The sequence below is a fragment of the Sphingomonas sp. 77B genome, from assembly GCF_056497825.1.
Genome location: NZ_JBWMBY010000001.1, coordinates 2,510,464 through 2,566,982 on the forward strand (window position 1 = coordinate 2,510,464; position 56,519 = coordinate 2,566,982).

Here is a 56,519-nt window from a genome sequence, read left to right on the forward strand (position 1 = left end):
GTTCAGCCCTCGACCTCGGGTACCTGGATCACCGACAGGAATAGGCCCAGCTGGCGGATCGCCTGGGCGAAATTCTCATAGTTCACCGGCTTGGTGATATAGACGTTGCAGCCCAGATCGTAGCAGCGCTGGATCTCGACCTTGTCGTCGGTGGTGGTCAGCACGACAACGGGCGCGCGGCGCAGCGGGCTGTTCTCGTCCTTGATCCTGGCAAGGATGTCGGTGCCGCTCATGTCGGGCAGGTTCAGGTCGAGCAGGACCATCGCCGGGCCGCTCTTGGCCGGACCATCGGGGGCATGGAACAGATATTCCAGCGCGGTCGTCCCGTCGGTGAAGTGGCGGATATCGTTCAGGATACCGGCGCGCCGGATATTCTTCTCGATCAGGCGGGCGTGGCCCTCATCGTCCTCGATCATGACGATGCCCACGGAGCGATGGTCGTTCATTCAGGCACCTTCGTTGGAAAGGGTAGGGGGGAGCGAGATGAAGAAGGTGGCGCCTTCGCCCAGCTGGGACTCGACCGAAATCGTGCCGCCCAGGCGATAGGCGAGCGCGCGGACATGCGCCAGGCCGATGCCTTCGCCGGGCTGGTCCTGCTGGCCCGAACGGCGGAACAGGTCGAAGATGCGCTGATGGTCGCGCGGGTCGATACCCCGGCCATTGTCGCGCACCGCCACGATCACCCGGCCCGGCGTCTCCTGCGCGGAGACGTGCACCTCGGCGGGGCGCGACGGGTGGCGGTATTTCGTCGCATTCTCGATCAGGTTGGACAGGATCTGTTCCAGCGCGATGCGGTCGCTGACGATGACCGGCATCGGTCGCTCGATCGTCACGGTGACGCCGCGATCGTCGATGACATGGCGGATGGAGTCGGTGATCTGCTCGACCAACTGGTCGAGCGCGATCATCTCGGGCGCCAGCACCCGGCGCCCCTCGCGGCTGAGCTTCAGGATCGCGTTGATGAGCCGATCCATCTTGGCGGTCGAGGTACGGATGAAGCCGATCGCCTCGGGCAGGTCCTCGCGCGCGGCCAGTCGCGCGTCTTCGGTCACGATCTGCGGCGCCTCCGCCTCGGCACGGTCGATCAGTTCGGCGAGCGGCCGGGTCGCGGCGGACAGTTCGGCCGTGAAGCCCATGACGTTGACCAAAGGCGAGCGCAGATCGTGGCTGACGATATAGGCGAAGCGCTGAATCTCCTCGTTCGCCAGCGCCAGATCGGCGGTTCGTTCCTTGACCTGATCCTCCAGCGTGGCGTTGAGTACGGCCAGCGCGCTGCGCGAACGGTGGAGGTCGCGGGTATAGCGACGGATCGTCAGGAAGGTGACGACCGCAACCGCCAGGAACAGCAAGGCGGCGATCGCCATGACGGTGGAGAAGGTCTGGCGGCTGGCGAGCTGCTCGGCGTCGCGAAGGGCGAGCAGGCGGCGTTCCTCGCGTGCCATCGCATCGAACACGCGGCGCAGCTTCTGCATCCGCTGCAAACCGCTGTCGACGCGGAACTGGCGCAGCGCATCGGCCCCCCGGCCTTGCTGGACCAGCGCATTGGTCTGGCGCTGCGCGGCGTCGAGTTGGGTCAGGCGCTGCGTGACCGTCGCCATCAGTGCATTCTGGCGCGGATTGTCGGCGGTCAGGCGGCGAAGTTCGTCGATCTGCGGCGCAAGCTCGGCATGGGCACGCTCGAAACTGTTCAGAAAGGCCGGGGTGCCTGCCAGCATGTAACCGCGCCGGGCGGTTTCCTGCTGCTCGGCCAGACGGCGCACCTCGATCAGCACGCTTTCGACGCGGTAGGTGTGGACGACCCAGTCGCTGTGCCGGTTCGTCTGGCGCACGACATAGCCTGCCGCCCCCGCCGCGACGAGCAGCGCCAGAAAGCCGATCGCCATGGCGGCGACCAGGATGCGACCGATGGGATTCTCGGCCGGTGCGAGCGTGGGCGACCCCTGCATTCCGCCTGCCTTATCGAAGGACAGGCATCGACGCCAGAGCCGTTACGTCAGCATTACGGTATCAATTACAGAAGCAGTTCCTGCGGGCTGGGCCGCCCGACATGCCCACCGCCGCGCCGCCGCGCCATTTCGGTCTCGGCGGTGAAGCGGACATCGGGGTCGCGGTCGGAGAGGAAGCCGATCAGCGAGTCCTCATCGATCTCGCGCCAGTCCTTGCCGCGATCGGGGCCGTAGCGGACGCGCGGCAATAGCCCTGGACTGCGCGACCATTCCAGCAGCTGCGCCAGGCTCGCCTCGTTCAGCTGGTCGCGCAGGTGATGCGCGGTGACATAGGCGTCGGGGAAGGCGCGGTGGATGGGCAGGCCGCGCTCATGCACCAGCCCCTGCGGCTTGCGCCAGTAGCGCAGCACCTGGTTGGAGAAGCTGGGGCTGTCGGGCCACAGGCGCAGCGCGCATTTCCAGGTGCAGATCCAGTCGGCCGACTGGGTCATGGCGGGGGTGCAATATTGCTGCTCGAAATCGGCCCGGTGCGCGGCCAGCGCCAGACGGCGCGGCCAGGGATCGAGCACGCGGCGCGCCACGTCATGCCACCAGGGCGCATCGGCGACCTGCTCGTCCAGGATGTGGTGGATTGCCTGGGTGATCGGCGGGATCGGGCGGCCGGGATTGACCAGGATGCTGCCGCCTTCGCCCTCCAGCTCCCAGCGGCCGTCCTTGCCCAGCGCCACGTCCTGCCAGCCGATCTCGCACACGCCGTGGGTGGGCGGGGCCTGTCCGGTCGTCTCCAGGTCGATGACGCGGATGATCTGGGGCTGGGGACGCTGCATCGCCCCTATGTGGGCGCTCGGGCCGCGAAAAGCGAGGGCCTATCCGATCAGCGCACGGTCGCGCAGACCCCGCCAGACGTGCAGCGCCTGTACGGTTTCCGCCACGTCGTGCACGCGGATCAGCTGTACGCCCGCCTCCGCGCCCTTGATCGCCAGCGCGAGCGAGCCGCCCAGTCGCGCATCGACGGGGGCTTCGTTCGACAGCGCGCCGATCATCCGCTTGCGGCTGGCCCCCAGCATGATTGGGCAGCCCAGGCCGTGGAAGATCGCCAGGCCGTTGATGAGCGCCAGATTGTCGGCCAGCGACTTGCCGAAGCCGATGCCCGGATCGACCATGATCCGCGACCGGGGAACGCCCGCCGCCTCGACCGCCGCGACGCGCGCCTCCAGCCAGTCGAACACCTCGGTCAGCACATCGGTGTAGCCGACCCGGCCATGGCCGCCCTTGGCCGGATCGGGCGAGTGCATCAGGATGACCGGGCATCCCGCCTTCGCCACCACCTCCAGCGCGCGGTCGTCCCAAAGGAGCGCCGCGACATCGTTGACGATACCCGCGCCCGCCGTCAGCGCGGCCTCCATGACGGCGGCCTTGCGCGTGTCGATCGACACCAGTGCGCCGCCCCTGGCCAGCCGCTCGACGACCGGGGCGGTGCGGGCGATCTCGTCGCCTTCCCATACCGGCGCCGCGCCGGGGCGGGTGGACTCGCCGCCCAGGTCGATGACGGCCGCGCCCATCGCCGCCATCGCCATGCCGCTATCGGCCGCCGCGGCGGGGTCGCCGACATGCTGGCCGCCGTCGGAGAAGCTGTCGGGGGTGACGTTCAGGATCGCCGCGACCTGGGGCTGATCGAAGCGCAGCGTGCGTCCGCCCATGGCCCAGGGCGCGCGGGGGGCGGTGAACGCGGCGTGGAGGGCCTGCGCGCGGGGGGAGTTGCCCAGTTCCTGCTCGAAGCGCGCGACGGGGACGATGCGGCGGCGCGAATCTTCGCGGACCTCATAGGCGGCGAACCACTGCATCCCGCCTGCGAGGCGCAGGGCGCTGCCGTCTTCGAGGCCCACGGGGGTGTCGACGAATTGGACGGGGCGCAGGTGCATGATGTGGTTCCTTTTATTCCTCCCCTTGCAGGGGAGGTGGCGCGCGCAGCGCGTCGGAGGGGTATCCCCCTCTCGATAGCGCGACACCCCTCCGTCAGGCCTTCGGCCTGCCACCTCCCCTGCAAGGGGAGGAATAGAGGCTTACGGCTGCGTCGCCAGCAGCCAGGTCTGGCGCATCGCGTCGATCGGCTTCAGCGCGCCTTCCAGCTCATAATGCCAGAAGGTCCAGCCATTGCAGGTCGGCCGGTTCTGCAGCAGCGAACCCAGCCGGTGGATCGACCCCGCCTGCCCGCATTCGGACAGGAGCGAGCCGTCCGCACGCACCGTCGCACGCCATTTCCGCTTGGCGTCCATCAACGGCATGCCGGGCATCAGATATCCATTTTCGACCAGCGTCCCGAACGCCACCTTGGGCTGCGCCTTGGGGCTCTGCATCGTGGCCAGCGCGCTTTCGTCGAGGGGCAGGGCGGCCTCGATCCGCTCGATCGCGGCGGCGCAATAGGTCGGCTCGCGCTCGATGCCGATCCAGCGGCGGCCCAGCCGCTTGGCGACCGCGCCGGTCGTACCGGTGCCGAAGAACGGGTCGGCGATCACGTCGCCCGGCCGCGTGCAGGCGAGCAGGATGCGATAGAGCAGCGCCTCGGGCTTCTGGGTCGGATGGACCTTGTGCCCGTCCTTCTTGAGCCGTTCCTGACCGCCGCAGATCGGGAATTCCCAGTCCGATCGCATCTGGATCTCGTCGTTCAGCGTCTTCATCGAGCGATAGTTGAAGGTGTATTTCGCCTTCTCGCCCTTCGACGCCCAGATCAGTGTTTCGTGCGCGTTGGTGAAGCGGGTGCCCTTGAAATTGGGCATGGGGTTGGACTTGCGCCAGATGATGTCGTTCAGAATCCAGAAGCCCAGATCCTGCACCGCGGTCCCGACGCGGAAGATGTTGTGATAGCTGCCGATGACCCAGAGCGAGCCATTGTCCTTCAGCACACGGTAGCATTCGGCGAGCCATAGGCGGGTAAAGGCGTCATAGGCGGCGAAGGTGTCGAATTTGTCCCAGGCATCGGTGACGGCGTCGACATGGCTGCCATCGGGCCGGAACAGCTCGCCGCCGAGCTGGAGGTTGTAGGGCGGGTCGGCGAAGACCATGTCGACCGACTTGTCGGGCAGCGAGCGGAGCGCGGCGATACAGTCGCCCATCAGGATCTGGTCGAGCGGCAGGTCGCTTTCGCGGTGCGCCGATACCGGCCGCGTCCCGATCGGCTTGGCCACCGTCTGGATCACCCCCATGCTACCCGTTCCTTCTACCCTCGAACCCTCGCATCCACCCGGAACGAGTCACACGTCAAGAGGCGATTCGCGTCCACGACTCGTGGGAATCCGCCAGATTCGACGACATGTTGCGATTTCGTGGCAGATATGGGGGCTGTGGATAACTTCGCCCCCAAGGGAGTGGGGTGTGGCGGTTGCGACTCGGGGCAGCTCAAAATTCCTCCCCAAGCTCGCTTGGGGAGGGGGACCGTCGCGCCAGCGATGGTGGAGGGGCTGACGGATCGGCCATGCCCCTCCACCACGCCTTTCGGGCGCGGTCCCCCTCCCCGTCTGACGATGGGGAGGAATTTCGGGATTTAAAGATCCAGATAACATTGCGCCACGGGCGCGAAGCTGCGGCGGTGGAGCGGCGTCGGGCCATGTTCGCGCAAGGCGGCCAGATGCACGGCCGAGCCATACCCCTTGTTGCTGTGCCAGCCATAAGCCGGCCAGGTTTCGGCCGCCGCGATCATCATCTCGTCGCGGACATGCTTGGCGACGATCGAGGCGGCGCCGATCGCCAGCGACTTGGCATCGCCCCCGACGATTGCGGTGGCGGTATAGTCCCATTTGGGCAGTTTGTTGCCGTCGACCAGCACATGGGCGGGGTGGCATCCCAGCGTCTGGGTCACTGCATCGACCGCCAGCGTCATCGCCTTCATCGTCGCCCAGTAGATGTTGAGCCGGTCGATCTCCTCGGGGTGGACCACCCCGACGCCGACGACAGCACAGGCGCGGATCTCGGCACACAGGCGTGCGCGCGTCTTTTCGGTCAGCTTCTTGGAATCGTTGATGCCTGCGGGGACGCCCGTGGCTGGCAGGATGACGGCGGCGGCGACCACCGGCCCCGCCAGCGGCCCGCGCCCCGCCTCGTCCACGCCGCACAAGGGCGCGGGAAAGCTGTGATCGACCATGGCGCGGGCTCTATCCTGGGGTGACGGGGAAGGGAAGGCGATCACGATCCTCCCCGGCACGGGGAGGGGGACCAGCGAAGCTGGTGGAGGGGGCGTGCCGCAAAGATCGTCCTTCGTGGAAGCCCCCCTCCGTCAGGGCTTCGCCCTGCCACCTCCCCGTGCCGGGGAGGATCATCCCCATCGCGCCGCGAACGCCGCCGCGTCCCAGCCTTCGCGGCTGATCGCGGCGAGCAGGTGGTAGAAGGGGACCATGCCCAGCCCATGTCCCATCGGCCCATGCCCCTGGCCCAGCCCCGGTGCGGCGGCCAGCGCGGCCTGGACGAAGGCGATGGCGCGGTCGACCGCATCGGCGAGCGGCAATCCCTGGCCCAGCCCGGTCGCGATTGCGCTGGCCAGCGTACAGCCCGTGCCATGGGTCGAGCTCGTCTCGCGCCGGGGATGCTGCCAGCGCTGTTCGCCGCCCGGCTCGACCAGTCGGTCCTCGATCACCGGCCCATCGCCATGCCCGCCCTTGACCAGCAGCGCGCCCGTCTGATGCCGGACCACCGCCTCGCCGCCCAGCGCCGCCAGCTCGGGAAGGTTGGGCGTGGTCAGCGCGGCCAGCGCCAGGAACCGGCGAAAGGCCGCGATCACGTCCGCGTCGGCCAGCACCGATCCGCTGGTCGCGATCATTACGGGATCGAACACGACGGGCAGGTCCAGTGTCTCCAGCCGGTCGGCGAGCGCGTGGGCGGTTTTGGCCGAGCCGATCATGCCGATCTTCACCGCATCGGCGCCGATATCGGCCAGCACGCTGTCGATCTGCGCCATCACCATGTCGGTGGGAACCGGATGCACCGCCTGCACCCCCAGCGTGTTCTGCGCGGTGATCGCGGTGATCGCGGTCATCGGATAGCCGCCCAGCATCGCGACCGTCTTGATGTCCGCCTGTATGCCAGCCCCCCCTCCGGAATCGGAGCCGGCGACGATCAGGATGCGGGGCGGGGTCGGCACGGTCATATTATTTCCGCCATGCCTTTTCGCCGGGACAGGGGCAAGCCGAACGCAGGTCGGCCAGCGGCGCGCGACAGACCTGGCCTTCATAAAAACAAGGCGTTCGAACGACTTGGATATCTTTCGGCTTGGCCCCGGAGATGGCAGACCGATGGCGGCTTCGTAACGTTTCGTTTCCCACCCCGGCGAGGCTCTTTCCTCGCCGCACCGCCCGCTTATTTCGATGCGCATCCAACCCGAGCTTGTCGCGTTGCTGCGCCTTGGAACCCTTCATGGGTGGCCGCACAAGGGAGACCGAATTTGATCGTCGACGCCGTACCCCGCACCCGCATCATCATTGCCGAGGTATGGCGTCCCCTGCTGGCGCTGTTCATCTGGGACGTGATCGTCACGGTCGCCTATTATGTGCTGCCGTTCAAGGCACCCTCGCTGCCGCTGACGCTGTTCGGCACCGCGCTGGCGCTGTTCCTGGGGTTCCGCACCAATTCGGCCTATCAGCGCTGGTGGGAAGGGCGGCAGCTCTGGGGGCTGATGATCAACGCCTCGCGCAACATCGCCCGCAGCGCGCGCAACTTCCTGCCCGAGCCTGAGGGGCATGACCTGAAGCGCTCGATCGTGCTGCGCCAGGTCGCTTATGTGAACGCGCTGCGCTGCCAGTTGCGCAAGCAGCCGGTCGACGGCGAGGTGCTGCGCTTCCTGTCGCGCGGCGAGGCGGAGCCCGCGCTCGCCCGCACCAATACCGCCAACGGCCTGCTCGACGGCACCGGCCGCCGGATCGCGGATGCGCAGCGCAAGGGCTGGATCGATTCCATTCAGCAGACCCAGATGGAATCGGTGCTGGTCGACATCGCCAATTCGCAAGGGGGCATGGAGCGGCTCAAGAACACGCCGCTGCCCAATCAGTATCGCTTCATCCCGGCCTTTTTCACCCGGCTGTTCTGCGTGCTGCTGCCGATCGGCCTCGTCGAGACGCTGGGGTTCGCCACGCCGGTCGGCTCGTCGATCGCGGGCCTGATGTTCCTGGCCGCGCTGCAGATCGGTGACGACCTGGTCGATCCGTTCAGCGACACGGTCCACGACCTGCCGCTCAGCGCCATGTGCCGGACGATCGAGATCGACCTGCTCCAGGCGATCGGCGATCCCGCGCCCGAGCCGATGAAGCCGGTCGACGGGGTGTTGTGGTAATGTGAAGTTCCTCCCCGGCACGGGGAGGGGGACCAGCCGCAGGCTGGTGGAGGGGGGCGTGCGGTTAAGGTGATCCTATGCCGCAAGCCCCCCTCCGTCAGCCCTGGCGGCCTGCCACCTCCCCGTGTCGGGGAGGATTGATTCTCACGCCGCGTTGTCGATGCCCAGTTCGCCGAGCTTGCGATAGAGCGTCGACCGGCCGATCCCGAGCCGCCGGGCAACCTCCGTCATGCGGCCGCGATAATGGCCGATCGCCAGGCGGATGACATCGGCCTCGATCTCCTCCAGCGGGCGGAGATGGCCGTCGGGGCGGAACAGGCTGACGCCGCCATTGGCGATCCCCGTGGCATGGCCCGACGCGACCGACGGGCGATCCCCCAGCGCGGCGATCTGCGGGAAATCGGCGGTGGTCAGCGCATCGCCCTCGCACAGCACGGCGGCACGGAAGAGCGCGTTCTGCAGCTGGCGGACATTGCCCGGCCAGTCATAGCGGCGCAGTAGGTCGAGCGTGTCGTCGGTGATGTCCAGCTGGCGCAGGCCCGGCTGCTGCGCGATCCGATCCAGCAGGTGGCGGGTCAGCGCGGCGATGTCGTCGGCCCGGTCGCGCAGCGGCGGCACCGCGACATGGGTGGCGTTCAGCTTGTAGTACAGGTCCTCGCGGAAACGCCCGGCCTCGACCGCCTCGACCAGGCGCACGTCGCTGGCCGCGATGATGCGGACATCGACCTCGCGCGCATGACGGGCGCCGAGCGGCAGGATCGCGCCGGTCTGAAGCATGTCGAGCAGCCGTCCCTGCGTCTCCGGCGGCATGCCCGATACCTCGTCGAGGAACAGCGTCGATCCGTGCGCCTCGACCATCTGGCCGATGCGCCGTTCGAACGCGCCCGCAAAGGCGCCCTCCTCATGGCCGAAGATGACGCTGTCGAGCAGGTTGGCCGCGATCGTCGAACAATTGACTCGGATCATCGGCCGCTCGGCACGGGGCGAGGCGGCATGGATCGCCATGGCCAGCGACTCCTTGCCGACGCCGCCCTCGCCCTCGATCAGGACGGCGGCGCGGGTGCGGGCGGCCTTGGACGCGACGGCCAGCGCCGCGCGGAAATCGGGGGCGTCGCCGACGATCTCGTCAAAGGCGAGGAGCGCGGGAATCTTCTCGGTCAGCGGGCGAAGCTCGCCGCTGGTCTGGCCCGCGACACAGGCCTCCAGCGCGGCGAGCAGCCGTTCGGGGGCCAGCGGCTTGACCAGGAAGTCGGTCGCGCCCGCCCGCATCGCCGCCACCGCCTGCGCCACCGAGTCGTTGGCGGTCAGCATCAGGATAGGCAGTTCGGGACGAAGCGCGTGGCAATCGGCGATCAGGGCGGTGGCATCGGCCCCCGGCGCCCAATGCTCGATCAGTACGGCGTCCAGCTCGCGCCCCTGCGCCGACCCCAGAACCGAGGCCGCCATATCGGCATCCGTCGCGAACAGGGTGCGCCAGCCACCGCGTTGCGCCAACGCCGCGATCAGGCGTTGCTGCGCCGGCTCATCATCGATCAGCAGCAGCAAACGTTGGCCGTTGCGCGTCATAACTCGTCCTGTTGCCCCAATTCCCGCACCTATAGCGCAACTTTGTTAAAATCTGCGTTAAATCGGGACAATCCCTTTTGCCTGTGGATGGCGGTTCGCATCACGTTTGAGATTCGACGACGGCGGGCGTGAAGACCTGTGGACCTTGCATCGTCGTTTCGGGGTTGATCCCGGTGCGCCGGTGAATAAGCTCCCAAGAGGTTCATGCGGCGCGGATCGATAGCGGCAGGACGATAGCGGAGGTGAGGATCATGGCGGCCAACGATACCGGCACCGGCGAGATGAAGGCGCATGTCGCCACCTATGACCTGATGATCGGGATGCTCAAATGGGGCGCGCTCGTGGCCGCCCTATTGGTGGCGATCGTCCTCTGGCTGATCGCCTGACCCCATGGGCCTGCGCATCGCGGTCCTGCACGAAACGGCAGCCGACGAAGCCCGCGTCGCCGCCACGCCGGAAACCGTCAGGAAGCTGATCGCGCTGGGCGCAACGCTGGCGGTGGAGCGCGGCGCCGGTGCCGCTGCCGGTATAGCCGACGGTGATTACGAGCAGGCCGGGGCGGAGGTCGGAGAACGCGCCCAGGTGTTGGCGGGGGCCGCGATCGTGCTGGCGGTGCAGGCGCCCGATCCGGCGACGCTGGTCGGGGTGGAGGCCGGGGCCTGGGTCGTCGCGGCCTTCGACCCGTTCCGCCGCACCGAGACGGTGTCGGCCTATGCGACCGCAGGGCTGGAGGCGCTGGCCATGGACTGGATGCCGCGTATCACCCGCGCCCAGTCGATGGACATATTGTCGTCCCAGTCGAACCTGGCGGGTTACAAGGCGGTGCTGGAGGCGGCGGGCGCCTATGGCCGGGCCTTTCCGATGATGATGACGGCGGCGGGCACGATCCCGGCGGCGCGCGTCTTCGTGATGGGCGTGGGCGTCGCGGGGCTGCAGGCGATCGCGACGGCGCGGCGGCTGGGAGCGCAGGTCTCGGCGACGGACGTGCGTTCCGCCACCCGCGAGCAGATCCAGTCGCTGGGTGCCAAGCCGATCTTCGTCGAGGGCGTGGCGGGCATCGAGGGCGAGGGCACTGGCGGCTATGCGGGCGAGACGAGCGAGGAGTATCGCGCCGCGCAAGCCCAGCTGGTGGCCGGGCATATCGCCAAGCAGGACATCGTCATCACCACCGCGCTGATCCCCGGCCGCCCCGCGCCGCGCCTCGTCACCGATGCGCAGATCGCCACCATGCGCCCCGGCAGCGTCATCGTCGACCTGGCGGTCGAGGCGGGCGGCAATGTCGAGGGCGCGGTGCCGGGCGAGATCATCGAGCGCCACGGCGTCAGGATCATCGGCCACCGCAACATGCCGAGCCGACTGGCGGCGGATGCCTCGGCGCTGTTCGCACGCAACCTGCACAATTTCCTGGCGGCCTTCTGGGACAAGGAGGCCGGACGCCCGGTCCTCGACGCGGAGATCGGCGACGCGATCCGGCTGACCCAAGGCGGTCGGGTGGTGAATCCGAGGGTGCAGTCGTGACCCCCATTCCTCCCCTTGCAGGGGAGGTGGCGCGCGCAGCGCGTCGGAGGGGTGTCCCCCTCTCGATAGCGCGACACCCCTCCGTCAGGCCTTCGGCCTGCCACCTCCCCTGCAAGGGAAGGAATTGAATGTTGCAGGGAATCGATCAGGTTGGCGACAGTGCGCGAGAGTTGCGGCAGGATATGTCGGCGCCGGAAATCACCCTGTGGCAAGTCCTGCGCCGTCGTCCGGGCGGATTGAAATTCCGGCGTCAGCATCCCTCCGGTCCCTACATTGCTGACTTTTATTGTCATGAGGCGCGGCTGGTCATCGAAGTTGACAGCGAAGCGCATAATCGTGGCTATCGGCCAAAACGTGATGCAGCACGAGACAATTGGTTCGCAAATCGCGGCCTGACCACGCTGCGCATTGCGGCGACTGACATCCAGAAGAATATCGAAGGCGTGACCGTCCAGATCATGAAACACGCCGCCAGCGGCCGTGCCGGGGAGGAATAGCATGGACTTCATCTCGATCCTGTCGATCTTCGTGCTGGCGTGTTTCGTCGGCTATTATGTCGTCTGGTCGGTGACGCCCGCGCTGCACACGCCGTTGATGGCGGTGACCAACGCCATCTCCTCGGTCATCATCGTCGGCGCGCTGATCGCGGCGGCGGCGTCTTCGGGGGCGACCGGATCGGGGGTGGCCAAGTGGCTGGGGCTGGCGGCGGTGGTGCTGGCCAGCATCAACATCTTCGGCGGCTTTGCGGTGACGCAGCGGATGCTCGCCATGTACCGCAAGAAGGAGAAGCGCTCGTGATCGCCCCCGTGTCACCTGCGCTGCCGCCCGCGCCGCTCGCCCCTGCCGTAGAGGCGGTGGCCGCCAACCCCTGGGTGTCGCTCGCCTATCTGGTGGCGGGGGTGTGCTTCATCCTGGCGCTGCGCGGCCTGTCGAGCCCGACGACCAGCCAGCGGGGCAATCGCTTCGGCATGATCGGCATGGCGATTGCGGTCGTGACGACGCTGGTGACGCATGTGCCGATTACTGGCGGCGTCATGACCATTGGCGATGAGCAAATACTGATTGCGGCGACCGATTGGATCGCCGTTTTCGAGATTCTCGCCGCCATCGGCCTGGGCGCGGCTGTAGGCATCGTCACCGCCCGCCGTATCGCGATGACCGCGATGCCGCAGCTGGTCGCTGCCTTCCACTCGCTGGTCGGCCTAGCCGCCGTCGCGGTCGCCTGTGCCGCCTTCCTCAACCCGGTCGCCTTCGACATCGCCGACATGGTGGTGCCGATGATCGGCCAGCCCTTTGCCAGCATCCATGTCGTCAGCCGTGTGGAAATGGCACTGGGAGTCGCGATTGGCGCGATCACCTTTTCGGGGTCGGTCATCGCCTTCCTGAAGCTCAACGGCAATATGGGGGGCAAGCCGATCCTGCTGCCCGGCCGCCATGCGCTGAACGCGGGGCTGTTGGGGGCGATCGTCATCCTGGTCGCGATGTTCACGCGAGATCAGGCGCCGTGGATCTTCTGGACGATCACGCTCCTGTCCTTTGCGATCGGCTTCCTGCTCATCATCCCGATCGGCGGCGCGGACATGCCGGTCGTGGTGTCGATGCTGAACAGCTATTCGGGCTGGGCGGCGGCGGCGATGGGCTTCACGCTGCACAATACGGCGATGATCGTGACCGGCGCGCTGGTCGGATCGTCGGGCGCGATCCTGTCCTACATCATGTGCCGGGCGATGAACCGCAGCTTCATCAGCGTGATCGCGGGCGGCTTCGGCGCGAGCGATGCGGGGAGCAGCGGCGGCGCGGCGGTCGACCGGCCGTGGAAACGTGGCAGCGCCGAGGACGCCGCCTTCCTCATGTCCCAGGCCGAACAGGTCGTCATCGTCCCCGGCTACGGCATGGCGGTGGCGCAGGCGCAGCATGTCCTGCGCGAGATGGGCGACCTGCTGAAGAAGGAAGGCGTACGCGTCAAATACGCCATCCACCCGGTCGCGGGGCGGATGCCCGGCCACATGAACGTGCTGCTGGCCGAAGCGAACGTGCCCTATGACGAGGTGTTCGAGCTGGAGGACATCAACGCCGAGTTCGCGCAGACCGACGTCGCCTTTGTCATCGGCGCCAACGACGTGACCAACCCGGCGGCAAAGACCGACAAGTCCTCACCCATTTACGGCATGCCGGTGCTCGACGTCGAAAAGGCCAAGACAGTGCTGTTCATCAAGCGGTCGATGGGCGGCGTCGGCTATGCGGGCGTCGATAACGAGCTATTTTATCGCGACAATACCATGATGCTGCTGGCGGACGCCAAGAAGATGGTCGAAGAGATCGTCAAGGCACTCGGCTGAGTGTCCGATTCGAACTGACGTCGACTCCCGGACGTCGGTCGGGGTCGCATCGCTGGTCAGGGCGATGGGGCGGATGCCCCGCGCCTGTCGGCACCTTGCGGCCATGTCGAAGGGCCCGCTGCATGGCGGGCGGCGGGGAGTGGCATGGACGGACAGGATCTTTACGGCACCGGCTTTGCGGTCGTGGTGATCGGCGCGCCCGCGCTGGCGCAGGCGGCGGGCGATCTGGTGCGGCAGGCGGGCGGCCGGGTGCTGCGCAACGTCGCCTGGCCCGCGGTGGCGGAAGAGATCGGGCAACAGGCGGGACGGCCGCTGCTGCTGGTCGACACGCACGGAGCCGACGCGGCGACGATCGAGATCGCGCTCGCCCGGATCGACGCCGTCGCCACCGCGCTCGACCTGCCTATCGTGGTCAGCATGGCGACGGGCGACATCGATCTGGTCGCCGCGATGCTGCTTGGCCCGCGCGTGGCGATGCTGTGCGATGCCAGCCCGCTGGAGCTGGTCGCCGCGCTGGCGGTGGCGGGGGCCAGCCATGGCGGGGCGACACTGCTTCATTCTTATGTCCGCGAGGGGGAGTCCGAACGGTTGCGCAAGCTGAACGCCGAGGTGGCGCGTATCGCCGAGGCGCTGGCGAGGCTGTCGGTGCAGGAGGATGAGGACCGGCGTGGCGGGGTCGGCGACCGGCATCAGAGTTTCCACGCCGCCCCGCCGCGCGCCCAGCCGGGCGACGCCGAGACGGTTCGCAGGATGATCCGCGCGCGGCGGCTGCGCGACGGCTTCTTCGAGGGCGGGCTGTTCGAGGAACCGGCCTGGGACATGCTGCTCGACCTGTATGCCGCGCATCTGGAGGGCACGCAGGTGTCGGTATCCAGCCTGTGCATCGCCGCCGCCGTCGCGCCGACCACCGCACTGCGCTGGATCGGCAAGATGACCGAGGCGGGCTTGTTTACGCGTCAGCCTGATCCCGTCGACCGCCGCCGCGCCTTCATGGTGTTGACCGAGCGGGCGCTGGAGGGGATGCGGGGGTATCTGAACGCGTTGCGGCGGCTGGAAAACGCTTAACCCGCCAGTGCCCAGCGGATCGCGCCGCCCAGCCCGCGCGTGCCCGCCCGGATCGCGGGCTTGACCGCGCCGTACCCGTCCAGCCCGTGCAGCCGTGCCGCCCAGTCGGGAAGCAGCGCGATCCCCGCCTGGGTCAGCCAGCCGCTGACCGGCGCCAGGGCGGGGCTGGGCGCGGGCTGGTTGAGCAGGGTGCGCGCCACCGCCCGCGTCCGCGCATCGACGCGCAGTTCCGGGCGGATCGAATCCAGGAAGCGCGCCAGTTGCTGCCGGTTCTCGGGCACCTGCTCGGCCCCCAGCCGACGGGCGATCGTCGCCATCTCGGCCAGATAGCGATCCGCCTCGGCGTCGGGGAAATCAGGATCGCGATAGGTGCGATGCGCGCGCAGGAAGCTGTCGACCTCGGCGGCGTGGACGAAGGTCAGCAGATGCGGGTCGTTCGCCGAATAGGGCGTGCCGTCGGGCAGGGTGCCGCTGACCCGGTCATGCACCGCCCGGACGCGCGCGATCATCCGCTCGGCCGCCTCGGTCGCGCCATAGGTGGTGACGGAGATGAACCCCGCCGTCCGCCGCAGCCGCCCGGCCATGTCACTGCGGAAATCGCTATGGTCCCACACGCCCGCCAGCGCGGCGGGATGCAGCATCTGGATCAGCAGCGAGGTGATCCCGCCTGCCATCATCGCGGTGAAATCGCCATGGACGGTCCAGGTCGCGGAGCCGGGGCCGAACAGCCCGTCATCGCCCGGCGGCCGGGTCAGGTCCAGCTCACGGCCGCCGACCACGTCACGTATCTGGTCGGCGATCTGGCGGCGGACGGGGAGCATGAAGGGAGAACGCGCCGGGGGGCGGGGCGTTGCGTGGGAACGTTCAAGGGCCCTACCTCCGTTCGCACTGAGCGAAGTCGAAGTGCACGTCCTGCGCTCGCGGCGAGGCTAGTCCCGTGGGCTTCGACTTCGCTCAGGCGGAACGGGGTGAGATGTTAAGCGGAATTACCTCCGCTTGGCGGCCTCCCAAGCCGCGATCTCTTCGGGGAAACGCCGGTCCACCACCAGATCGCTTGCGGTCTCGGTCGCCAGGTCGACCATCACCGACCCAGCCCATTCATAGGTCGCATTGCCCGACAGCGTGACCATGCCGTCCTCGCCCGCAAAGGCACGGACCAGGCCACCCCGGTTGAACACGACGGTCGGCGTGTCCCAGGCGATCCGCCCGGTCAGGCACGCGGCATAGGTCGACGCCGCCATCGCGCTGCCGCAGCTGTCGGTCAGGCCGACGCCACGCTCGAAGGTGCGGACGAACAGCGATTCCCCGCGTAACTCGACGAAGGACACGTTGGCGCGGTGGGGCAGCCAGTCGGGTGCCGCCTCGCAGATTTCACCCAGCCGGACGAGTTCGGCTTCGTCCACCGTCTCGACGAAATGGACGAGATGCGGGTTGGGCATGGTGACGGCGGTGAAGCGCTTGCCCGGGTCGAGCATCGGCAACACCGCCTCGACCAGCCGGTCGGGCGCGCCGTGGATCGGCCAGGCGGCGGTCGACAGACCGGCGGGCCCGGCGGTCTCGCGCACCGTATAGACGCCGGGCGCCAGATCGGCGTCATGGACCGCATCGGCGTGCGAGATCTTCAGCCGCACCGTCGCGGCCGCGATCCCCAGCGCCTCGAACCCGGCGCGCGCGACGCAGCGCACGCCGTTGAGGCAGGTTTCCGCCTCGCTGCCGTCGCTGTTGCGCATCACCATGCCAAAGGCCGCGCGTTCGTCGCCCGGCACCAGCAGCAACAGGCCGTCGCCGCCGACCGGCCCGCGCCGATCCGCCAGCGCCCGCGCGACGCCCGCCCATTGGGCGTCGGACAGCGACAGGGCGCGCGCGTCGATCATCGGGAAATCATTGCCCGATCCATGGCATTTGACGATCGCGAACCGCATGGCGATAACTCCGGCAGGACAGGATGTGGCGCTTAGCCCAGCCGAACCGGCTTCGCCAGAGAGGTGGGGGCACGGGCCGGAAAGACGGAAGGGGAAGAGGGGGAATGATTACCGCGATCCGCGAGGTGCGCCGGGCCAAGGGCATGACCCTGGACGATGTCGCCCGCGCCTGCTCGCCCCCCACCACGCCGCAGACGATCGGGCGGCTGGAGATGGGGACGCGCACCGTCTCGCTGCCCTGGCTGAACCGCATCGCCGCCGCGCTGGGCTGTACGCCCGCCGATCTGGTCACGCTGCCCATCCGCGAGACCCTGCCGGTCGCGGCCCTTCTCGGCCCGCGTGGTGCGGTGGCGCCGCGCAGTGCGCGCTCGGTCTCACCGCCCTGTGCGACGCCGGGGATGCTGGCGGTGACGGTCAGCGGCGCGGTCGGCGATTACCGCGCGGGCGATGAGCTCTGGTGCGAACCGCTGGGGCCCGATAGGTTCGCCGATGCCATGAATCGCGATATCCTCGTGCCCCGCGCCGCCGGTGGCTATGTCTTTGCCCGGCTGGCGGCTGTGATGCCCGATGCGCTGCATCTGTTGCCGCTGGAGCCCGGCGCGGCGGGGGTGACGGTCTCCGCGCCCGCCTGGATCGCGCGCGTGGCGCGATTGGTGCGCACGCTGTGATCCGCGCCCTCCTGCCGATGGTCCTGGCGCTGGCACTGCCCGCCGCCGCGCCGCCTCAGGCCACGCCCGCTCCGGTCGCCCCGACCCCGGCGCCGATCGAAAAGCCGGTGCTGGTCCATGCCTTTCCGCACGATCCCACCGCCTTTACCGAAGGGCTGCTGATCGCCGACGGCACGCTGTACGAAAGCACCGGACGCGAGGGGGAGAGTTTCATCCGGCAGGTCGACCTGGCGACCGGCAAGACGCTGCGCCGTGCGACCGTGCCCGATGGCCTGTTCGGCGAGGGCATCGTCGCCTGGGGGCCGGAGCTGCGCAGCGTCACCTGGCATGGTGGGCGCGGTTTCCGCTGGAGCCGCCCGGCGCTCAAGAAGCTGGGCGAATGGCGTTATGACGGCGAAGGCTGGGCGATGACCGATGACGGGCATCACATCATCCTGTCGGACGGCACGCCGCGCCTGCGCTTCCTAGACCCCGCCACGATGAAGGTCGTCCGCACGCTGGACGTGACGGTCAACGGGCGGCCGCTCAAATATCTGAACGAGCTGGAATATATCGACGGGCAGGTCTGGGCCAATGTATGGATGACGCCCTATATCGTGCGGATCGATCCCAAGACGGGCGTGGTGGCGGGCGTCCTCGACCTGAGCGATCTGGTCGCGCGCGAGGGGCTGACCGATCGGGACTCGGTCGCCAACGGCATCGCCTATGACCGGGCGAAGCACCGTATCTTCGTCACCGGCAAGAACTGGCCCGAACTATTCGAAATTCGCCTGCCCGGCGCGGCGCGCTGATCGCGGTCAGTCGGTGTCGCCGGGATCGCGGAACAGCGCGAGGCTGAGCGCGGCGGCGATCGCGGCGGGGCGTTCGGCGGCCTCACGGGTCAGCAGCAGGCGGCGGTCGCGCCATCCGTTGGTCTCGACCAGTCCCACCAGCCGCCCATCGGCCGTGGTCAGGCGATAGCCCATCGGGCCGGCGCTGGGACCCGCCCCTTCGATCGCATGATCGGAGCGGAGCTGCAGGTCATGGCCGTCGAAGCGGATCATGCCGATGCGCGGCTCGGCGATCCCGTCCGCTGGCGGTTGCGCGATCAGCGTCAGCGTGCCTGCATCGCGCTCGTCCAGCCGATAGGCGCATTGCAGCCGCAGCGGGCGCACGGCCGTGGCGATGTCCAGGCCGAAGATATGCGTCCGTTCCTCCGTCCGGCCATAGCGGCAGCGCCCTTCGAGATAGCCGGGCGTCGCTTCGGCGCCCAGGGAGAAGGCGATCAGGCCGAGCCGTGCCACCTGACCCACCCGGACCTGTTCGGCGGGGACGTCGCCATCGGGCCCCCAGCCCTGCGCCGCGGCGGCGCTCCGCCATGCGGCATGGCCCGTTGTGGCACCCAGGCGGAAGTCGCCTTCTCCGCTCCATGGCAGCCCGCTGATCGGCAGCGCTTCCAGATCGGGACGGCTGGCGAGCGTGTCGAATTCCTGCAATCGGGCGGTCGTGCAACCCGATGCCGTCAAACCCAGCAACAGCGCGACGGCCAGCGCCTTTGCCTCAGACCCGCCCGTTCCACCCTGCTCCACGTGCTTATCCCCTCAAACCCTGATGTCACAGACTTGGATACGGCGGCTGACTGGCGCGTTAACGTAGTATATTGGTAGAAATATAACATGGATTATGGCGCAAAAGGCCGCCATGGTCCGATCCTGATGACGTCCCGTATGGCGACCCGATCGGTCGGTGGTGCGGGCCAAGTGGATAAGGGAGCGCGGTTTCTTGCCGACCAGTACTCGTTTTGTCGTCTCGCTGCACATGCTCGCGCTGATGGCGGAGCATGGCGATACGCCGCTGCGCTCCGAGGATATCGCGGTCAGCGTCAATTCCAATGCGGCGGTGGTCCGCGCGCTGCTGCTGCGGCTGGCAGCGGCGGGGTTAACCCGGTCGCAGCTGGGCAATCGCGGCGGTGCGATGCTCGCCAAATCCTCCTCCGACATCCGGCTGGTCGATGTGTATCAGGCGGTCGAGGACCGGAATTTCTTCGCCTTCCACCGCCAGCCGCCCGAGGGCGAAGGGATGATCGACCGGCACATCACCGTCAGCCTGGAATCGATCCTGACCCCGGTGCGCGAGGCGCTGGAGGACAAGCTGGCCGGGCTGACGCTGGACGATGTGCTGGACGATATCCGCGCACGCGCCGGGGTCGACAGGCCGGGCTCAGACAAGTTTCAGATCGACCGGCCGCGTGTCGGGGAAGAGAGTCGCGAGGCGGTCGCCTGACAGGCCGAACTGCCGCTGGACCAGTCCGCCGATCAGTGTGCGGTAATCGGTCAGCACCGGCAGGTCGCGATTCTGGTTGAGCGTGGCGGCGGACAGCGCGACCTGTTCACCCGCCATGCGCCCACCCGACACGCCGCCGCCCATCACCCAATAGATGCTGCCATGGCCGTGATCGGTGCCCCGGTCGCCATTTTCGCGGAAGGTACGGCCGAACTCCGACACGACGACGACGGTGGTGGTGCGCCATGCCTCGGGCCCGATCGCCTGCGCGAAGCTGGCGAGGCCGCGTCCCAGATCGCCCATCCGATCGGCGAGATAGCCGGTCGCCCCGCCCTGATTCACATGGGTGTCCCAGCCGCCGACATCGACGAACGCCAGGTTGAACCGATCGCGCATCAGCGTGCCGATCCGCTGCGCCGATAGCGCGAAGCCCTTGGCGGAGACGGCACCCCGGCTGGCGGCCTTCATCTCCTGGTCTAGCGTCTTGTACACGGTGTCGCGCACCGTGAAGCCCTCGCTGACCGAGCGGGCGAGGTCGGGGTGCCCGGCATACATGCTCTGGATCAGCGAGGCCTGGCGCTGGTCGATCGGCTTGCCGACATTGGCAAGCGCGAGATTGGGGATGGGATCGTCGCCGCCGCGAAAGCAGAGCGGCAGCTGGTCGGTAAAGGCAATCGGCTTCTCGCCCGCGCCCAATATCCCCGCCAGCCGCGCCATGAAGCCCGAGCCGTAATCGCGGTGGCCGCCGACCGGCTGGCCCAGTTCGATCGTGTCCTGCGTCTCGAAATGGCTGCGGCTCATATCGTCGGTGCCAGCGAACGGCACGAAGGCGATCTGCTTGGCCTGCCACAGCGGCAGGATCGAGTCCTTCAGCGCGGGGTGCAGCGCCCAGTCGGCGTCGAGCGGCAACGGCGCGTTGGGATCGGCCGGATTCGGCTTGGGCAGCGCGATATTGGGGCGCGACTGGTGGTAGAAGTCGCTGCCGCTCGGCACGACGATGTTCACTGCGTCATAGGCGCCGCGCAGGAACACGACCAGCAACCGGCTGCCCGCCTGGGGCGCGGCAAAGGCGCGGCCCGCCATCACCATGGGGGCGAGCGCGGCGGCGCCCAGGAGCAGGTCGCGGCGATGAACATGGGGAATCCGCATGCGATCCTCCTATCGGTGCATGAATTCGGGCGAGGAGAAATAGAGCGCGTTCCACTCCGCCGGAGAGCGCGCCTGGCCGAGCGCGGTCAGCGTCGGCTTGCCCAGCACCGGCATCCGCGCGGCGAGGATGGGCGAGTCCTTCAGCACCGGCACCTGGGCGGGCGGCGGCGGGGTGCCCGGCGGGGTATCCGCGGGCTGGAACAGCCGCGCCGCACCATTCCCCAGTTGCCGCGCGATATCGAAGCGGGTCGCCATCTGCCCCGGCGCGGACCAGGCCGCGCTCGACAGGTCATAGCCGTCGGGCGTTTCGTGGTCGTACAGCCCTTCGCCCATCTGGCGGATCCAGCCGACTACCGGCTGCGGATTGGTGACCAGCCGGTCGCCATAGGCCAGCCGCACCGCCGACAGCGTATAGCCGACCGGGTCCTTGAAGCCGCTGCCCAGCGAGCCGGAAAACTCGTGCGACCGGATCATGGTCTTCAGCACCGCGGCGATGTCGCCATGACTCTTGCGAAAGGTCGCCGCCATCCGGTCGACCAGGGCGGGCGGAGGGTTGTCGCCCATGAAATAGGTCGCCAGCTTCAGCGAGACGTGATGCGCGGTCGCCGGGCTGTCGGCGATCAGGTCCAGTGCCTGCTCGACCTCGTGAAAGCCCGACCCCGGGATGGTGTGACCCAGGAAATGCTTGGTGCCGAAGTCGTGGCGCGCCGGATTGAACTCGAACAGTCCGGCACGAATGTAGAGCGGTTGAAGCTCGGGCTTCAGCCGGGGCGCATCGGGCTTCTGGTCGACACCGACGCCGGTCAGGATGCGGGCTAGCTCCTGCACGTCCTGCTGGCTATAGCCCGAGCCGACGCCCATGGAGTGCAGCTCCATGATCTCGCGCGCATAATTCTCGTTGATCTTGCCCTTCGCATTCTGGTCATTGTCCAGATAGCGCAGCATCGCCGGGTGGCGTAGCGTCGCCTCCAGCAGGTCGCGGAACCGGCCCAGCGCATGGTCGCGGATCGTCTCTTCATAATCGCCGACCATCGCGCGGATGTCGCGCTTGTTCGCCTGGACGTTGAAATGGTTGAACCAGAACCAGGTCATCCGCTCGCGCAGCTGGTCGGGCGAATAGAGCGCGCGCAGCACGAAGCGTTGCCGCGCCTCGTCGGCCAGGCTGTTGAGCGTCTTCTGATAGGCTTCACGCGCCGCCTTGCGCTGGTCGAGATCGGAAATCGCCTTCAGGTCGCGCTGCATCGCGTCGGTTTCGACGACGAGTGCGGCGACGCGTTCCTTCGAGATGCGCATCGCGTCGATTTGTGCCTGCACCGCCGGGGGCAGCGGATCGGGCTGGTCGTCGAGCTGGTGGCGGAGCCAGGCGTCGCTGCCCGGCGCGGGGCCGGTGGCGGGCGCGGCGGACGGCCCCCAGCCGAGCCGCTCGGCCCAGGCGGCGTCGCGCGCGGGATCGGCGGCGAGCGCGGGAGCCGCGACCATCAGCACCGGGACCATCATCACAAGGCTCGCGGTTCGCGCCATGCACCGCTCTCCATTCCTGCCACGCGCCGATGGGGCGCAGGCTTCCTCGGAGGGTAAAGTGATGGAAAGAGGCTGAACCTTGGCTTGCCCGGAGATGAAAAGGACGTCAGCGGGCGGACACTTTTTCCTCCCCTGTAAGGGGAGGTGGCAGGGCGAAGCCCTGACGGAGGGGTGTCGCCCTCTCGATAGTGGGACACCCCTCCACCAGCTTCGCTGGTCCCCCTCCCCTTGCAGGGGAGGAATGTTCTTACTTCGGCAGTTTGCACCCGGCCAGCTGGGTCACCGGGTTGCACCGTTCCATCACCCCGCCGGGCAGCGTCACGGTGAAGCCGCGATTCCAGGGGCGCGTCGGTGCGCCGGGATAATAGTCGGTCGATACCGCCTGCGCGCCGCTGTCGATCGCGGCCTGCTGGCGGGCATGGTCATTCTCGCGCGCTTCTTTCGTATCGGCGTCGCTGCGGGTGCGGACGATGAAGCCCTGTTTGACCCACTGCCTGATCTTGGCCCCATCCTCGCGCGGATCGCCGACGATCTCGACCGAAGCCTCGGGCTGGTCGGTGTCGTACCAGCCGAAGATCGGGCGGCCCTTCAGCGAGGGATGCCCGGCCCGATAGCGGTCGGACACGTCGCTGGGTGTATCCAGCACGAAATAGATCTTGCCCCGCGCGCGCTCCAGCGTCGGCCAGCCCTTGCTGGTGACGGCGTCCCGCAGCGTCGGCGCATTGCCGCGCACGTCATCGGGGGTGATGATCCGATCGGGCGTCAGCACGTCGCGGATTTCGGCGTCCAGCGCGTCGAGCAGCGGCGCGGTCAGCGGTAGCGGATCGGTGACGCCGGGCTTGTTGATCGGCCGGTCGGCGGCGTTGATCGTCACCATGATCGGCAGGTGGCGCGGATGCGCGCGCGACCAGGCGTCGATCTGGCCGATGCACTGTTTGAACGTCCCGCAGGAGCGATAGTCGACCTCGGGAATGTGGAAGACCTTGAAGCCGGGCTTCATCATCGCAGCCTCGTCGAAGCCGGTCTGCTCGCCCGCCGCCCGCGCGATCTTCTCTCCCATCGGATGGGCGAAGCGGCCGCCTTGCGGATCGGCGAAGATGTCGATCTCCAGCTGGCGCACGCCGCGGTCCAGCTGCTGCGCCAGCGTCAGATGGTCATAGTCCAGCGCGGCGGCGAGCTTGGGATCGCGCTGTTCGAGCGCCGTGAAGACGGCGGGCGCGATCCGCTTTTTATAGCTGTTGTGCGAGCCGACGACCTGGATGTCGTTCATCCGAAGCGGTCGCTGCGGCGCCGGAGCGGCGGCGGTCGCGAGGACCGCCGCCAGGGTGAGGAAGACCTTCGTCATCAGAACTCCGCCCGAACGCCGAACAGGATCGTCCGGCCATAATAGTTGATCTCACCGAAGCGCAGATTGTTGTCGTTATACGTGTCCTGATGCGCGCCCGCGATGTTGATGCCCTCCAGGCTGAGCGTCAGATTGTCGGCGGCGCGCACCGACAACTGACCGTCGAGCGAACCGAAGGCCGCGACATAGGTCGGCGCCTGCACGGTGCTGCCCGTGCTCGACAGATACTTGTCGCGCCAGACATAGGAGAGGCGCGCCGACAGCGGGCCCTTGTCGTAGAAGCCGACCAGGTTGAAGCTGTTCTTCGACAGGCCGATCAGCTGGTCCTTGATGGTGCGCGAACCCGCCGTGTAGTCGGCCTTCACTTCCGTGTGCGTATAGGACCCCTGGACGCCGAAGCCATCGAACGGTTCGGGCAGGAAGGTGAAGACCTGGCTATACGCGGCCTCCGCGCCGTACACCTTGGCATTGCCGCCGTTCACCGAGCTGGAGAGGCGCACGATGCCGCGACCCGGAATGTTGATCTCGGTATTCGACTGGGTGATGTAATCGTCCATCGCCTTGTAGAAGATCGCGCCCGACAGCATCCCCGACGGTGCAAAATACCATTCCAGCGACCCGTCGAACTGGGTGGCGAGGAAGGGGACGAGCTGCGGATTGCCGCCGCTGGCGGTTGGCGCGTCGGTCGACACGGTGATGCGCGGCGCGGTATCGGTGACGTTGGGACGAGTCAGCACCCGGCTGGCGGCCAGGCGACCGACGAGCTTGGGGGTCAGGTCGGCGCGCAGGTTGAAGCTGGGCAGGACGTCGTTGAACGTCTTGGGGTAGCTGACCGGGGTGGCGATGTTGCCGCTGGTCAGGGTGCCGCTGGCCACCTGGTCGGTATGGACGTAGCGCACGCCGACATTGCCGCTGACCGGCACCTGGCCCGCATCGAACTGATAATCGGCACGCAGATAAGCGGCGGCGATCTTTTCATCGACCACGAAGGACGAACGACGATCGCCGTTCGTAATCGGCTGCGCCTGGATCGCGGGAGTGAAGAAATTGCCGACATAGGCGTCGGTCACCGGCACCAGCCAGTTGCGGAAAGCATTGCCGCCGACGCCCGACAGGAAGTCGCCATAAGGCAGCTGCTGATAGGCGCCCGCGCCCAAATTGGTCAGCGGCTGGTTGGTCGCGGTGTCGATCAGGTAATCCCGACGGAAATAGTCCCGCTTGCGCCAATGATATTCACCGCCCGCCTGCAGCTTCGACAGGAAGCCGTCGAAATCATGGCCGACGTCGAGCCGCGAATAGAAGTCCCAGTCCTTGCTATCCTTGGGCGCGATGTTGAATTGGTACAGCTTGTAATTGGCCGGGTTGGTGACATCGACCGGCGTGGTGAAGGTCGGCATGGTCTGATAGCCGCCGCTGGCGTCATAGGTCAGCGGCGCGATGAAATAGGCGCGGCTGCGCACGGTGCCGGTGCGATAATCGGGGTGGTAGCTGTGCGCCGCCGACCAGTTGACGTTGGCGGCGACATGCCAGCGATCCGGGTTCCAGGTCTGCTTCAGGCCGATGGTCAGCAGGTCGTGGCGGTTGAGGCTGTATTCGCGCGTGCCCATGAAGCGGACATTGTTGATCGTCGCCTTGGTGATCGTATCGCCGACGACGGTATAGCCCGGCTGGATCTGCGCCGGGGGGCCGCCTGCCGTGCCGCCGTCATCGGGATAGATGTCCAGGCCGAACTCGTCATAGGCGACGTCGAGCCGCGTCGCGATCACGTCCAGCGTCGTCTGGAGCTCGGGCGTCGGCTGCCACTGGGCCGACACGATGCCGGAGATGCGCTTGCGATCCTCGGTCTCGACGGTGGGGCGGGTGCGGGTCGGCGAATAGAGACCGGCGGGGATGCCGCCCTTGTTGGCCGCCGTATAGCGGTCGGTCAGCCAGCCGAAATTCATGAAACGGTCGTTGCGAACCGTCTTGCCCCAATATTGCGCGCCCGCGAGGATGCCGAAAGTGCCGTCGCTGTTCTTCGCGCTGGTCAGCACGGTGACGTTGGGGCGCACGTTCTTGGTCTGGGTCGTGTAGGTGCCGCGGATGTTGACGGTCGTCTTGTTGCCGACCTCCAGCGGGCGGAAGGTCTTCACGTCGATATTGCCGCCCAGCGCGCCCTCGCTCATGTCGGCGGTCGGCGTCTTCACCACGTCGATGCTGGAGGTGAACTCCGCGGGCAGCATCTCGAAGCGGAACTGGCGCCCGGCGGCGCCGCCATTCTCGATCAGGTCGTTCAGCGCGATGGTGCGGCCGTTCATCAGCGTGTTCTGGAACTGCGGACCCAGGCCACGGACGCTGACATACAGGCCCTCGCCGCGCGGGCGGGTGATGGCGACGCCGGGGACCAGCTGCAGCGCCTCGGCGACATTCTGGGTCGGGAACTTGCCGATATCGGTCGAGCTGATGGAATCGACGCCGTAGGCGGCACGGCGCTTGGTCTCGATGCCCGCCGCCAGGCTGCGCGCATAGGTGCCGTTGACGACGATATCTTCGCCCTCGGTGCCCGCGTCACCTGCCTGCGCGGCCTGCGGCGCAGCGGCGGCGGCGGAGCTTGCCTCCTGCGCGTGGGCGGCCAGCGGGCCGGTCACCAGAATAAGCGAAACCGATGCCTTCAGCAGGCTACGAAACGTCAGCATGTTGTGATTCCCCCATCGGCTGTCTTGCCGGTTCGGCGGGGGCGTTAGGATCGGTCGGTGTCAGCTTGGCGTAAAATTGATGACGTCTGTGTGAAACGGGCGAAAGGGGTCAGAAAGTCATCAGAATGATGCGGAGATAGCGAGAGATGATCCGAACGGCTTGATTCCTCCCCTGCAAGGGGAGGTGGCGCGCGTAGCGCGTCGGAGGGGTGTCCCGCTCTCGATAGGGTTACACCCCTCCGTCAGGGCTTCGCCCTGCCACCTCCCCTTGCAGGGGAGGAATTTTACACATCAGTCCGCTTTGGCCTGTGGCATGGTCTGGGTGACCGTCACTTGCGGGCTCAACCGGCCGATAGTGCGGGCGGTGCGTTCCGGATCGCGCAGCAGGACGCGGCCGGACTTCCACATCAGGTCGCCGTCGCGCCGCGCCTGCTGGATCATGCGGTTGACGTGGACCGGGGTCAGGCCCAGCGCGTCCGCCAGCATTTCCTGGGTCAGCGGCATCTCGAAGCTGCCGCCCACGGTCAGTCCGGCGAGCGACAGGCGCTCATAGATTTCGAGCAGGAAGTCGCCGATCCGCTCCTGCGCGTTCAGCCGGCCGAGCTGGACGACATGGCCGAGCAGATAGGCCTGGTCCAGCGCCTCGCCGACCGCATAGGCCTGGGCCAGCCCCGATCCGGCGGGGGCGGCGGGGGCAGGGCAGGCGACGCATTCCGTGATCGCCACCACGGTTGCCGGAGCGATCGGTCGTGCATGATGCGCCGTGCCGATGATGTCGCCCGGCAGATAAAAGCTCATGAACTGGCGCCGCCCGTCGGGCAGGATGCGCACCCGCGCCGCCCAACCCTGGAGGAGGAGGAGCGGATCGGCCATGGGGCGGCCGATCGTCTGGAAGGTATGGCGCAGCGGATAGGTCTGCGCGTGCTCGGCGGCGGTGTCGAGCCGGGCCAGATCCGCCTGGTCCAGCGGGGTCAGCGCGCTCAGTCGCCGGATGGCGGCAGCGGCGGTCCCCTCCGGCGCGGTGGCCGAGGACGGCGAGGGCGACAGGGCGGCGGCGTTAAAAGAAGTCATGCGCATCCTTTGTCGGGTATCAGGGCGCCGATCGCGCGGATGATGCGGTCGGGCTGGAACGGCTTGGCGACGATCGATGCCGATCGATAGGCGGCGGGCAGCGCCCATTCGTCATAGCCGGTCAGGAAGGTCCAGGGCACATCGCGTGCCGAGAGCCGGTCGGCGATCTCGAACGCGCGCTCGCCCGCCAGATTGACGTCGAGCACGGCCGCGTCGAGCGGCTGGCTTTCGGCCAGGTCGAGGCCCTGTTCCAGCGTGGCGACGGGGCCGATCACGATCGCATCGGCCGCCCGCAGGGCACGTTCCAGGTCGCGGGCGATGAAATACTCGTCCTCGACCACAAGGATACGCTTGTCGGCCAGTGGCGATCGGCGGTTCATCCCTCGGTGCTCCGGTTCAACGGGTCAACGTCGTCTGCGGTCCATGGTAGCGTTATCACGCACAGGGCGCCGCCACCGCGAAATTCCAGTCTCGTCCGCGCGCCCAGACCATAGGGAAGAGCCTCGCGGATCAGCTCGGTCCCGAATCCCTGGCGAACAGGCGGGACCGGCATCGCTGGTACACCCGTTTCATCCCATTTTACAATCAGTTCGCATTTGCCGTTTGATTTGGGTTCGATGGCCCAGGCGATCGACAGCCGTCCGGCGGGGTGGCGCAACGCGCCGTATTTCAGCGCGTTGGTGGTCAGTTCATGGATCGCGAGGCCGATGGTTTCCGCCGTATCCGCCGGCAGCGAGACGTCCGGCCCCTCGATGGACAGCCGATCATCCTCGATCGCGCCAACGCCCAGCAACTCGTCGCGGATCAGGTTTTCCAGGTCGACCCGGCCCGACCGGGTCTGGGTCGCGACGACCTGGGTGCGCGCCAGCGAGTCGAGTCGCCCGCGGAAGTGATCCGAAATCTCGTCGATCGGCCCGCCGCTCTCGACCGTGCGGGTGAAGATCGAGCGGACGATGGTCAGGATGTTGCGGACCCGGTGCTGCAACTCGGCGACCAGCGTCTCCTGCCGCTCGCGCAGGCGGCGCAGTGTATCGATGTCGGTCGATGTCCCGAACCATTCGACGATGGTGCCATTGTCGTCGCGCACCGGCGTTGCGCGCGTCTTGAACCAGCGATAGCGGCCGGTCTGGCCGTGGCGCAGCCGCCCCTCCATCGTCAGATTGCCACGCTCGCCGGCACTTTCCCAGAAGCGCTGCGCGGCGTCGCGATCGTCGGGATGGACGGCGGCCAGCCAGCCATGGCCCAGGCTCTGCTCGACGCTCAGCCCCGTCATCGCCACCCATTGCGGGCTGGCCCAGGTCCATTGGCCGTCGCGCGTCGCGGTCCAGACGAGTTGCGGAATCCCCTCGATCAGGCTCAGCAGCCGCCGCTGGCTGGCGCGCGAGGCGACCTCGGCGCGTTTGCGCAACAGCGCCTGGACGATGGCGGGGGCCAGTTCCTCGGCAATGGCGCGCTCTCGTTCGGTAAAGCCGGTCGGATGGTTGCCCAGCGCGAACATCGCGAACGTCTCGCCATCGCGACGCAACGGCACCCCCAGGAAATTGCGCAACATCGGGTGCCCCTCGGGCGTGCCGACCCGGTCGGGGTGGCTGGCCGGATCGTTGACGATCAGGCTGCGGTCCTGGAGGATCACTTGGCCGAAGATACCGTGGATCTTCATGCCGTTGGGAAGCTGGCGCTGGCTGAAATCGGGATCGCTGCCCGCATAGGCGGCCCAGCCGCGCTCGCTGATCGCAATATGGTCGAGCCGGTCGTTCGACTCGCGCTGTTCGCCGAAAAAGCTGAACGCCGCGCCGGTCAGGTCCTCGGCCACCGCCAGGCACAATTGGCCCAGCTCCTCCTCGGTCGAGGCGCGCAAAGCCTCCTGCAGGATGCGGTTTATGCCCGCCAGCACATGCGAGTCATGCGGCAGCGGTCCCCTGGGGGGGGCGGACAAAGGCGTTTGTCCATGGAGGGAGGCGAGTTCAGTCATGCGCGAAAGGGTCCGATCGGCTTCAACGATCCCGGCCGGTGCGGGCTCCCCGATACACACGAAATCGGATCAACTGGCAAATGTCCGATATGGACCGAACGGAACCGGGGATTTGTCACCCTCTCGCCTGACCGGCGGCGGGGGGCTATGAGCCGGACCATGTCACAGGCTTTTTCCGTGCGCTTCGCCATGCTGCGCCTGCTTCTTCTGGTCTGCCTTGCGTGCGGGGGGATCGCGACCGGGCAAGGGGCCCTGGCGCAGGGCGATGCGGCGGCGGCGTCTACCACCCGCATCGCGCAGGCGGAAATGGATGTGCGCGCGGTCGACCGGGCGCTCGACGCGCGGGTCGATGACGACGACCGGCGCGAACTGCGCGACCGGGCGCAGGGGGCCAAGGACGCGACGACCCAGGCGGTGGCCGACCTGAACGAGCAGCTGGCGCTGGTCAACGCCCGGATCACCGGGCTGGGCACGCCGACGCCGGGCGAGGTGGAAGCGCCCGAGCTGGTCGCGCAGCGCAAGGCGCTGTCGACCCTTCGCTCGACACTCGATGCCGCGATCAAGCGCGGGCGGCTGGCCGGGGTCGAGGCGGGGCAGCTGATCGACGAGATCGACCAGAGCAAGGCGGCGCAGTTCAACGAGAAACTGTCCTCCAAGGCCCCGTCGCCGCTCAGCCCGGCCTTCTGGAGCATCGTGCTGGAACAGGCGCCGCGCGACTGGCGGCGGGTCGTCCTGTTCCTGAAACAGGGCGGCGAGCAGATCGCCGAGCAATGGCGCGGCGGCATTCCGTGGCAGGCGCTGCTCGGCTTTGCGCTGGCGGTCATCCTGATCGGTCCCGTGCGGCTGGGCGCGCACCGACTGGCGCAGCGGCGGCTGATCGCCGAGGCGCCGCCCAGCCGGGTGCGCCGATCGGCCTATACCTTCTGGCGGGTGGCGGTGGGCACGCTCTGCCCGCTGGCCGCCGCCTTCATCCTGGTCCAGGGGCTGCGCTGGTCGGGTCTGTTGCCGCAGCGTTGGACCAGTTTCCTCGACGGCTTCGTCTTCGCCTCGGGCGTGGCGGGGTTCACCGCCGCCGTCACGGGCGCGGTGCTGATGCGCAGTCAGCCCTCGTGGCGGATCGCGCCGCTCGACGACGAAACCGCCACCCGTTTGCGGCCGCTGTCCTGGGGGCTGACCCTGCTGACCTTCATCACCACCATGGTGATGTCGTTCGAAGGCGCGATCGGCAGCAGCCGCAGCGCGGTGATTGCGACGCAAGCGGTCGAGGCGCTCTTACACCTGTTGCTGATCGTCGCGACGCTGGTGGTTCTGGGCCAGTTGCGTGCGCGCCGCGCCGCGCAGGCCGATCAGGCGACCCATGCGGGCGTCAGCGCGGGGTTGAGCGTGGCGACGCTGATCGCCTGGGTCGCGGTCGGGGTGGCGGGGCTGGCGCTGCTGATCGGCTATATCTGGTTCAGCTGGTTCGCGGCGGTGATGATCGGCTGGACCGTGCTGCTCGGCTCGGCGCTCTATCTGATGATGGTGGCGGCGGACGATATCGCCACCTCGGTCTTCACGCGCGACAGCAAGGTCGGCGTCACCCTGACCCGCGCCCTGGGCGTGCGCGGCAGCATGATCGACCAGTTCGGGCTGGTCCTGTCGGGCATCATGCGCCTGGCGCTGGTGCTGCTGGTCCTGGGCGTGTTGCTGCGTCCGTTCGGGGCGAGCGGCGATCCGGGGGCGATCTTCGACCAGCTGGCCAGCGTCGCCGACGGGATCAAGGTCGGCAATGTCTGGATCTCGCCCGGCGCGATCCTGCGCGGGCTGGCGGTGCTGTTCGTCGGGCTGGGGCTGGTGCGCCTGTTCATGCGCTGGCTGGAGCAGCGTTACCTGCCCGCGACCGATCTGGACGGATCGGGGCGCAACTCGGTCAGCCTGGTCGCGCGCTATATCGGCATCGCGCTGGCGGTCATCTGGGCGCTGGCGTCGCTGGGCATCGGGATCGAGCGGATCGCGCTCCTGTTGTCTGCCTTGTCGGTCGGCATCGGTTTCGGCCTTCAGGCGATCACCCAGAATTTCGTCTCCGGCCTGATCCTGCTGGCCGAGCGGCCGATCAAGATCGGCGACCTGATCCGCGTCGGCACCGATGAGGGCGATGTGAAGCGGATCAGCGTGCGCTCGACCGAGATCGAGCTGGCCGACCATTCGACGCTGATCGTCCCCAATTCCGAGCTCATCACCAAGTCGGTGCTTAACAAGACGCTGGCCGGGCCGCTGGGACGTATCCAGATTCAGTTCTCGGTCCCGATCGAGTCGGATGCCGACATGGTGCGCGGCATCGTGCTCGACTGTTTCGCCGCCGAGCAAGCGGTGCTGGCCGACCCGGCGCCCAAGGCCTTTATCGACTCGATCATCGACGGGCGCATCCATTTCAACTGCTTTGCCCATGTCGAAAGCCCCCGCGCGGCCTATGGCACGCGCAGCGCCGTGCTGTTCGCGCTGCTCGCCGCGCTTCGGAGCAAGGGAATCGAGATCGGCACCCTGCCGCAGAAGATGGAACTGGTGCGTCATGGCGGGACGACGGCCCCCGCCGCCCGGTCGGCACGGCCCGAAGATGAAGCCGGGATGAAATGAACAAGTCCCCACTGGTCATGGAAAGGTAACACCAGCTTCTTGGAGCGCCCCTATCCGCGCGGCCAGCGACGACCGGAAGGTCGATCGGGGGATAGGGATAAAAACCACCATGAATACCAATTTCGTTCGCGCCGCGCTGCTGGGCGGTTCCGCGCTCTTCGCGATCACGGCCACGCCGGCTTTCGCGGCCGACACCAAGCCTGCCGCCGATCCGACGCCTGCCGCTGCGGCCGCCGACCCGAACGCGGATGCCGGTCAGCTGAAGGACATCGTCGTCACCGCGACCAAGCGTGAGACCAGCCTCCAGAAGACGCCGATCGCCATCTCGGTCCTGGACCCCGTCGCGCTGAAGGATCGTCACGTCCAGAGCCTGCTCGACCTGGCCGACGGCTCGGTCCCCAGCCTGCGCGTCGCCACCTTCGAGGCGCGCCAGTCGGCGCTGACCGTCGGTATCCGCGGCATCGTGCCGTTCGACCAGAACCAGACCGCGCGCGACACCGGCGTCGGCGTCTATTATGACGGCGTCTATGTCGGCCGCTCGCAAGGCCTGAACGCCGCGCTGTTTGATATCGAGCGGATCGAAGTGCTGCGCGGGCCGCAGGGCACGCTGTTCGGCCGCAATACCGAGGGCGGCGCGCTGTCGATCGTCACCGCCAAGCCGACCGGCAAGTTCGGTGGCTCGCTGACCGCGGGCTTCGGCAATTACGGCGCGTACAACACCTCCGCGCACGTCAATCTGCCCGAGTTCAACAACATCTCGGTCAAGCTGGACGGCGTGATCCAGCACCAGAACCCGTTCGTGAAGGACCCGCTGCCCGGCAGCGTGGGCTGGGGCGCGTTCAACCGGGTCGGCGGCCATGTCGCGGCGCTTTGGAAGCCGGTCGACGGTTTCTCGGCCGAGCTGTCCTATGACCAGGCCAAGGACCAGAATACCCCGAACTACAGCCAGCTTATCAGCTACAACCCCAATGGCTATCCGGTCGCCACGCTGGCGCAGATCAACGCCAATGGCGGTAAGCTGCCCGCGGGCTTCATCGCGCCGCTGTCGCCGCTGGTCACCGTGTCGGGCGACAACCGCATGAAGACCGCCGATATCGGCGTGCCGCAGCAGTACAGCGTCGACCGCACGCATGGCTTTTCGGCCAAGCTGAACTACGACGTGGCACCGGGCCTGGAGCTGCGTTCGATCACGGCATGGCGCGGCGTGTCGACCGACCAGTGGGACAATTCGGGCGGCGCGCACCGCACCGTGTTCCTGCCGAACGGCAAGTTCAGCCGCTACAGCCTGTCTTTCATGCAGCAGCACCAGTTCAGCCAGGAATTCCAGGCGGTGGGCAGCCTGCCGCAGCTCGATTACGTCGCGGGCCTCTATTACTACACCGAAAACGCCCGCGAACAGGCGGCGACCCCGTCGACCAACCAGTGGAATGCGGACGGCACGGGCTACACCATCCTGTCGCAGACGGCGCTGGGCACCATCACCTCGGGCAACCAGGGTTGGGCGCCGGGTTCGTTCTTCTTCCAGCGCGGCAGCTTCGCGCGCGCCTATAGCTATGCCGCCTTCGCCCAGGCGACCTACACGCCCGAAGGCTTCGACGCCTTCCACCTGACGCTGGGCGGCCGCTACACGAAGGACAAGCGCAACGGCACACTGTACCTGGTGCAGGGCAAGGCGACGAACTTCCCCTTCACCTTCAACAACAACCGTTTCGACCCGATGGTGACGGCGGCGTTCGACGCGACCGACTCGATCCATCTCTATGCCAAATATTCGACGGGCTACCGCGCGGGCGGCGCGAACGACCGTTCGCAGACCTTCACCGCCTTCGGGCCGGAATCGGTCAAGGCCTATGAGATCGGGTCGAAGATGGACCTGTTCGAGCACCGCGTCCGCCTGAACCTGGCGGGTTACATCATGGACCGCACCGGCACCCAGATCGACTTCGACAATGTCGACACCAATCCGGCGAGCCCGACCTACAATCTGCATACCGAGGAAACCCGCAACGCGCCGGGCACGTCCAAGATTCGCGGGATCGAGGCGGACATCACGACCAATCCGGTCGAGGGCATGACGCTCGGCGCGTCCTACGCCTATACCTATACCAAGATCCCGCCGACGGCGAACCCGTTCCTGAACAACGCGCTGACCCAGGTGTTCGTGGTCTATACGCCGCGCAACGCCGCCTCGGCCTATGTCGATTACGAGATGCCGCTGCCGGGTTCTGAGGCCAAGGTCCGCTTCCACCTGGACACCAACTATGCGGGTCCGGCGTACAGCTTCCAGAACGAGACGACGCGCACCGACAAGACCTTCGTGGTCAACGGCCGCCTCGCGCTCGCCGACATTCCGCTGACCGAGGGCGGCACCCGGATAACTGTGTCGCTGTGGAGCCGCAACCTCCTCAACAACACCTATATCTATCGCCGCTCGGCCGCCAATTCGGTGGCGACGCCGACCTATACCAACGGTGTGCAGACCGGCGTCAGCTACGGCGGCGTGCTGGGCGACTATGGCAACTTCAATCCGCCGCGCACCATCGGCCTGGAGGGCACGGTTCGCTTCTGATCCCGATCCCATACCCAAACTTCAGGGCCGTCCTTCGGGGCGGCCCTTTTTTCGTCGGGATCACTGCAAGGGCTCAATGCAAGCCCCTCCCCTTCAGGGGAGGGGTGCGTTCACCTCATGGTATTTCGCGCTATCGACGGGGCAAGGTCATCGACACGACCAGCCCCGGCGCGGCATCGTCCAGCTCCAGCCGCCCGCGATGCAGCCGCGCGATCGCCGCGACCAGGGGCAGGCCCAGGCCATGGCCCCCCGCCGTCGCTCGCGCCGCATCGAGCCGACCGAAACGGCGCAGCGCCCGGGCGCGGTCCTCGGGCGCGATGCCGGGGCCGTTATCGGCGCTACGCAAGACCACATCCTCTTCGGCGGCGTCGAGCGACACATGGATCGTGTCGCCGCCATATTTGATCGCGTTGCCGATCAGATTGACCAGCGCCTGGGTCAGCAGCTGCCGGTCGCCGACGAAATCCGGGACCGCGACCCCGACCGTGATGCTCAAGGACTGCCCCGCCTCCTCGGCCACCGGGATCATCATCGCCGCGGTGTCGCGAACCAGCGTCGAGAGGTCGAAGGGCGCGAACCCCGCCCGGCGATGCCCCGCCTCGATCTCGGCGATGCGAAGGAGCGCGGCGAACATGGCGAGCAGGGCGTCGCACTGGGCCAGCGCGGCGCTGGCGCGCTCGGCCTGGGCGGGGTCGCCTGCATCCTCGACCAGGCGCGCCAGCTGCCCGCGCAACCGCGACAACGGCGTGCGCAGGTCATGGGCGATGTCGTTCGCCTGGCTGCGCATCGCCTCCATCAGCTCGGCGATACGGTCGAGCATGTGGTTGAAGGCGGCGGCCTGACGGTCGAACTCGTCGCCCGATCCGGTCAGGGGCACGCGGTGGCGGATATTTCCGGCGACGATCGCCTCGACCGTGGCGCGCTGGTCGGCGATGCGGCGGCCGACCAGCATCGAAAAGGCGATCATGCCGCCGACCACGATCAGGATGATCGAGCCGAACCCGATCAGATAGATGAGGGTGCGCGTCGCACGGTGGCTGTCGAACGGCTCGGTCTCGGCCACCACCGCCAGCCGCCGCCCTTCGCCCGCATCGCGGACCAGCGCGCGGCCATGCGACAGGCCGATGATCCCGTCGCGCTGGCGCAGGTCCGACCGGCCCATCGGCAGGGCGAAGCGCGGTGCGATATTGCCGCCCAGCCTGCGTCCGTCCGCCCCCAGCAGCAACAGGCCGACGTCGCCGGTGTCGCGCTGGCCCGACAATGTGGCGATTCGGTCGAGCAGCAGTGGGGTGGGGAGGTGCACCTCGTCCGCATCGCGCTCCAGCACGAGGTCGGCCACCACCGCGATCCGCCGGTCGACCGCCCGCGCGACCGTCACCCGGTTGGCCGCCAGGATCGCGAAGCCGGTGGCGACCGTGGCTATCAGGAACAGGGCCAGGACAGCGATGGTCAGCCCGCGCAGCGACAGACGACGGATCGCGCCCTGGATCATGGTTTCAGCGAATAACCGATCCCGCGCACCGTTTCGATGGGATCCTCGCCGCCATCTTCGGTCAGCTTGATGCGCAGCCGCCGGATATAGACGTCGACGATATTGGTCTCGGGCTCGAAGTCATAACCCCAGACCCGCTCGATCAGCATGGCGCGGGTCAGCACCTCGCCCGCGTGGCGCGCCAGTTCGGCCAGCAGCTTGAGTTCCAGATTGGCCAGCGTGATCGGCTGGCCGCCGCGCCAGGCGCGAAAGCTGGTCGGGCTGACCACGATGTCGCCTGCGCGGATCGTGTCGCTTTCGCTAACCGTCCAGCGGCGGCCCCGGATCACCGCCTGGATGCGCGCGACCAGTTCCTGCGGCTCGACCGGCTTGACGACATAATCGTCCGCGCCCGCCTCCAGCCCTTCGACCTTGTCCGTCGCCATCGACAGCGCGGTCAGCATGATGACCGGCACGGTGATCCCGCGGGTGCGCAGCGTTTCGACCACCGACAGCCCGTCCAGGCGCGGCATCATCCGGTCGAGGACCACGGCATCATATTGCTCGCAATCCATCGCGGCGAGCGCCAGGCGGCCGTCGCCGACATGCTCGACCCGGTATCCCAGCGCGGTCAGGTCGGCGGCGAGCCCTTGTGCATAGGCGGCGTCGTCCTCGACCAGAAGCAGGTGCAGGCTCATCGCATCATTTCCAAACCGTGGTCACTCTCGCCCTACCGGGCAAAAGCGCGGTGGCAAGCCCTGCGCTGCCGATCCTACCGGGCCAGCGGGGCCAGCCGGTCGCGGAACAGCCCGACGAAGCGGTCGAGCGGGCAGGGCGCGTCGGCGGGGCATCCCCGGACCTGTACCGGCGTCACCGACACGGCGGCGGCATGGGCGCGAATCTGGTCGGGCGACTGGGTACGGTAGCGGACGGTGACGAAGGCGCGGCCTTGTGCGTCGTGCCACCGCTCGATCAGCACCGCGCCACCCGGTGCGGCATCATTGGTCGCATAGCCCGGCGCGACCAGATCGAAGCCGAGCAGCGCCGCCAGCGCGGTGACATTGGTGTCGTGGCCGACCAGCATGTCGATCTTCGCGCCGTCCTTCGCGGTCAGCGCGTCGATCATGTGCCGCCCGAACGCCGCCGACTGGTGCGCGGCCATATAGGGCGAACGCGAATAGACGTCGAACAGCGCGGCATGGACCGTGCCCAGCCGCGCCAATATGCTGCCGTCGACCGGCAAGCCGCCGACCGAGGGCGCCAGCCCTTCGGCATATTGCAGCAGCAACACCTGCGCGGTGCCCGAGGCGGTGCGGATCGGCCCGGTCAGGTCGATGCCATGCCCATCGGCGGAGGGCGTCAGCCGCGCGGGGCCCGCCGGGTCGCAACCCTTGGGATCGCCACAGCCCAGCACCTGATTCAGCAGGTGCAGTCCGGGGCGGTTCCGCGCGACCAGCGCGTCCATGCCGCCGGTGAAGCGGTCGATGTCCGCCACCGCCGCCTTGGCGTCGAAGCGGGTGGCACGGGCGCGCAGTGGTTCGAACAGCGGATCGACCCGATCCAGCGGGTTATGCATCACCGGCAACGCGCAACCGGGGGCAAGCGCCCTGGCATAGGCCTCGCCGCTGGCGATGGTGCGCGAGGAACTGTTGGTGCGGATACGGATGCTGCCGGGGGCCGGGCAATTCTCGGTCAGCAGACCGCGCGCGATCCAGTCGGCGCGGTCGGCGCGGGCCTCGGCGGCCAGGGCTTCGGCGCCGTGCGCGGTCAGCTCGCTTTCCGGCGTCGTCCATGTCGGCCAGGGCTGGGCGGTGCGGGTGCCATGCGGCACCTCACCGTCCAGCGGTGCGCGGACGCCGTGGCGCATCAGCACGACGACCCGGTCGAGCGTCAGAGCCTTGGGGGCGGAAGCCTTCTGCGCGGTGACCGGCACCGCCAGCGTGGAAAGGGCGAACAGGGCAAGCGGCGCGCACAGGCGGCGGGTAAGGGCGATCATCGCGCGGCTTTGGACCGATTTCGGGTCAGGACTGTGACATTGATCGTGTCTTCACCCAGATAGCCAAGCACCGAACGCAGAATTTTCCGAAGTCATCAAAAGTCGGTCAATAAGTCATCGGACTGTCACAGGGCATCTCTAGCGGGGCCGTCGAAGGCGCCCGGGGGGCGTCGCCATCAGAATTGATCCAGGGGGAATTTCATGACCGCTTCGTCCAAGCGGGCGCATGTCGTGCGCCTGTTGTGCAGCACCGCCGCTACCTTCCTGCTCGCCGCGCCCGCGCTGGCGGCCGAGCCGGTCGTCACCAGCGAGCCGGTGGTCGCCGATACCGATCCGCAGGTGGGCGAGGACGTGGTGGTCAAGGGCCATCGCCAGGCGGTGGTCGATGCGCAGGACGAAGCCTTACGCAGCCAGTCGCTGGCCACCGTCGTGTCGGGCGAGGAACTGCGCCTTCAGCCGCAGCAGAATTTGGCCGACCTGCTGACCCGCCTGCCGGGCATCAGCGCCTCGGTCGACCAGTCGCGCAACGCCGCGGCGACGGGCGAGGCGCAATATGTCTCGATCCGCGGGCTCGACACCTCGTACAACGCCTATTCGTTCGACGGCGTGCGGCTGGCGCAGACCGATGCGCGGACCCGTGCGATCTCGATGAACCTGCTGTCGCCCTTCTCGCTCCAGACGGTGCGCGTCGACAAGGCACCGACCGCCAGATATGACGGCGACGCGATCGCGGGCATCATCGACATGGTGCCGATCACCGCCTTCGACCTGCCCAATCACCGCAGCCAGATCCGCTTCCAAGGCCAGATCGCGGGCCGTGCCGTCGCGCGGGGCGAAGACCCCTGGGGCGGCACCGCCCAGTTCGAGACGGCGCAGCGCTTCGGCGATCTCGGTGTCTATGCCTCGGCCTATTACGGTCTGAAGCATGTGCTGGGCGAGTCGACCGCCGTCCAGCATGACTGGGAGAAGTATAACAACAATATCCCCGGCATGATCCGCGACAATCTGGACAATCTGTTCGCGCGCGGGGCCCAGTGGCAGGCGTTCCGCAACCGTATCCAGCGGCTGGGCGGTACGTTGAACCTCGACTGGAAGGGCGAGACGACCGACCTCTACTGGCACTCGACCTATGGCCAGTATAATCTTAAGAGCTGGATGGACCAGACCGCGCTGCGCCAGACCAGCCTTGCGCCCTATCAGATCAATCCGAACCCCAATAAGGGGGCCTATGACGCCGCCGGCTATCGCGCCGATTACGGCCTGACCGCGACCGACTATTTCCGCACCGAGCACAGCAACCAGGCGCTGGTGACGACCAAGATCGGCGGGCAGAGCCGGTCGGGCGACTTCACCTTCGACTATCACGGCGCCTATTCGCGCGGGTCGCAGGATTATCCGTTGCGCATCCAGTCGGGTTTCGCGGGCGCGCCCTATATCGGCACAGCCGACAATACGGGCGTCGCCAATTACCGCATGGTCACCTCGATCGGCCAGCGTACCTTCCCGCAGGTCGTGCTGACCGACGCGGCGCGCGCGTACCTCACCGACCTGACCAAGCTGAAGCAGTGGTACGTCACCCAGCAGTTCGAGAACGCCTGGGAACGCCGTCTGGAGGGGCAGTTCGACACCACCTGGCACCATGCCGATCAGGGCCTAGTGTCGATCTCGGCGGGCGCCAAGGTCGAGGATGCCAAGCGTTACGCCAATGCGCTGGGTGACGACGGCGCACTGCAATATACCTTCCCCAATGCCGATGGCTCGGCCTCTCCGCGTTACGCCGCGACGGGCCCCGGCCTGATGACGCTGCCCGGCCGGATGCTCGGCGGGTTCATGAACGGCGCGGCACAGGTGCCGATCTTCCTGATCGACCCCCGCTTCATTGAGGATCAGGTGGCGCGGCTGTCGAGCCCGAAGATCGCCGGGCTCGACCCCGTCAAGCTGAAGGAAAATCGCCTGGACGGGCGCGAGAACCGGCTGTCGGGCTATGTCATGACCACGCTGCAGTTCGGCGATCTTCAGGTCGTGCCGGGCGTGCGCTACGAATATAATCGGTTCAAGGGCACCTATTGGCAGGACCAGGGCAACGACACCGGCAAGTTCGTCACGTCCAACCGCAACTATGACATGTGGCTGCCCAGCGTCATCGCCAATTACCGGCCCAACGACACGATGGTGGTCCGCGCCTCGATCCGGAAGAGCTATTCGCGTCCGGCCTTCGACCTGTTGCTCGGCCCGACGCAGGTGTCGCGCAACGATCTGGGCGAGGTGACCGGGGTGTTCATCCCCAACCCCAATCTGAACGCGCAGACGTCTTGGAATTACGATGCCTCCGTCGAGTATAAGGGGCCGGGCACCGACTTCTTCTCGATCAGCCCCTTCTACAAGAGCCTGAACCACGTCCTGTTCGCGACCGGCACCACCAATGCCAGCGGCGACTATAACATCTGGGGCAACCCCCAGTCGGAACAGCAGGGCGGGGTCGAGGTGTCGAGCCTGACCACCAATGCCACCGGCAAGATCTATGGCGTCGAGCTGTTCGGGCGCTATTCGCTGAAGGGCCTGCCGGGGCTGCTCGACGGGCTGGGCCTCCAGGCCAATGTCACGGTGCAGCGCGCCACGGCACGGGTGTTCGTCAACGGCCAGATGCGCGACCAGCGCATGACCCAGGCGCCCAAGATCATGTACAATGCCGCGCTGTTCTATGCCCATGGCCCGCTGTCGGCGGAGTGGAACTACAATTATACCGGCGACCGGCTGTACGATCTGCGCTCCAGCCGCCCGGACACCTATATCCAGCCGACGACGATCTCGAACCTGATCGTCAACTATGTCCTGCCCTCGGGCCTGACGGTCGGCGTGTCGGTGCAGAACCTGTTCGACGAACACAGCTATTGGGCGACCACCAGCGAGCGCAAGGCGTACCTCTCGAACGACCGCAAGGGCGGCTATGTCGAGACGGGGCGCATCTACATGCTCAACCTGACCTACGCCTTCTAAGCTTACCCCCTCCCCGATCCGGTGCCTGCCCCCCAGCGGCACCGGAGCGCTCCTGCGCCGACGGTGCATTCCATGTGCCGTCGGCGACTTTGTGTGGGGTTCCTGACCGAACAGCCCCGCGCTAGCATGGCTCGAAAGAGAGGATCTGCCCGAAATGATGAAACGCCAGCGCCGCCAGCATGAGATCGTGGCGCATCTTGCCGAAGGCGGATTCCATGGCATCGGCGAGCTGGCCGAGGCGCTGTCGGTGTCAGAGGAGACGGTGCGGCGCGAGCTGCGCGTGCTGGAGGCATCGGGCGCGGTCGTCCGCGCGCACGGCGCGGTGCGCATCGCCAAGGTCGAGACCGAGGGCTCCTTCGCCACCCGCCTGCAACGCCATGCCGAGGCCAAGCAGCGCATCGCCGCCGCCGTCGCGCAGGTCGTGGCGGACGGACAGGCCGTCTATATCGATGCCAGCACCACCGGCCATTATGTCGCGCGCGCGCTGCGGGATCATCAGGGGCTGACCGTCGTGACCAACGCGGTCGGCGTTGCCGCCGAACTGGGCGGGCGCAACGACAATCGCATCATGCTGGCGGGCGGTGAGATGGATTATGAGTATCGCGCCTGTTTCGACGCCACCGCGCGCGAATATCTGGCCATGTTCACGCCTGCGCTCGCGATCCTGTCGGTGGAGTCGGTCAATCTCGACCATGGTTTCGCCGATTATCATGCGGGCGAGGCGGCGGTGTGCCGCATGATGATCGCCCGCTCGCGCCGCACGCTGATCGCCGCCGACCAGAGCAAGTTCGACCGCCCCGGCACGATCCAGGTCGCGGCGCTCGATGCCGTGGCGATGCTCGTGACCGATGCGCCCCTGTCCCCCGCTTATGCCGAGGCGCTGGCGGGGGTGGAGGTGGTGGTCGCCTGACCGCGCGGGATGAGCAGCGCGACGCCGGTGCCCGTCAGCGCGAGCATGGCGTGGATCGCCCAGAATTGCGGCTGCGCCATGCGGGCATAGAGCGCGCCCAACTCGCCCACCACCAGATGCGCGACGAAGCCGTGGAGATAGAACAGCCCGGTCATCACCCCGCGTCGGGACGGCGGCGCGGCGGCGGCGACGATGGCCAGCGCCGAGGGCCAGGACAGGACGACGCCGAGCGAGAGCAGCAGCACCGCGCAGAGCGGGCCGCCGAGCCCCGCCACGGCGTCTCCGCGTGAAAGCCAGGCGAGCAGCGCATAGGCGACGGCGATCGCCATGCCCCCGGCGGCCAGCTTGTGCGCCGCGCTTGGCTCGCGGGGCAGGCGGGGCCAGAGGCGATAGGCGAGCAGCGCCAGGGCGATGGTGAACAGTCCGTCCATCGCCGCCAGCCAGTTGGGCGGCACGCTCAGCCCGCCGATCGACAGCGCGACGCGCTGCTTCGCCCAGAGCAGCACCATGTTGTTCAGTTGTTCATAGGCGCAAAAGCACAATGTCACCGCCGCGATGGCGGGAAGTACGCGACGCCACTCGGTCCTGGGCGATCCGATCGCCGGGGCGACGGTGCGCGGCACCGGCGGCGCGAACCGGAGGATCAGCATCGCCGCGACCATGCTGCCCGCCATGGCGACAAAGGCGGCGGGATAGCCGAAGCGAAGCGCCAGCCATCCGCCGATCAGCGGCCCCAGCATCGCGCCCCCGTTCAGGAACGCGAGATAGGCCGCGAACACCCGTTCGCCCCCCGCAGCCCCGCGCAATGCGCCGACTTCGGCGGCCAGATTGCCCTTGAGCAGTCCGATACCGCCGATCAGCAGCGCCAGGCCCGGCAACGCCCAGATGCGGCTCGCCAGTGCGAACAGCCCCAGCGTCATCAGCATCGCCCCGCCATACATGGCGCTCCGCCGCCGCCCGCTCCTGTCGGCGATCCAACCGCCCAGCGGCAGCACCAGATAGGTCAGCGCACCGTAAAGGCCGTAAAGCTGCGAGGCGAAGGCCACATCGCCATGCGCGCCGGTCACGCCCTCGATCGCTGCGCGCAGGCCCGCCATGCCCAGGACGATGTCGCCCTTCGCGAACAGGTCGGTCACCAGGAACAGGGTCAGCAGCGATTTCGCCCCCTGGATCGCGCAACGTTCCCACCCCTCGACGCTGGCTAGCGTCCAGAATCCGCGGGCGGGCGGGGCGGTGTCCCCATCGCGCTTTGGCCTGTCGCGCATGATGCTGATGTCGATCCGTCTGTGCTTTGGGAGGAAGCGACGGCTCCCTAGCGGCGGTTTGTGACGGGTTCGCGGCGCTCGACAAAGCATCCGCCGCACGGCACGACGGCGCCATGGACCTGTCCGCGATCGTCGCCGATATCGCCGCCGAGATGGCCGAGGCCCCCGACCGGGGCACACCGGCCGACTATATCCCCGCGCTGGCGGGCATCGACCCGTCCCGCTTCGGCATCGCCATCGTCGAGGCGGACGGCCGTTGCCATTTGGCGGGCGATGCCGAGGAGAGCTTCTCGATCCAGAGCATCTCCAAGGTCTTCGCGCTGACGCTGGCGCTGGGCGCGGTCGGCGACCAGCTGTGGCGTCGGGTGGGGCGCGAGCCGTCGGGGACCGCGTTCAACTCGATCGTCCAGCTGGAGACGGAACAGGGCATTCCGCGCAACCCCTTCATCAATGCGGGCGCGATCGTCGTCGCCGACGTTCTGTTGGGCAATCACGAACCGCGCGAGGCGATCGGCGAGATGCTGCGCTTCGTCCGCGCGCTGGCCGGGGAGGACGACATCGTCATCGATGCCGCCGTCGCGCAGGCCGAGATGGAGACCGGGCACCGCAACCAGGCGCTGGCGCACTACATGCGCTCGTTCGGCAATCTGCATCACCCTGTCGACCGGGTGCTGGGTGTCTATTTCCACTTCTGCGCGCTGGCGATGAGCTGTCGGCAGCTGGCGCTGGCCGGGCGTTACCTGATGGCGCGGGGCCTCCATCCGGGGACCGGCCGTTCGGTCGTGTCACCGCAGCGGGCGCGGCGGATCAACGCGCTGATGATGAGCTGCGGCCATTATGACGGGTCGGGCGAGTTCGCCTTTCGCGTCGGCCTGCCAGGCAAGTCGGGGGTGGGCGGCGGCATCCTGGCGATCGTGCCCGGCCGCGCGTCGATCGCCGTCTGGTCGCCCGGCCTCAACGCGCGCGGGAATTCGCAGCTTGGTACGCTGGCGCTCGAGCGGCTGGTGCAGCGGACGGGCTGGTCCGTGTTCGACCCGCAAGCCGGTTGACCGCCCGCAGGGGCGCAAAGGCCGCCTGCGCGCGCACCGACAGGATCAGGTTGAGCGCGACGCCCGCGATCGAGGCGGCGCCGAACAGGCGCACGATCCGCTCGCCCGTGACCGCCGTGCCGCACCCCGACAAAGCCAGCAGCAGCACCGCGCCGCCGAGCAGCTTCAGGCCCATGCGCAGCCGTGCGTCGTGCAGCGTCCCCGCCTCCCTGGCATGGCGATAGGACCCGGCGGCCAGCAACCAGAAGCCGATGAAGCAAAGGGCGATCGTATCAAGCATGGGCAGGCTCCATGGACCGGCGCGACCGGCCGGGGGTTTTGGGGGCGGGGCGGGCGCTGATCCGGGCGGCGATGGCAAAGCCGATGCCGATGGCCAGACAGGACAGGTCGAAGGCGACGAACAGCTGGTCGCCGTCGAGCAGCGAGGGGACCAGCCAGCGCGAGGTGGTCAGCGCGTTGACCACGGGAATCGCAGCCCAGAAGGTGGCGGCGATACCGAACAGCATGGTCCAGGCGCGCCGTGCGGGCAGGCCGAGCTGCGCCAACGCCAGCAGGCCCCAGGTCCAGAACATCGCCGACACTTCCATATCGGCGCGACCATCCAGCGTGGCCGGGATCAGCCGGTTGGCGAGGAGATAGGCGGCCATGCCCGCCGGGAAGGCGGCGATCACGGCGATGTTCAGCCGCTCGGCCAGCTTCAGGCCGAAGAAGGGCGGAGCCCCCGGCTTGCGGCGCTTGGCGGTCCACAGCAGCAGGCCGGTGCCGACCATCGCCGCGCCGGTCAGCCCCATGACGAAATAGGCCCAGCGCAAGGCGGGTCCCGCAAAACCGGCGATGTGCAGGCCCAGCATGACGCCCGCCGTGTCGATCGCGGCGGCGGCATCGCCGCTGCGGCTGACCAAGCGGCCGGTCGCGCCGTCATAGGTGGCGGTGGGTGTGCGCGAGTTGATCGCGCCGCGCTTGGCCTGAGCGATGGTGATACGGGCCGCCGCATCGCCCGGATTCTGGATGATGACGCGCGTGGCGGGACCGCCCAGCCGCCGTTCGGCGTCGCGGACCAGCGGCGCGATCGCGACCAGCGGACGGCGCACGCCGCTGGCGGGTACGTCGGCGGGGGTGCCATAGGCGGTCTGCATGAACTGCGCGGGCTTGGCGTAGTTCATCATCACCGGCCAGGGCATGTACATCGTGACCAGCGTGATGAGCCCGGTATAGGTGATCATCGCGTGATAGGGCAGGCCGAGCACGGCCGATACGTTATGCGCGTCGAGCCAGCTGCGCTGCCCCTTGTTCCAGCGCAGCGTGAAGAAGTCGGCGAAGATGCGCTTATGGGTGATGACGCCCGAAATGATCGCGCCCAGCATCGCCATCGCGCACAGCCCCGCCAGCCAGCGACCCCAGGGGTGCGGCAGCTGAAGCTGGAAATGGAAGCGATAGAATTCCTCGCCGCCCCTGGTGTCGCGCGCCGCGAGAGGCGCGCCGCTGACGGGATCGAGGTCCAGCTCGTTGCCGCGTGTCTTGGGATCGGGCTTGGCGGGGATGCGGAAGATGCGGGTGGCGACCGTGCGCGCGTCGGGCAGGTAGATATACCATTGCAGGTCGTCGGGCCCGACCCGTGACAGATACCGCACCGCCGAATCCGCCGCCTGCGCCGGAGGGGCCGCCTGGGCCCGGATTTCGGGCTGCATCCAGCGGGTGATCTCGGGCCGGAAATAGGCCGAGGTGCCGGTCAGGAACATGGTGAACAGGATCCAGCCTGCGATCAGACCCAGCCAGCCATGCGCCCAGGCCATGCTCTGCCGCCAGCCCGGCTGGACGCCCTTGCCGCTCATGCGCGGACGCCCAGCAACTTTAGCAGCACCGCCATCGCGATCGCCCCGCCCCAGATGACGGCGCTGACCCGGCCCAGCCGAACCTCGTGCAGCGACCACAGTCCGACCCCGGCGTAAAGCAGGAAGGACAGGACCATCGGCCATCCGGTCGCGTCGACCCGCGCCATCGCATCGGGGGCGGGCAGCAGGCGCGCGGTCAGCATCGCGGCCGCGACCGCAAAGCCATAGCATCCGAGAATCGCGGTGATCCAGCGCCACGCCATGGCGGCGCCCCGTCGCCAGCGCGCTCCGCCTTCTTCGTCAATGGCCTGGCCCGATGCCACCCGCGCTTTCCCCTTGTCATCTCGATGTCATCGCTTTAGCAGCATTTGAGAGTCACTATCAATAGCAGGGAGTAAATTTATGCGCGCACTTCGCGGAGCGCTGCTGGCAGCGTGCGCCACCGGGGGACTGTTGGGCGGCGCGCTTCCTGCCCATGCGATGACCCTGTCCGATGAGGACCAGCAGCGCCTGCGCAACGAGGATATCGTGGTCGAGGGGCAGCGCGAGAAGAAGAGCGCGTCCTCGGGCACCAAGACCGATGTGCCGCTGATCGCGACGCCGCAGAGCATCACCGTCATCGACCAGGAGGAACTGACCCGGCGCAACGCGCTGTCGATCAATCAGGCGTTGGGCTATGTCGCAGGCGTCGCGCCCAACCAGCGCGGCAATGTCGCCACCCGCTATGACCAGCTCTACTTGCGCGGCTTTGCGCCGGGCATCTTCATGGACGGGATGCGGCTGTTGGGCGGCGTCTATGCCAGCCCGCAGGTCGATTTCCATCTGGTCGAATCGGTCGATGTGGTGAAGGGCCCGGCGGGTGTCACCTATGGCTCGGGCACGCCGGGCGGGCTCATCAACCTGACCAGCAAGCTGCCCTATGCGGGGCCCGGCGGGCGGATCGAGCTGGCGGCGGGCAATTACGCGCTGCTGCGCTCCAGCATCGATGTGAACCAGCCGCTCGACGCGAACGACCGCTGGCTGTTCCGCATGATCGCGGGGGCCGAGGAGTCGGACGGCTTCATCCAATCCACCGTCAATCGCCGCTATTACGCACGCCCCATGCTGACCTTCGCCCCCGACAAGGCGACCAGCGTGACGTTGATCCTGAATTACCAGCGCGATCCCGAATCGGGGTCGTATAGCGGCGTGCCGGTCTATGGTTCGGCGCTGCCCAATCCGTTCGGGGTGCTGCCGGTCGACTTCAACACGTCCGAGCCGTCCTACGAAGCGTTCGACCGGACACAGAAATCGGCGACGATCCTGTTCCGCCACGACCTGAACGACCGGCTGAGCTGGACCACCAATGCCCGCTACCTCGCGATCGGGCTGCATTATCGGCAGATCTACGGCTCGGGCTATGTGACGCGCGGGACAGGTGCCAACGCCAATAGCGACTTCTCGACGCTCCAGCGCGGCGGCGGCGGATCGGACGAGGCGTTCCAGACCTTCACCGTCGACAATCATCTGGTCGGCAAGCTCGACACCGGCTCGGTCCATCACACCCTGCTGGGCGGCGTCGACTGGCAGCATAATCGCGGCGAGAATTACCAGGCGTTCTTCACCGGGCAAAATGCGAACCCGGTGTTCAACATCCCCAATCTCAGCCTGTTCGCGCCGGTTTACGGCGTGCCGCTGCCGACCTTCCCGATCACCCAGACGCACAATTACACCAAGCGCGATCAGGTCGGCGTCTATCTCCAGGACCAGATCGCGATCGGCGGGCTGCAACTGATCGCCAGCGGGCGCTGGGACACGTACAACCAGACGACGCAGAATCTGAACACCAACGCCGTCACCCGGCTGAACCAGACGGCGTTCACCACCCGTCTGGGAGCACTGTACGAGACCAGGATCGGCCTCTCGCCCTTCGTCAGCTATTCGGAGAGCTTCGAGCCGCAGGCGGGCAGCACCTGGGACGGCAGCAACTTCATCCCCGTCACCGGCCGCCAGTACGAGGCGGGGCTGAAATACCAGCCGCGCGGCACGACCGCCTTGTTCACCCTGTCCGCCTTCGACCTGCGTCGCGGCAACGTGCCGGTCGCCGATCCGCGCGCGGGCACGGGCAATATCCCCAGCAACTCGCAGGTGCAGATCGGCGAGGTGTCGGTGCGCGGGATCGAACTGGACGGGCGCGGCACGGTAGCACCCGGCTTCGACGTGGTCGTCGCCGCCACCTATAACGACCCCTATGTCCGGCAGGGGACGCCCGTGGTCGGCACCGGCGACCAGATGAGCGGCGTCACCGGCACGCGGCCTCTGGGCGTGCCGCAATGGAGCGCGTCGAGCTTCCTGTCCTATGATCTGGGCAAGGCGGGTGTCGGCAGCGCGCTGGGTGGCCTGAGCCTGGGGGCGGGGGTGCGCTATGTCGGTGAATCGGATGGCACCGCGACGACGGTGGCATCGGGTCGCACCGTCGTGCGTCGTTTCCAGTCGCCCGATTACTGGCTTGCCGATCTGATGCTGGGCTATGACCTTGGCCGGGTCAGCCCGGCGATGGAGGGGCTGAGCTTCACCGCCAATGTCGCCAACCTGTTCGACAAGCGACACATCACCAGCTGTTTCTTCAACAATGGCTGCTATTACGGGGCATCGCGGACCTTTGTAGGCAGCCTGCGCTATTCTTGGTAAGGGCGCATCCGATTCATTCGCACATGACGTATTCGCCCCCCTCGCCGAACGCACGGCGGGCGGGGGCGCAAAGGAGTTTTGAGGTTTGTCGACCGATACTGCCCTGCCCGAACTGACCCCGACCACGGCGCTGAGCGTCGAGACGGTTCAGAGCGTCCATCACTGGAACGAGCATCTCTTCTCCTTCTCGGTGTCGCGCCCCGACAGCTTCCGCTTCCGCTCGGGCGAGTTCGTGATGATCGGGCTTCAGGGCGACAACGGCAAGCCGCTGCTCCGCGCCTATTCGGTCGCCAGCCCGTCCTATGACGAGAAGCTCGATTTCCTGTCGATCAAGGTCGAGGACGGCCCGCTGACCAGCAAGCTGCAAAAGGTGCAGCCGGGCGATAACATCTATCTGGGCCGCAAGCCCACCGGCACGCTGGTCGCCGACGCGCTGCTGCCCGGCAAGCGGCTGTTCATGCTGTCGACGGGCACCGGCCTCGCGCCGTTCCTGTCGGTCGCGCGCGATCCGGACATCTATGACATGTTCGACGAGGTGGTGATCGTCCACTCGGTGCGCCGGGTCAGCGACCTGGCCTTCCATGACGAGCTGGCGGGCAAGCTGGCTGACGATCCGCTGGTCGGCGACGTGGCGCAGGAGAAGTTCCACTATGTGCCCACCGTCACGCGCGAGCCGTTCCACACCACGGGCCGCATCGACGCGCTGATCGAGGATGGCCGCCTGTTCGCCGGGCTCCCCAGCCAGCATGGTTTCAACCCGGAAACCGACCGGATCATGATGTGCGGCAGCATGGAGATGATCAAGTCGCTGGGCGCGAAGTTCGAGGACATGGGCTTCCCCGAAGGCTCGAACGCGCAGCCGGGCGCCTATGTGATCGAGAAGGCATTCGCGGGGTAACCTTTTCCTCCCCGGCACGGGGAGGGGGACCGCCGCAAAGCGGTGGTGGAGGGGGCTATCCGCAAAGGATGCCCTGCGCGGAAGCCCCCCTCCGTCAGGCCTACGGCCTGCCACCTCCCCGTGCCGGGGAGGAATATAAATGCCGCCCCCGCACTACCCGCGACATTTGTCGCCATCGACGGCACATTTGTGCGACAATTGCGTCCTAACGCCCGAAACCTCGGATAAGCGAAAAGGGACGGACATGCGGCTTTGGGCGGGTTTGATGCTGGCGAGCGCGATGCCGGCGATCGCACAGGCGCAGGTCTCGACCGAACCTGCCCCGCAGGCCCCGGCCCCTTCGACGGCTGCCGCGCCCGTCGCCGCCACGCCCACGGCACCGCAAGGGCAGACGACCGCTCCGACCCGCTCCCAGGCACAGCCCGAGGCCGAGGAGGAAGGCGAGGAGGCGGAAGCCGACGTCGTCGTCACCGCGCGGCGCGAACCCGGCAAGGTCATCGGCGATATCCCGCCCGACCAGCAGCTCAGCCCCGCCGATATCCGCTCCTACGGCGTGTCGAGCGTCTCCGACCTGCTCACCGAACTGGCGCCGCAGACGACCAGCGGGCGCGGCGGATCGCCGGTGATCCTGCTCAACGGGCGCCGCATCGCGGGCTTCCAGGAAATCCGCGACCTGCCGACTGAGGCGATCCTGCGCGTCGACATCTTCCCCGAGGAAGTCGCGCTGAAATACGGCTATCGCGCCGACCAGAAGGTGGTGAACTTCGTCCTGCGGCCGCGCTTCCGCTCGCTGGCGGCCGAGGCGATCGGCAAGGTGCCGACGCAGGGCGGGTCGGCGATGGAGCAGGGCAAGCTCGACTGGTTGCAGATCCGCCGCGACAAGCGGCTGAGCATCCACACCGATTTCTCCAACACCTCGCGCCTGACCGAGGCGGAGCGCGGCATCATCGCGCCCCGCTCCAACGCGTCGCTGGGCGGCAATATCGTTACCGCCGATCCGGGCCTGGCCGCGCTGACCGGGGCCAGCCCCAGCGTGGTCGGCATTCCCGGTGGCCTGACTGCCGCGCCGTCGCTGGCGCAGCTCGCGGGGAGCCCGGCGACGAGCACCGACGTCACCCCCTATCGCACGCTGCAATCGGCGCAGCGGCAATGGGACGCCAATATCGTCTATTCGCGCAACATCTTCGACAAGGTGTCCGCCTCGTTTAATGCCGAGGTGCAGACGACGCAGAGCAACAGCTGGAACGGCCTGCCCTCGGCGAATCTGACGCTGCCCGCGGGCAATCCCTATTCGCCGTTCGGGGCGGCCGCGACGGTCAGCCGTCTGACCGATGCCTATGGCCCGCTGGTCCAGAACAATACCGGGCTGACCGCGCATTTCGGCACCGTGTTCAACGGCGATATCGGCCGCTGGCGCTGGTCGGTGACGGGCGCCTATGACCGGGCCGAGAGCCGGGTGGCGACCGATACCGGGCTCGATATTGCCGGGTTGCAGGCGCGGCTCAACGCGGGCGATCCGACGGCCAACCCTTACGGGCCGCTCGACGGGCTGGGGCTGGCGGCGCGCAATTTCGCGCGCTCGACCTCCTCCGCCGGACAGGTCGATGCGCTGCTCAACGGCCGCGTCTTCGCGCTGCCCGCGGGCGATGTGCAGGCCAGCGTCAAGGTCGGCGGCCAGACCAGCGACTTTTCCAGCAGCTCGACCCGCTTCGGCATCTTCCAGCAGGACGACGTGTCGCGCGATATCGTCAACGGCCAGGCCAATCTGGACCTGCCCATCGCCAATCGCGACCGCCAGGTGCTGGGCGCGATCGGCGACCTGTCGCTGAACGTCAATGTCGGCGCGGATCACCTGTCGGACTTCGGCACGCTGACCACGATCGGCTACGGCGCCAACTGGTCGCCGCTGGAGGGGGTGCGGGTCATCGCCTCCTGGACCGATCAGGAGGATGCACCGACCGCGCAGCAACTGGGCAATCCGTCGATTACCACGCCCAATGTCCGCCTGTTCGACTATGTGCGCGGCACCACCGCGACGATCACGGCGATCACCGGCGGCAATCCGAACCTGCTCGCGGACAATCGCCATGTCATGAAGCTGGGCCTGACGCTGAAGCCCTGGCGCGACCGCGACATCAACCTGACCGCCAATTACTACCGGATCGACACCGACGATGCGATCGCGTCCTTCCCGACGCCGACCGCCGCGATCGAGGCGGCCTTTCCGGGGCGTTTCACCCGCGACCAGGCGGGCAACCTGCTGAGCGTGGATTCGCGCCCGATCAACTTCGCGGGCACCGAGCGGTCGCAGCTGCGCTGGGGCTTCAACTTCTCCAAGCCGATCAAGTCGAAGATCCAGAAGGAACTGGAGGCGTTCCGCGCCGGGACCGGCCCCAATCCCTTTGCCGGGATGAATTTCCCCGGGCGTCGTGGCGGTGACGGGGAAGGTCCGCGTCGCGAAGGGCAGGGCGGTCCCGGTGGCCCCGGTGCGGGCGGCCCCGGTGCGGGCGGCCCCGGTGCGGGTGGTCCCGGTCGTGGCCCGGGCGGCGGCGGTTTTCGCGGCGGCGGCTTCGGTGGCGGTCGTGGCGGCGGCGGTGGGCGCATCCAGTTCGCGGCCTATCATACGTGGACCTTTGCCGACCGCGTGAATATCGCGAATGGCGGCCCGGTGCTCGACCTGTTGCGCGGCGATGCGATCGGGTCGAGCGGCGGCACCTCGCGCCATCAGGTGCAGGTGCAGTCGGGCTATTCCAACAACGGCATCGGCGTTCGCCTGTCGGGCAACTGGCAGAGCGCGACGCGGGTCAATGGCGGCACCCCGGCCAATCCGCAGGCGCTGAACTTCGGCAGCCTGGCGACGGTCGACCTGCGCCTGTTCGCCGATCTGGGCCAGCGGCTGGACCTGTTGAAGGCGCATCCCTGGCTGCGCGGCACGCGGGTCAGCCTGTCCTTCGACAATCTGTTCAACCAGCGCCAGCGCGTGACCGATGCCAATGGCACCGTGCCGATCGGCTATCAGCCCGGTTATCTTGATCCGCTGGGCCGCACCGTTCGCCTGTCGATCCGCAAGCTGTTCTTCTGAGGATCGAAGCCATAGCCGCCCCTTTGTTATGAAAACACATCCGAAGCGGGATCAATTCGGGATCGCGTCCACCAGATATTGATTAACCTATTCTAATTTAGGTAGCATCCGGCGATCTCGGGAATTGCGGCCATGCGACGGAATCGGAATATTCCGCTCATGACGTACCGGCCAGCGTCGGCAGCGGGGGGATGCATGGATCGGGGCGAACGGATCATGAGTGACCGCTATGACGAGCGGATAGAAGATGCGAGCGGCGCGAACGGGGGCGCAATCGACGATCACCTCCGTCGCATTCGCGACGAACTGGCGGCGGTGGAATCGCTGGTTCGCGACGAGCAGGAAAAACAGATTGGCGCGGCGGAAATCGGCGCCATCCTGCGCGCCGGGCGCGCGGGGATCGGCAAGGTCTTCAACCCCGATCTGTTCGCGGATCCGGCGTTCGACATGCTGCTGTTCGTCTTCCTGGAGGAAGAAGCGGGGCGCAGCGTGGAGACCAGCGCCTGCTATCGCGCGTCGGGCGTACCACGCACCACGGCCGTTCGCTGGATCAACATGCTGGTGTCGATGGGCATGTTCCACAGCGCGCCGCATCCGACCGATCGTCGGCTGGCGCTGCTCAGCCTGAGCGAGGAGACGCGCGCTTCGACCCGGCAATGGCTGGAGGGGATGCGTCCGCTGGTCGAACGGATGGCGGCGCGACCCGCGATCGCCCCGAAAACCGTCGCCTGACGAGCCGGGGCAGGGGGCTCAGGCCGCCTTCGCCATCCGCGTGCGCAGCCGGTCGGCCAGCGTCTCCAGCGTCACCCCGTCGATCCGCGCCGACACCGGCGCGTCCGAGCGCAGGATGTCGGCGATCGCCAGTTGCGACTGGGTGATGCGGTCGACCGCCTGGATGCTGACCATGTGGCGGCGCAGCGTGTCGGGATCGCTGCCCAGCTCATAGGCCAGGTCGGCGAGCGAGCGGGTCAGGTCGACCAGCTCGTCCGCGAGTGCCCGGGCGAGGACCGGGTCCATGCCCGAGATCGTCACTTGCTGCACAGCTTCACGATGTTGGCGAAGATCGCATCGCCTGCGATCGGCTGCGACACCGCGCCCTTGTTCAGCGTGAAGTCGGTGCCGTCGCGACCGATGGCATAGGCGCCGCCCGCCAGCATCGCGCGCAGACCCGCCGAGCCGTCCTCGTCGTCCAGCGCCAGCAGCACGCCCAGGCCATTGCCGCCCGCCGCCTTGGCCACCGACGCGAAGAGCAGCGAGATCGACGGACGCTCACCCGCCACCGGCTCGCGGGCCAGCAGGCGCAAGCTGCCGTTCGGCCAGGTATCGACGACCATGTGCGTCTCGCCCTGCGGCGCGAAATAGATGGTGCCCTGTTCGACCTTCATGCCGTCGGTCGCCTCGACGACCTTGGGCGCAATCTGCTCGCGCAGCTGCTCGATCATCGGGGTCAGCAGGCCCGGCGACATCTGCTGCACGACCAGGGTCGGCGGGCAGTTGGCGGGGAAGTTCTGGAACAGGTCGAACAGCGCCTGGGTATTGGCGGCATCCGCACCGATCGCCAGCAGGCGGCCGTTCCAGTTGATGTCGGCGGCCGGCCCCTTGCGGCCCTTGGCGGCCTTGCCGCGCTTCAGATCGGCATTGCGCGCCGACTTGATGCGCTTGCCCAGCTTGCCGATGATCGCATCCAGTTCGGACTGAACCGCGACCTTGGGCTTGGGGAAACAGTCGATCGCGCCGAGGCGCAGCGCCTCGACCGACTCGGCGGCGCCCGCGGCCGTCCGGGTCGAGAACATGATGACCGGCATCGGCCGCTCCTCCATGATCTCGGCCAGATATTCCAGGCCGCTCATGCCCGGCATCTCGACGTCCAGCGTCATCACCTCGGGGCGATACTGGTCGACCATCTTGCGTGCCTCGGCTGCGCCGTCGGCGGCGCCCACCACCTGGACGCCCTTGATGCGTTCGAGCGCGCCCGAGATGAGGACCCGCATCGTCAGCGAGTCGTCCACGACCAGAACCTTAACGTCCGCCATTACTCAATACCTTCCAACGGAAACGCCGTTACGTCTTGAAAAACATGGAATTATGCGGCTTCCGCCGTCAATGTCACGCTGTCGGACAGGCGATCGAGCGCCAGGATCAGGATCAATCGCTGTTCGATGGTGGCCAGCCCTTCGAGATAATGCGCGGCCGTCGCCTCGCCCATGTCGGGCAGCGGCTGCATCGCCTCGGGCGGGATGGTCACGATGTCATTCACCGCATCGACGATCAGGCCCTGAAGCTGCTCGCCGATCCGTACCACGATGATGACATGGCGCGCGCTGGGATCGGTCACGCCCCAGCCCAGCCGGTGGCGCAGGTCGAGCACCGGCAGGACCACGCCGCGCAGGTTCACGACGCCGCGCACATGCGCGGGCACGTTGGGCAGCGGGGTCGCGGGCGACCAGGCGCGGATTTCGCGGATGGCCATGATGTCGACGCCCAGGATCTGGTCGCCAAGCTGGAAGGTGATGAGCTGACGCGACATGGTCGGTTCCTCTCCGGAGGGGATCAGTGCAGCACGCGGCGGATGGCCGCGGCGAGCTTTTCGGGATTGAAGGGCTTGACGATCCACCCGGTCGCACCCGCTTCGCGCGCCCGCGCCTTCTTTTCGTCGGAGCTTTCGGTGGTCAGCACCAGGATGGGCAGGTTGCGGCGGTCGGGCTGGCGACGCAGCGCCTCGATCAGGCCGAAACCATCCATGCGCGGCATGTTGATGTCGGTGATGACCAGATCCGGCGCGGTATCGGCCGTCACCCCGTCCAGCGTGTCGAGGGCATGAACGCCATCCTCGGCCTCCAGCACCCGATATCCCATATCGGTGAGCGCGGCGCGCAGAAGCATTCTCATGCTGGGCGAATCGTCCACGGTCATGATGAGTTGGGACACGAACTGGCCTTTCGGGTAAGGATCGAGGGACATTAGAAAAACTCCACATCGCCGGTGGCGGCGGGTGGCGGTGGCGGAGCCGGACGGGCGACGCGCGGCAGGGGAACCGCCGTGTCGGTGACGTGGCGGCAGCGGGCGAGGCCCAGCGCGGGCCGGAACTCGACTCGGCGCGCGCTGACGCCGCCGACATCCTCGCCGACCAGCGCGATCCGCTCGTCCGCCAGGAAACGGCGCGCGAACTGCGCATTGGCCGAGCCGATGTCGCGAAACCCGTCGCGCATCATCGCGCCGCCGAACAGCCTGGCCTTCAGGCTGTGCCGCTGCGCGCCGAGCGCCATCATTGCGTTGATCAGAACTTCCATCGCATACACACCATAGCGCTGCATGGATTTAGGATCGGTTTCCGCGACGCCCGGTTCGGCGAGCAAAAAGTGATTCAATCCGCCGATTCCGGCGATCGGATCGTACAGGCACGCTGAAATGCAGCTGCCCAGCACGGTGGTCAGCACGACGTCCTTGTCCTGGCTGACTCGCGTCTCGCCCTGGATGACGTTGATTCGGCGCAAGCCGTCGCCCCGCGCCAACCGGGTGAAGGGTGTCGGCGGCGGCGGGGGGAGGGCGCTGGTCATGGCGGGGATCACGCCCGGCACCGATCGATCAACGCGGGTGCGATCCGCGTCAGCGTCAACTGCTTGGTCACCGCCCCGATATCCTGTGCGACGCCGGGCATCCCATAGACGACGCAGCTGTCGCGGTCCTGGCCGATGGTGAAGCATCCCCTGGCGCGCATGGCGAGCATCCCCTCCGCGCCGTCACGGCCCATGCCGGTCAGGATCGCACCCACCGCCTTGGCGCCCACCGTTTTGGCCACGCTGTGGAACATGCGGTCGACCGAGGGTCGATG

The 56,519-nt window shown here is 67.6% G+C and carries 51 protein-coding genes (1 of these 51 running past the window's edge); 19 read left to right on the forward strand and 32 right to left on the reverse strand.

Features of this window, described 5'->3' with window-relative positions; genetic code table 11:
- Positions 1 to 2 precede the first annotated feature (2 nt).
- From AC1GI4_RS11860 to AC1GI4_RS11895, 8 genes are all read right to left on the reverse strand, one after another.
- Complete coding sequence (locus AC1GI4_RS11860) at positions 3 to 446, reverse strand: response regulator (protein WP_058717856.1); 444 nt, start codon at positions 444 to 446, stop codon at positions 3 to 5.
- Positions 447 to 1,946 carry a sensor histidine kinase gene (locus AC1GI4_RS11865; RefSeq protein WP_433909125.1) on the reverse strand — a complete coding sequence of 500 codons (1,500 nt, stop codon included), beginning with the start codon at positions 1,944 to 1,946 and terminating at the stop codon, positions 447 to 449.
- Positions 1,947 to 2,011: 65 nt separating this feature from the next.
- On the reverse strand, positions 2,012 to 2,773 hold the full coding sequence (locus AC1GI4_RS11870; protein ID WP_042485340.1) for an exonuclease domain-containing protein: 762 nt from the start codon (positions 2,771 to 2,773) through the stop codon (positions 2,012 to 2,014).
- Positions 2,774 to 2,812: 39 nt separating this feature from the next.
- Entirely contained in the window at positions 2,813 to 3,868 is a 1,056-nt protein-coding gene (gene folP / locus AC1GI4_RS11875) for a dihydropteroate synthase (protein WP_479629632.1), read from the reverse strand.
- 141 nt (positions 3,869 to 4,009) lie between these two features.
- On the reverse strand, positions 4,010 to 5,149 hold the full coding sequence (locus tag AC1GI4_RS11880) for a site-specific DNA-methyltransferase (RefSeq protein WP_294275385.1): 1,140 nt from the start codon (positions 5,147 to 5,149) through the stop codon (positions 4,010 to 4,012).
- A 338-nt stretch (positions 5,150 to 5,487) separates the two neighbouring features.
- Entirely contained in the window at positions 5,488 to 6,084 is a 597-nt protein-coding gene (locus tag AC1GI4_RS11885; RefSeq protein ID WP_479629633.1) for a ribonuclease HII, read from the reverse strand.
- A gap of 171 nt (positions 6,085 to 6,255) precedes the next feature.
- Complete coding sequence (gene thiD / locus AC1GI4_RS11890; protein WP_479629634.1) at positions 6,256 to 7,083, reverse strand: bifunctional hydroxymethylpyrimidine kinase/phosphomethylpyrimidine kinase; 828 nt, start codon at positions 7,081 to 7,083, stop codon at positions 6,256 to 6,258.
- Between the two features lies 1 nt (position 7,084).
- A complete protein-coding gene (locus AC1GI4_RS11895) occupies positions 7,085 to 7,351 on the reverse strand; it encodes a hypothetical protein (protein ID WP_479629635.1) in 267 nt (88 codons plus the stop codon).
- 26 nt (positions 7,352 to 7,377) lie between these two features.
- On the opposite strand from AC1GI4_RS11895, the gene AC1GI4_RS11900 reads away from it, so the two are divergent.
- Positions 7,378 to 8,262 carry a bestrophin family protein gene (locus AC1GI4_RS11900; protein WP_294275381.1) on the forward strand — a complete coding sequence of 295 codons (885 nt, stop codon included), beginning with the start codon at positions 7,378 to 7,380 and terminating at the stop codon, positions 8,260 to 8,262.
- Between the two features lie 144 nt (positions 8,263 to 8,406).
- On the opposite strand, the gene AC1GI4_RS11905 is transcribed toward AC1GI4_RS11900, so the two are convergent.
- Positions 8,407 to 9,828 (reverse strand): sigma-54-dependent transcriptional regulator, encoded by a 1,422-nt coding sequence (locus AC1GI4_RS11905; RefSeq protein ID WP_479629636.1) that lies wholly within the window; start codon positions 9,826 to 9,828, stop codon positions 8,407 to 8,409.
- Positions 9,829 to 10,079: 251 nt separating this feature from the next.
- On the opposite strand from AC1GI4_RS11905, the gene AC1GI4_RS11910 reads away from it, so the two are divergent.
- From AC1GI4_RS11910 to AC1GI4_RS11935, 6 genes are all read left to right on the forward strand, one after another.
- Complete coding sequence (locus AC1GI4_RS11910) at positions 10,080 to 10,214, forward strand: aa3-type cytochrome c oxidase subunit IV (RefSeq protein ID WP_294275379.1); 135 nt, start codon at positions 10,080 to 10,082, stop codon at positions 10,212 to 10,214.
- Positions 10,215 to 10,224: 10 nt separating this feature from the next.
- A complete protein-coding gene (locus tag AC1GI4_RS11915) occupies positions 10,225 to 11,346 on the forward strand; it encodes an NAD(P) transhydrogenase subunit alpha (protein WP_479630397.1) in 1,122 nt (373 codons plus the stop codon).
- Positions 11,347 to 11,474: 128 nt separating this feature from the next.
- Entirely contained in the window at positions 11,475 to 11,843 is a 369-nt protein-coding gene (locus AC1GI4_RS11920) for an endonuclease domain-containing protein (protein WP_479629637.1), read from the forward strand.
- 1 nt (position 11,844) lies between these two features.
- Positions 11,845 to 12,144 carry a proton-translocating transhydrogenase family protein gene (locus tag AC1GI4_RS11925; protein WP_294275376.1) on the forward strand — a complete coding sequence of 100 codons (300 nt, stop codon included), beginning with the start codon at positions 11,845 to 11,847 and terminating at the stop codon, positions 12,142 to 12,144.
- A 56-nt stretch (positions 12,145 to 12,200) separates the two neighbouring features.
- Entirely contained in the window at positions 12,201 to 13,685 is a 1,485-nt protein-coding gene (locus tag AC1GI4_RS11930; protein WP_479630398.1) for an NAD(P)(+) transhydrogenase (Re/Si-specific) subunit beta, read from the forward strand.
- Positions 13,686 to 13,829: 144 nt separating this feature from the next.
- Positions 13,830 to 14,750, forward strand: coding sequence for a winged helix DNA-binding protein (locus tag AC1GI4_RS11935; protein WP_479629638.1), 921 nt, complete (start codon positions 13,830 to 13,832; stop codon positions 14,748 to 14,750).
- Here the strand turns inward: AC1GI4_RS11935 and AC1GI4_RS11940 are convergent.
- A complete protein-coding gene (locus AC1GI4_RS11940; RefSeq protein ID WP_479629639.1) occupies positions 14,747 to 15,571 on the reverse strand; it encodes an oxygenase MpaB family protein in 825 nt (274 codons plus the stop codon). The genes AC1GI4_RS11935 and AC1GI4_RS11940 overlap by 4 nt on opposite strands.
- Positions 15,572 to 15,736: 165 nt before the next feature.
- On the reverse strand, positions 15,737 to 16,672 hold the full coding sequence (gene dapF, locus AC1GI4_RS11945) for a diaminopimelate epimerase (RefSeq protein WP_479629640.1): 936 nt from the start codon (positions 16,670 to 16,672) through the stop codon (positions 15,737 to 15,739).
- Between the two features lie 104 nt (positions 16,673 to 16,776).
- Between dapF and AC1GI4_RS11950 the strand changes: the two genes are divergently transcribed.
- Together AC1GI4_RS11950 and AC1GI4_RS11955 are read left to right on the forward strand one after the other, a co-directional pair.
- Positions 16,777 to 17,340: a helix-turn-helix domain-containing protein gene (locus tag AC1GI4_RS11950; RefSeq protein ID WP_479629641.1), complete on the forward strand. Its 564-nt coding sequence runs from the start codon at positions 16,777 to 16,779 to the stop codon at positions 17,338 to 17,340.
- 17 nt (positions 17,341 to 17,357) lie between these two features.
- A complete protein-coding gene (locus tag AC1GI4_RS11955) occupies positions 17,358 to 18,131 on the forward strand; it encodes a glutaminyl-peptide cyclotransferase (protein ID WP_479630399.1) in 774 nt (257 codons plus the stop codon).
- Between the two features lie 6 nt (positions 18,132 to 18,137).
- On the opposite strand, the gene AC1GI4_RS11960 is transcribed toward AC1GI4_RS11955, so the two are convergent.
- Positions 18,138 to 18,908 (reverse strand): hypothetical protein, encoded by a 771-nt coding sequence (locus tag AC1GI4_RS11960; RefSeq protein WP_479629642.1) that lies wholly within the window; start codon positions 18,906 to 18,908, stop codon positions 18,138 to 18,140.
- A gap of 193 nt (positions 18,909 to 19,101) precedes the next feature.
- Between AC1GI4_RS11960 and AC1GI4_RS11965 the strand changes: the two genes are divergently transcribed.
- A complete protein-coding gene (locus AC1GI4_RS11965; protein WP_479629643.1) occupies positions 19,102 to 19,602 on the forward strand; it encodes an Rrf2 family transcriptional regulator in 501 nt (166 codons plus the stop codon).
- Here AC1GI4_RS11965 and AC1GI4_RS11970 read toward each other — a convergent pair.
- The 7 genes from AC1GI4_RS11970 to AC1GI4_RS12000 all read right to left on the reverse strand — a co-directional run bounded on the left by AC1GI4_RS11970 (position 19,540) and on the right by AC1GI4_RS12000 (position 29,299).
- Complete coding sequence (locus AC1GI4_RS11970; protein ID WP_479629644.1) at positions 19,540 to 20,751, reverse strand: DUF1501 domain-containing protein; 1,212 nt, start codon at positions 20,749 to 20,751, stop codon at positions 19,540 to 19,542. The genes AC1GI4_RS11965 and AC1GI4_RS11970 overlap by 63 nt on opposite strands.
- A gap of 9 nt (positions 20,752 to 20,760) precedes the next feature.
- Complete coding sequence (locus tag AC1GI4_RS11975) at positions 20,761 to 22,272, reverse strand: DUF1800 domain-containing protein (protein WP_479629645.1); 1,512 nt, start codon at positions 22,270 to 22,272, stop codon at positions 20,761 to 20,763.
- 247 nt (positions 22,273 to 22,519) lie between these two features.
- A complete protein-coding gene (locus AC1GI4_RS11980) occupies positions 22,520 to 23,617 on the reverse strand; it encodes a phosphatidylinositol-specific phospholipase C1-like protein (protein WP_479629646.1) in 1,098 nt (365 codons plus the stop codon).
- Positions 23,617 to 26,292, reverse strand: a complete 2,676-nt coding sequence (locus AC1GI4_RS11985; protein WP_479629647.1) for a TonB-dependent receptor — start codon at positions 26,290 to 26,292, stop codon at positions 23,617 to 23,619. Before AC1GI4_RS11985 ends, AC1GI4_RS11980 begins: the two co-directional genes overlap by 1 nt.
- Before the next feature lie 291 nt (positions 26,293 to 26,583).
- Complete coding sequence (locus AC1GI4_RS11990; RefSeq protein WP_479629648.1) at positions 26,584 to 27,363, reverse strand: Crp/Fnr family transcriptional regulator; 780 nt, start codon at positions 27,361 to 27,363, stop codon at positions 26,584 to 26,586.
- Positions 27,360 to 27,743, reverse strand: coding sequence for a response regulator (locus tag AC1GI4_RS11995; RefSeq protein WP_294275364.1), 384 nt, complete (start codon positions 27,741 to 27,743; stop codon positions 27,360 to 27,362). Before AC1GI4_RS11995 ends, AC1GI4_RS11990 begins: the two co-directional genes overlap by 4 nt.
- Positions 27,740 to 29,299, reverse strand: a complete 1,560-nt coding sequence (locus AC1GI4_RS12000) for a sensor histidine kinase (RefSeq protein ID WP_294275363.1) — start codon at positions 29,297 to 29,299, stop codon at positions 27,740 to 27,742. The genes AC1GI4_RS11995 and AC1GI4_RS12000 overlap by 4 nt, the downstream gene beginning before the upstream one ends.
- A gap of 183 nt (positions 29,300 to 29,482) precedes the next feature.
- Between AC1GI4_RS12000 and AC1GI4_RS12005 the strand changes: the two genes are divergently transcribed.
- On the forward strand, positions 29,483 to 31,948 hold the full coding sequence (locus AC1GI4_RS12005; protein WP_479629649.1) for a DUF3772 domain-containing protein: 2,466 nt from the start codon (positions 29,483 to 29,485) through the stop codon (positions 31,946 to 31,948).
- A gap of 109 nt (positions 31,949 to 32,057) precedes the next feature.
- On the forward strand, positions 32,058 to 34,517 hold the full coding sequence (locus AC1GI4_RS12010) for a TonB-dependent receptor (RefSeq protein WP_479629650.1): 2,460 nt from the start codon (positions 32,058 to 32,060) through the stop codon (positions 34,515 to 34,517).
- Positions 34,518 to 34,647: 130 nt separating this feature from the next.
- Here the strand turns inward: AC1GI4_RS12010 and AC1GI4_RS12015 are convergent, their stop codons facing one another.
- The 3 genes from AC1GI4_RS12015 to AC1GI4_RS12025 all read right to left on the reverse strand — a co-directional run bounded on the left by AC1GI4_RS12015 (position 34,648) and on the right by AC1GI4_RS12025 (position 37,984).
- On the reverse strand, positions 34,648 to 36,009 hold the full coding sequence (locus tag AC1GI4_RS12015; RefSeq protein ID WP_479629651.1) for a sensor histidine kinase: 1,362 nt from the start codon (positions 36,007 to 36,009) through the stop codon (positions 34,648 to 34,650).
- The gene (locus tag AC1GI4_RS12020; protein ID WP_479629652.1) at positions 36,006 to 36,686 is read right to left on the reverse strand and encodes a response regulator transcription factor; all 681 of its coding nucleotides are present in this window, start codon (positions 36,684 to 36,686) and stop codon (positions 36,006 to 36,008) included. The genes AC1GI4_RS12015 and AC1GI4_RS12020 overlap by 4 nt, the downstream gene beginning before the upstream one ends.
- Before the next feature lie 74 nt (positions 36,687 to 36,760).
- On the reverse strand, positions 36,761 to 37,984 hold the full coding sequence (locus AC1GI4_RS12025) for a histidine-type phosphatase (protein ID WP_479629653.1): 1,224 nt from the start codon (positions 37,982 to 37,984) through the stop codon (positions 36,761 to 36,763).
- Positions 37,985 to 38,185: 201 nt separating this feature from the next.
- Between AC1GI4_RS12025 and AC1GI4_RS12030 the strand changes: the two genes are divergently transcribed.
- The gene (locus tag AC1GI4_RS12030) at positions 38,186 to 40,981 is read left to right on the forward strand and encodes a TonB-dependent receptor (RefSeq protein WP_479629654.1); all 2,796 of its coding nucleotides are present in this window, start codon (positions 38,186 to 38,188) and stop codon (positions 40,979 to 40,981) included.
- Between the two features lie 154 nt (positions 40,982 to 41,135).
- Positions 41,136 to 41,891, forward strand: a complete 756-nt coding sequence (locus AC1GI4_RS12035; protein ID WP_294268580.1) for a DeoR/GlpR family DNA-binding transcription regulator — start codon at positions 41,136 to 41,138, stop codon at positions 41,889 to 41,891.
- On the opposite strand, the gene AC1GI4_RS12040 is transcribed toward AC1GI4_RS12035, so the two are convergent.
- The gene (locus tag AC1GI4_RS12040; protein ID WP_479629655.1) at positions 41,849 to 43,156 is read right to left on the reverse strand and encodes an MFS transporter; all 1,308 of its coding nucleotides are present in this window, start codon (positions 43,154 to 43,156) and stop codon (positions 41,849 to 41,851) included. The genes AC1GI4_RS12035 and AC1GI4_RS12040 overlap by 43 nt on opposite strands.
- Positions 43,157 to 43,269: 113 nt before the next feature.
- Here AC1GI4_RS12040 and AC1GI4_RS12045 point away from each other — a divergent pair, with 113 nt between their 5' ends.
- Positions 43,270 to 44,205: a glutaminase gene (locus tag AC1GI4_RS12045; protein ID WP_479629656.1), complete on the forward strand. Its 936-nt coding sequence runs from the start codon at positions 43,270 to 43,272 to the stop codon at positions 44,203 to 44,205.
- Here AC1GI4_RS12045 and AC1GI4_RS12050 read toward each other — a convergent pair.
- Genes AC1GI4_RS12050 through AC1GI4_RS12060 form a run of 3 tightly spaced genes read right to left on the reverse strand, consistent with a single transcriptional unit; the run spans position 44,111 to position 46,300 of the window.
- Positions 44,111 to 44,485 carry a hypothetical protein gene (locus AC1GI4_RS12050; protein WP_479629657.1) on the reverse strand — a complete coding sequence of 125 codons (375 nt, stop codon included), beginning with the start codon at positions 44,483 to 44,485 and terminating at the stop codon, positions 44,111 to 44,113. The genes AC1GI4_RS12045 and AC1GI4_RS12050 overlap by 95 nt on opposite strands.
- Positions 44,478 to 46,037, reverse strand: a complete 1,560-nt coding sequence (locus tag AC1GI4_RS12055; RefSeq protein ID WP_479629658.1) for a PepSY-associated TM helix domain-containing protein — start codon at positions 46,035 to 46,037, stop codon at positions 44,478 to 44,480. The genes AC1GI4_RS12050 and AC1GI4_RS12055 overlap by 8 nt, the downstream gene beginning before the upstream one ends.
- Positions 46,034 to 46,300 (reverse strand): hypothetical protein, encoded by a 267-nt coding sequence (locus AC1GI4_RS12060; protein ID WP_479629659.1) that lies wholly within the window; start codon positions 46,298 to 46,300, stop codon positions 46,034 to 46,036. Before AC1GI4_RS12060 ends, AC1GI4_RS12055 begins: the two co-directional genes overlap by 4 nt.
- 139 nt (positions 46,301 to 46,439) lie before the next feature.
- Here AC1GI4_RS12060 and AC1GI4_RS12065 point away from each other — a divergent pair, with 139 nt between their 5' ends.
- The 4 genes from AC1GI4_RS12065 (at position 46,440) to AC1GI4_RS12080 (ending at position 53,419) form a co-directional block, all read left to right on the forward strand.
- Positions 46,440 to 48,707, forward strand: coding sequence for a TonB-dependent siderophore receptor (locus AC1GI4_RS12065; RefSeq protein WP_479629660.1), 2,268 nt, complete (start codon positions 46,440 to 46,442; stop codon positions 48,705 to 48,707).
- Positions 48,708 to 48,792: 85 nt separating this feature from the next.
- Positions 48,793 to 49,605, forward strand: coding sequence for a ferredoxin--NADP reductase (locus AC1GI4_RS12070; RefSeq protein WP_294268594.1), 813 nt, complete (start codon positions 48,793 to 48,795; stop codon positions 49,603 to 49,605).
- A gap of 244 nt (positions 49,606 to 49,849) precedes the next feature.
- The gene (locus AC1GI4_RS12075) at positions 49,850 to 52,687 is read left to right on the forward strand and encodes a TonB-dependent receptor (protein WP_479629661.1); all 2,838 of its coding nucleotides are present in this window, start codon (positions 49,850 to 49,852) and stop codon (positions 52,685 to 52,687) included.
- 216 nt (positions 52,688 to 52,903) lie between these two features.
- Positions 52,904 to 53,419 carry a hypothetical protein gene (locus AC1GI4_RS12080; RefSeq protein WP_479629662.1) on the forward strand — a complete coding sequence of 172 codons (516 nt, stop codon included), beginning with the start codon at positions 52,904 to 52,906 and terminating at the stop codon, positions 53,417 to 53,419.
- An 18-nt stretch (positions 53,420 to 53,437) separates the two neighbouring features.
- Here AC1GI4_RS12080 and AC1GI4_RS12085 read toward each other — a convergent pair whose 3' ends face one another.
- The 6 genes in view from AC1GI4_RS12085 to AC1GI4_RS12110 are tightly spaced (at most 50 nt apart) and all read right to left on the reverse strand, a layout consistent with a single transcriptional unit that may run on beyond the window.
- Positions 53,438 to 53,728 carry a hypothetical protein gene (locus tag AC1GI4_RS12085; protein WP_294268600.1) on the reverse strand — a complete coding sequence of 97 codons (291 nt, stop codon included), beginning with the start codon at positions 53,726 to 53,728 and terminating at the stop codon, positions 53,438 to 53,440.
- On the reverse strand, positions 53,716 to 54,720 hold the full coding sequence (locus AC1GI4_RS12090) for a chemotaxis protein CheB (RefSeq protein WP_294268602.1): 1,005 nt from the start codon (positions 54,718 to 54,720) through the stop codon (positions 53,716 to 53,718). The genes AC1GI4_RS12085 and AC1GI4_RS12090 overlap by 13 nt, the downstream gene beginning before the upstream one ends.
- Before the next feature lie 50 nt (positions 54,721 to 54,770).
- Positions 54,771 to 55,214, reverse strand: coding sequence for a chemotaxis protein CheW (locus AC1GI4_RS12095; protein WP_294268604.1), 444 nt, complete (start codon positions 55,212 to 55,214; stop codon positions 54,771 to 54,773).
- A gap of 23 nt (positions 55,215 to 55,237) precedes the next feature.
- Complete coding sequence (locus AC1GI4_RS12100) at positions 55,238 to 55,615, reverse strand: response regulator (protein WP_294268606.1); 378 nt, start codon at positions 55,613 to 55,615, stop codon at positions 55,238 to 55,240.
- 32 nt (positions 55,616 to 55,647) lie between these two features.
- Complete coding sequence (locus AC1GI4_RS12105) at positions 55,648 to 56,244, reverse strand: chemotaxis protein CheD (RefSeq protein ID WP_479629663.1); 597 nt, start codon at positions 56,242 to 56,244, stop codon at positions 55,648 to 55,650.
- Between the two features lie 8 nt (positions 56,245 to 56,252).
- Positions 56,253 to 56,519, reverse strand: the 3' portion of a protein-coding gene (locus tag AC1GI4_RS12110; protein WP_479629664.1) for a protein-glutamate methylesterase/protein-glutamine glutaminase. 750 nt of this gene lie beyond the right edge of the window; 267 of the gene's 1,017 nt are visible here — the last part of the coding sequence; its start codon lies off the right edge, out of view; it ends in the stop codon at positions 56,253 to 56,255.

Excerpts from the sequence above, each read along its gene's own strand:
- AC1GI4_RS11955 (WP_479630399.1), top strand. The coding sequence starts at position 17,358 with ATGGTCCTGGCGCTGGCACTGCCCGCCGCCGCGCCGCCTCAGGCCACG.
- AC1GI4_RS11995 (WP_294275364.1), bottom strand. The coding sequence starts at position 27,743 with ATGAACCGCCGATCGCCACTGGCCGACAAGCGTATCCTTGTGGTCGAG.
- AC1GI4_RS12035 (WP_294268580.1), top strand. The coding sequence starts at position 41,136 with ATGATGAAACGCCAGCGCCGCCAGCATGAGATCGTGGCGCATCTTGCC.
- AC1GI4_RS12105 (WP_479629663.1), bottom strand. The coding sequence starts at position 56,244 with ATGACCAGCGCCCTCCCCCCGCCGCCGCCGACACCCTTCACCCGGTTG.
- folP (WP_479629632.1), bottom strand. The coding sequence starts at position 3,868 with ATGCACCTGCGCCCCGTCCAATTCGTCGACACCCCCGTGGGCCTCGAA.
- AC1GI4_RS12025 (WP_479629653.1), bottom strand. The coding sequence starts at position 37,984 with ATGATCGCCCTTACCCGCCGCCTGTGCGCGCCGCTTGCCCTGTTCGCC.
- AC1GI4_RS11970 (WP_479629644.1), bottom strand. The coding sequence starts at position 20,751 with ATGCGGATTCCCCATGTTCATCGCCGCGACCTGCTCCTGGGCGCCGCC.
- AC1GI4_RS12045 (WP_479629656.1), top strand. The coding sequence starts at position 43,270 with ATGGACCTGTCCGCGATCGTCGCCGATATCGCCGCCGAGATGGCCGAG.
- AC1GI4_RS12050 (WP_479629657.1), bottom strand. The coding sequence starts at position 44,485 with ATGCTTGATACGATCGCCCTTTGCTTCATCGGCTTCTGGTTGCTGGCC.
- AC1GI4_RS12015 (WP_479629651.1), bottom strand. The coding sequence starts at position 36,009 with ATGATCCAGGGCGCGATCCGTCGTCTGTCGCTGCGCGGGCTGACCATC.
- AC1GI4_RS11935 (WP_479629638.1), top strand. The coding sequence starts at position 13,830 with ATGGACGGACAGGATCTTTACGGCACCGGCTTTGCGGTCGTGGTGATC.
- AC1GI4_RS12080 (WP_479629662.1), top strand. The coding sequence starts at position 52,904 with ATGAGTGACCGCTATGACGAGCGGATAGAAGATGCGAGCGGCGCGAAC.
- AC1GI4_RS11940 (WP_479629639.1), bottom strand. The coding sequence starts at position 15,571 with ATGCTCCCCGTCCGCCGCCAGATCGCCGACCAGATACGTGACGTGGTC.
- AC1GI4_RS12020 (WP_479629652.1), bottom strand. The coding sequence starts at position 36,686 with ATGAGCCTGCACCTGCTTCTGGTCGAGGACGACGCCGCCTATGCACAA.
- AC1GI4_RS12040 (WP_479629655.1), bottom strand. The coding sequence starts at position 43,156 with ATGCGCGACAGGCCAAAGCGCGATGGGGACACCGCCCCGCCCGCCCGC.
- thiD (WP_479629634.1), bottom strand. The coding sequence starts at position 7,083 with ATGACCGTGCCGACCCCGCCCCGCATCCTGATCGTCGCCGGCTCCGAT.
- AC1GI4_RS12090 (WP_294268602.1), bottom strand. The coding sequence starts at position 54,720 with ATGGCGGACGTTAAGGTTCTGGTCGTGGACGACTCGCTGACGATGCGG.
- AC1GI4_RS11920 (WP_479629637.1), top strand. The coding sequence starts at position 11,475 with ATGTTGCAGGGAATCGATCAGGTTGGCGACAGTGCGCGAGAGTTGCGG.
- AC1GI4_RS12055 (WP_479629658.1), bottom strand. The coding sequence starts at position 46,037 with ATGAGCGGCAAGGGCGTCCAGCCGGGCTGGCGGCAGAGCATGGCCTGG.
- AC1GI4_RS11975 (WP_479629645.1), bottom strand. The coding sequence starts at position 22,272 with ATGGCGCGAACCGCGAGCCTTGTGATGATGGTCCCGGTGCTGATGGTC.
- AC1GI4_RS11950 (WP_479629641.1), top strand. The coding sequence starts at position 16,777 with ATGATTACCGCGATCCGCGAGGTGCGCCGGGCCAAGGGCATGACCCTG.
- AC1GI4_RS12030 (WP_479629654.1), top strand. The coding sequence starts at position 38,186 with ATGACCGCTTCGTCCAAGCGGGCGCATGTCGTGCGCCTGTTGTGCAGC.
- AC1GI4_RS11865 (WP_433909125.1), bottom strand. The coding sequence starts at position 1,946 with ATGCAGGGGTCGCCCACGCTCGCACCGGCCGAGAATCCCATCGGTCGC.
- AC1GI4_RS11990 (WP_479629648.1), bottom strand. The coding sequence starts at position 27,363 with ATGACTTCTTTTAACGCCGCCGCCCTGTCGCCCTCGCCGTCCTCGGCC.
- AC1GI4_RS11985 (WP_479629647.1), bottom strand. The coding sequence starts at position 26,292 with ATGCTGACGTTTCGTAGCCTGCTGAAGGCATCGGTTTCGCTTATTCTG.
- AC1GI4_RS11870 (WP_042485340.1), bottom strand. The coding sequence starts at position 2,773 with ATGCAGCGTCCCCAGCCCCAGATCATCCGCGTCATCGACCTGGAGACG.
- AC1GI4_RS11925 (WP_294275376.1), top strand. The coding sequence starts at position 11,845 with ATGGACTTCATCTCGATCCTGTCGATCTTCGTGCTGGCGTGTTTCGTC.
- AC1GI4_RS12060 (WP_479629659.1), bottom strand. The coding sequence starts at position 46,300 with ATGGCGTGGCGCTGGATCACCGCGATTCTCGGATGCTATGGCTTTGCG.
- AC1GI4_RS11860 (WP_058717856.1), bottom strand. The coding sequence starts at position 446 with ATGAACGACCATCGCTCCGTGGGCATCGTCATGATCGAGGACGATGAG.
- AC1GI4_RS11885 (WP_479629633.1), bottom strand. The coding sequence starts at position 6,084 with ATGGTCGATCACAGCTTTCCCGCGCCCTTGTGCGGCGTGGACGAGGCG.
- AC1GI4_RS12095 (WP_294268604.1), bottom strand. The coding sequence starts at position 55,214 with ATGTCGCGTCAGCTCATCACCTTCCAGCTTGGCGACCAGATCCTGGGC.
- AC1GI4_RS12010 (WP_479629650.1), top strand. The coding sequence starts at position 32,058 with ATGAATACCAATTTCGTTCGCGCCGCGCTGCTGGGCGGTTCCGCGCTC.
- AC1GI4_RS11910 (WP_294275379.1), top strand. The coding sequence starts at position 10,080 with ATGGCGGCCAACGATACCGGCACCGGCGAGATGAAGGCGCATGTCGCC.
- AC1GI4_RS11980 (WP_479629646.1), bottom strand. The coding sequence starts at position 23,617 with ATGACGAAGGTCTTCCTCACCCTGGCGGCGGTCCTCGCGACCGCCGCC.
- AC1GI4_RS11880 (WP_294275385.1), bottom strand. The coding sequence starts at position 5,149 with ATGGGGGTGATCCAGACGGTGGCCAAGCCGATCGGGACGCGGCCGGTA.
- AC1GI4_RS12075 (WP_479629661.1), top strand. The coding sequence starts at position 49,850 with ATGCGGCTTTGGGCGGGTTTGATGCTGGCGAGCGCGATGCCGGCGATC.
- AC1GI4_RS11905 (WP_479629636.1), bottom strand. The coding sequence starts at position 9,828 with ATGACGCGCAACGGCCAACGTTTGCTGCTGCTGATCGATGATGAGCCG.
- AC1GI4_RS12065 (WP_479629660.1), top strand. The coding sequence starts at position 46,440 with ATGCGCGCACTTCGCGGAGCGCTGCTGGCAGCGTGCGCCACCGGGGGA.
- AC1GI4_RS12005 (WP_479629649.1), top strand. The coding sequence starts at position 29,483 with ATGAGCCGGACCATGTCACAGGCTTTTTCCGTGCGCTTCGCCATGCTG.
- dapF (WP_479629640.1), bottom strand. The coding sequence starts at position 16,672 with ATGCGGTTCGCGATCGTCAAATGCCATGGATCGGGCAATGATTTCCCG.
- AC1GI4_RS11895 (WP_479629635.1), bottom strand. The coding sequence starts at position 7,351 with ATGAAGGGTTCCAAGGCGCAGCAACGCGACAAGCTCGGGTTGGATGCG.